Below are 57671 nucleotides of genomic sequence, written 5' to 3'. Positions count from 1 at the left end.
AACCGATCATCAAGCTTACCTCGATTTTCATAAACAGCAGCAAACTCAGCTCGAGCAACGCTTTGTAATAGCTGCTCAACAAAAAATAACTAACCTTGAAAGCTTGCTCGAAAAAGGCCGTCAAAAAGGCCTCCCTCAACGGCAGCTGCAAGTTGCTATTGATAAAATTGCCGCCTTAAAAGACATGCAAGCCAAATTAAAAAGTAAAGATACAAACTGAACACAGCATCATTAATCATCTGCGATTAATGGTGCGCTAAGCGGACCCGATGTTTAAGCAAAGCTAAAAAAGCCGCCTCAACTGAGGCGGCTACTAAAAATAACAAGTAAATTAGGGGAAAAACACTGTCAAAGGGATGGTTATTTACCTTCTAGCAAGTTACCACTGCCAATTTCAATTTTACGTGGTTTAAGTGCTTCAGGGATCTCGCGTTGCAAGTCGATACTAAGTAGCCCATTGGCTAAATCAGCGCCGAGTACTTTAACGTGGTCACCTAGCTGGAATTTGCGTTCAAAGTTGCGCTCAGCAATGCCTTGATGAATAAATTTGCGCTCTGCGCTGTCATCTTTATTGGCTTTAATGCCAGCAACTTTTAAGGTGTTATTTTCTGACTCTATCGTCAGCTCATTATCACTAAAACCGGCAACAGCCATAGTAATGCGATATTTGTCTTTATCGAGTGCTTCGATGTTATACGGAGGAAAACTTGGCTGCTTGTCAGTGCGAGCGGCCGCATCCATTAAAGATGCTAAATGATCGAAGCCAATGAATGAACGATAAAGTGGTGATAAATCTATTGTACGCATAATAATATCCTCATATTTAAGCGATATTTTGCATGTGCTTTTCGGTTGAACAAGCGCAAGCAAAGTTTAATTAATAATATAAATTTCAATTACTTCTGTTTAGTTGGGACCCATCAGGCGTCCTCACTAAACTATATATGGACGGCAAAATTGTTTTCAAGATTATTTTTGAAAAAAGTTTTATTTTTTTCAAAATCTCTTTTTGCCTACTCAATAAAGTGAGGACTCAAAGTTTGCTTTTCAAGTCTTTAAATAGTAATAAGGGGAATTAGCTTTAGAGGTCGATATGAAAAAAGTAACGAGTTTGCTGCTCAATATAATTATGTTAGTTGTGGTGTTTTTTGTAGTGACTACATATCAGCAACGCAATTTACTCAGCTCAGATAGCAGCCCTGCTCCATATTTTAATTTACCTGTGCTCAATGACAGCGAACAACGTATTGATATTGCGATGCTCAAAGGTAACACCACCGTGGTTTATTTTTTTGCGCCATGGTGCACAATCTGTCGTTACAGTATGCCAAACCTAGAAGCGGCATTGGTTGATTCTAATATCAACGCCATTGGCATTGCACTTGATTATAAAAATGAACAAGCAGTTGCGCAGTTTGTTAGTGAACTTAAACTCACAATGCCCATTTTACTAGGCGATAAAAATACCCAGAGTAATTATAAAATCAGCGCCTTTCCTACTTACTATGTAATTGATCAACAACTGCGAATAACCGCACGCTCAATGGGCTATTCAAGCCAATTAGGTATTACTATCAGAGCTCAAAACTAAATGTAACAGCTTGTAACACCTCCCTACATTTGCCTACATTTTCGTACAGTTTACTACGTATTTTTATATATTTTCTCATTACTATAGGTCGCAGTCACACTTACTCATAACCATGGAAGAATCATGTTAGCCACCTGCTTGCCATCACTTTACCGTTTAACGCCACTGGCGTTGTGTTTGCCATTTTTAACGCACGCCAACGTTGATGCTAATGAAGAAATAATAGAGCGTCTTGAAACCGTTTATAAACGCAGTAGCATTACCAGTGAAATAACCGAAAATACTGAAAAACTGATCACTATGCCCGGTGCTATGGGCGATCCACTGCGGGCAGTATTTGCATTACCAGGCGTTGTCGCCGCTGGCGGCTCAATGAGTGAACCGGCGGTACGTGGCTCATCGCCCGATGATAATTTGTTTGAAGTGGATTTTATGCCTGCAGGCTATATTTTTCATGATTTCGGCAGTTCTATTTTCAACAAGTACATTATTCAAGATTTTCAACTTTACTCAGCAGGCTATGGCACCAGTTACAGCAACGCCACCGGTGCCGTATTTGACGTAACACTGCGTAACCCTAAATATCAACCGATTACTACCACGCTTGATCTTACAATGTTTAATGCCGGTGTCTTTGTTGAAGGGCAACTCACGCAGAACACCGCGTTTTATTTATCAGCACGTAAAAGTACATTACCACTGTTCTTCTCTAAAGGTGAAGAGCTTGAAAACGACGATGGTGAACTCAGTGGTATCACCATCAATGATCCCCCAGATGATCATGATTACCAAGGCAAATGGATCTGGGATATAAACAATCAAAACGCCCTAACAGTGTCATTTACAGGCGCAAAAGACTCGGTTGCAGCAGGCTTTAATCAACGCGCTGAACTTTCACTAAAAAATCCTGAGTATCAAGGCGATGCTGATTTTATTCGTGAATTTACCAGCCAAAGTATTTTATGGGATCACTTTAATAAAGACTTTCATTTACGCTTAGGCGTTGGTTCGCTCGAACATTCTGGCCGATTGGAATACGCTAAACGTGCCACGCTAAGTGATGGCTATTTTGATGAAGAACAACAAAAGCAAATCACTTATAAAGGACGATTAAATTGGCGTGTTACTAAAGCCCAGCAACTGGTGTTTGATGCCGCCTATTTTGATAACGACAGTACTTACAGTTACGATAGTTTTCAATATCTTTGTACCGAGCTCGATCCTGATTGCGATCTAAACAAAGGTGAGCGAATAACGGGTAAAGACAAGCTAGCCCTTGATAAGTTCTTTGTTGGTGTTAGCCATGTTTGGGTTATTAACGAACAATGGCAAAGCGAAGTCGGCGTGCAATATCAAAGCAATGATTACACTGATGAAGATTTTGTGATGCCGCGTCTTGCGCTTAGCTATTTTATTAATGATCACAATAGCATCAATGCTAAATACGGGCATTATAATCGCATGCAAGATATTGACACTCTATTGCCTGAACACGGCAACCCGAATTTACGTTCGCAAACCTCAAAACACAGCAGTTTAGGTTTTGCACAAGAACTTGCCGATGAATGGACATGGTCTATTGAAGGGTATTACAAAACCATGGACGATTTACCGTTGGCATTAAACAATTATTCCGATGCAGCAATTCGTTACAGTAATGATGTAACTGGGCGAGCTTACGGTGTTGATCTATTAATAAACAAAAATAAAACTGATAAATGGTATGGCTGGCTTGCAGTTAGTTATGCCAAAAGTGAACGCACTGACCAACGCCAAAATATCACTCGGGATTATTACGCTGATACCCCTTTAGTTGTCAACATGGTGTTTAATTACCAAATCAGTGAAAAATGGCAAGGGGGCTTTAACTTTACTGCCCGCAGCGGTCAAGCTTACACCCCGATTGTTGGCGTCACAGAAAATTCCGAATTCGAAGGACGTTTTTTACCACAATATGGTGATCCATTTTCTGAGCGTTTCGATGTTTATCATCGGCTTGATCTTCGTTTTGAACGTCAAACCGACTTTTGGGGCTTAGACGGTGTGTTAATTTTAGAATTAATGAACGCCTACGGCCAAGCAAACACCAGTAGCATTGATTTAGATTATCAGAAAGTAACCTCGACTAATGATTTAATTATCAAAGAAAACGAGGATGATTTTGAAATGCGCCCTTCAATTGGCTTTAGTGTTAAGTTTTAATTAGCCACCCCACATACACCTTTAATACTGATTAAAGGTGTATGCAATCATTAAAATAGAATTCATCAATCGTTTTTTTACGCTGTTTATTTTTTCTCAATTAGTTAAGATGAATGTAAATAAAATCGAGGAGAGCGATATGTTAACTGTAATTTTTGGCCGTGAAGGCTGCCCTTATTGTGTACGTGCTAAAGATGTTGCTGAAAAACTAGCAAATGAACGTGATGATTTTAAATACCGTTATGTTGATATTATTAAAGAAGGCGTTAGTAAAGCCGATTTAGAACAATCAGCAGGTAAGCCTTGCCCAACCGTGCCACAAATCTTTATTGACCAAGCACACATCGGTGGTTTCACTGAGTTTGAAGCTTACGCTAAAGAGAATCTTGGACTTTATCAATAAGTTCTGTATAAAATTTGTTAATCAATTTGATTTACCCACAATCAAATTGATTAAATTATGACCAACATCAACTACATACAAATTAGTTTCAATTTATACAAGCATTTGCCTCGTAAATCCTATACAATGCGCGCCTCTTTAAATTCGTTGAGGCGTATTAATGTCAGAACCAGTCACGTTTGAATCTCTAAATCTTTCTCCTGCAATTTTGAAGGCAGTTGAAGAGTTGGGTTACAAGACACCATCTGAAATCCAAGCTCAATGTATACCGTTATTGCTAGAAAGAAAGGACGTACTGGGACTAGCTCAAACGGGTACAGGTAAAACCGCAGCATTTGCACTGCCATTACTTAATAATATTGACCCGTCTGTGAAGCAGCCGCAGATCCTTGTACTCACACCAACCCGTGAGCTTGCGATCCAAGTAGCTGAGGCATTCGAACAATATGCTAAACATGTTCGTGGTATTGAAGTATTGGCACTTTATGGTGGCCAGAGCTACAGTATCCAACTAAGTGCACTTCGTCGTGGCGCGCAAGTTATTGTCGCTACTCCAGGTCGCTTAATCGATCATATTAACCGTGGCACTATCAAGTTTGACAGCTTACAAGCTCTTGTACTTGATGAAGCCGATGAAATGTTACGTATGGGCTTTATCGATGATGTTGAAAACATCATGGAAAAAACGCCGCGCGAAAAGCAAACATGTCTTTTCTCTGCGACCATGCCGAAGCAAATTCAAAACATCAGCAGCAAATATATGAATAACCCTGAACAGGTTCATATATCTGCGCGTAACTCAACGGTATCATCTGTTGAGCAAGTGTTTTGGAATGCCAGCGTACACAAGAATAAAGCGATTGTTCGCTTTTTAGAAGCTGAACAATATGAAGGCGCGATTGTTTTCGTACGTACACGTAACGATACAGTACAACTTGCTGAATTATTAGAGCGCGAAGGTTTCTCTGCAGCTCCACTTAACGGTGACATGAACCAGCAAGCACGTGAACGCACAGTAGAACGCTTAAAAAGTGGCATGCTAAACGTTGTTATCGCAACAGACGTTGCAGCGCGTGGTCTAGATGTTGACCGTTTAAGCCTTGTTATCAACTACGATATCCCACAAGATTCTGAAGCTTATGTTCACCGTATTGGCCGTACAGGTCGTGCTGGTCGTACTGGTAAAGCGATTCTTTTCGTAAAACATAACGAACGTTATTTACTTAAAAATATCATTCGTCATACGAATTCAGATATTGTACAAGTTGAACTACCAACTGCAAAAGTTGTTGAAGAAAAACGTATCGAAGCGTTACAAGCTAAATTAGCTATTGCGCTTGAAAATAAAGATATTACTTTCTTTAATGAAGTAGCAGCTAATATGGCGCAAAAGCTTGAACTTGCTCCTGAAGACCTAGCAGGTGCGTTACTGTGTTTAGCACAGCAACAATCACCAATTAAGGTTGAAGAAGTTAAGATCCAACAACGTGAGCGTAGCGAACGTAATGACCGTAACCCACGTGAGCGTAATGATCGTGGTGACCGTGGTCGTCGTAATGAACGCAGCGAACGCCCTGCACGTGACCGTGATGCTAAACCACGTGAACGTAATAGCCGTGATGCAGGCCCTATGGATACTTACCGTATCGAAGTAGGTCGTGAACATGGTGTTCAAGTTAAGAACATTGTTGGCGCTATCGCTAACGAAGCTGACATCTCAAGCAAATTTATTGGTGATATTCGTTTACACGACAATCACAGTACGGTTCAATTACCGCAAAACATGCCTAAAGATGTACTTGATCATTTCCAAAAAGTGTTTATTTGTAAACGTCCAATGGGCTTAACATTAACACAAGATCAAGGTCCTGCTGAACCACGTGCTGAACGCTCTGAGCGTCCATCAGGTGACAAAAAACGCAGCTTTAACAAAGATGACAGTGCACGCGGTGATAAGCGTAGCGGTCCTCGTAAAGAACGTCGCCCAGTAAGCTTCACAGCTAAATAAGCAACGACTCTTTAATAAAAAAACCTTGCCACGAAAGTGACAAGGTTTTTTTGTGTTTGGAATAAAGTAAATATTCGTGAGGGGAAGATTTTGTGAAGTCACAATATTCGTTGATAGCAATTGCATTGAATGAATGAGTATTTGAATTCGCTAAAATAATCATGTTTTTAATAAAATTGGCATAAATAACGCTCTAACATCTATTTTTGCTTCTAATCGAGCCGCAATCAAATATAAACCAGCAAGTTTACGGTGAATAAATAATGCATCCACTGGTGGTGTATGCCATTGCTGTGCTTGTGCACTAAGTTGCAACCCAGCATCTTTAATATTTGCTGCCAGTTGACTATTTTTAAAATCAAAATCACCATCGTGACGCAGTGGCTCACACGCCATTAAAAATAGCTCTATAACATTATCTTTATAACTGTCACGCAATGTATCTTTAAAATAACCAATCTGAGTGGCCGCATTTAATACCCCATCACGATTATTCTCACTGCCTGCTTTAAATAAAGCTAGATAAGCTTGGCTCAACTGAGGCGAAATCTCACGGGTTGCCCCAAAATCAAATAAAACGATTTTTTGTGTGGCTGGTTGATAATGAAAATTAGCAAAGTTTGGATCTGTTTGTATCAGTCTAAATTCAAACATTTCTTTAAAAAATAACGCAATAAGTTGCTGTGCCACAAAGCTTTGCTCTGCTTTGGGTAGATCGGTAATTCCCTCTATAGGCTGAGCCTCAATATACTGCATCGTTAATATTTGTTTAGTACTGTGCTCTTTATAGACGTTAGGAACAATAAAGTGTCGGTTATTTGCCAATGCATTTTTATAACGTAATAAATACTGCGCTTCACGATGATAATCAGCTTCCGCTAATAATTGTATTTTAGCCTCTGCGACGAGTGGCTTGATATCAAGATCTTTAGGTAATAAACGAGACAGTGTAAGCAGCGATATAACATTATCAACATCACTGACCACACTTTTTGCGATCCCCGGGTATTGAATTTTTACAGCTAATTGCTCGCCGTTTTCATGGTAGGCCAAATGCACTTGACCAATAGAAGCGGCAGCAAATGGCCTAAGCTCAATATGTGAAAAACGCGATAACCAGTCATCTCCCCACTGCTCTTTTAATACAGTAATGAGTTGTTTATGTGGCATGGGGTTAGCGTCTGATCGAAGTAATGCAAGTAATTGAGCAAGCTCTGGACTGAGTAGATCCCCAGCATCCATTGACAGTAGCTGCCCTAATTTCATTGCCGCACCGCGTAAGTGTGATAGTTCTGTCGCTAGATTTTTTATGTTTTTAGGCTGCAGTAATAAGCTTTTATTATCCCAACCCTTTCCTGAAAGAGTACTTTTGGCTCCCTCAAATAACATATTACTCGCGACACTGGTTGCTAATGAGCCTAACTTTGCAAAGCGTGAAAATCGAGATGTAGGAACAGCGCGTTCATTGGCCATACTAAAACCTAGTTAACGAATATATTTACCGGTTTATACGTACCAAGCTGGGTATACGATCGAATTGACAACTGGCTGGATAAAACTAACCACAAAAAAACCTCGCCATTATAATGACGAGGTTTTTACACATAAATATTTAGCCGTGATTTATTAAGGCGCGACTGCTGGGTACACGTAACTTGCGTCTAATCCAAGCGGGATACCCAGTGCCCAGTAACCGAGTAAAAATAAGCTCCAGCCAATCATAAAAGCGATTGAATATGGCAGCATCATCGCGATAAGCGTGCCAATGCCCGTGCCTTTGACGTATTTTTGGCAGTACACCACAACTAATGGGAAATACGGCATTAAAGGAGTGATGATGTTTGAACTAGAATCGCCCACGCGATAAGCCGCTTGAGTTAAATCTGGCGAGATACCTAACTGCATTAACATAGGCACAAACACCGGGCCCAGTAGCGCCCACTTTGCTGAACTTGAGCCAACAAACAAGTTTACAAAACCAGTTAAAAAGATGATACCGACAACAGTCACCGCACTTGGTAACTGCATGGCTTTTAACAGCTGTGCGCCTTCAATTGCCAGCAGAGCTCCCAAGTTTGATTTACTAAATGCAGCAATAAACAAGGCACAAAAGAACGCCATTACAATATAATACGCCATGCCGCCCATTGCTTTACTCATGGCATCTATCATATCTTTAGAGCTTTTAAAGGTGCCAACGGTAAAACCATACACTGCACCAGGTATCCAAAACAGTAGGAAAATTAGCGGTACGATAGATTGCATTAAAGGCGAGCGAAAATTAGTTAAAGAGCCATCTTCGCTTCGCATTGCAGAGTCCGCAGGGGCTGACACATAAGCTAATAACGCAAGACCTGCAATCATCACTGTACTTGCAATAAAAAACGCGCGTTTTTCGTCGCTACGGGCATCTTCAAATGCAGGTAAATCTTCTTTATTACCATCTAATTCGGTATTTTTTAACCGTGGTTCAATGATTTTATCGGTGATGTACCAGCCTAATAAAATAATGAATAAACTTGAAGCCGAGGTAAACGCCCAGTTATTTAATGGGTTAATCGACATCGCGGGGTTAATAATTTGCGCCGCACTTTGGGTAAAGCTTTGCAATAGTGGATCAATCCCCGACGGAATAAAGTTTGCACCAAAGCCACCACTGACTCCCGCAAATGCCGCCGCAATACCCGCCAATGGATGGCGCCCTGCTGCATAAAATATAACACCAGCTAACGGAATGACTAACACATAACCTGCATCGGTTGCTGTATGGCTGACGATGGCGACTAAAATAATTGACGGTGTTAAAAGTTTTTTAGGTGTCACCTTTAACATTAACTTAAGGCCAGTATTAATAAAGCCAGAATGTTCAGCAACCCCTACACCCAGCATGGCCACTAACACCACACCTAACGGTGCAAAACCGGTAAAAGTTTTTACCATTGATGATAAAAAGGTCGCCAACGAATCACTCGCCAACATATTATTAATAATAATGGCTTCACCGGTACGAGGGTCGATAGCGTCAAAAGTAACACCTGAGAACCACCACGACAGTAGCCAAATTAGTAACATGGCAAACAAAAAGATGATTGCCGGATCAGGCAGTTTATTTCCTACCCGCTCAACAAAATTTAAAAATCGCGCAACTATGCCCGAGGGCATTGCCGCATCTTTATTATTATTCATTTCACTTGTTCCCTAGAGTTTAGTCAGTGGTACTTTAGCGTATCTAGGGAATGAGGTAAATTTTAAGTGAACAGAAAATACATTTTATAGGAACTAAATAGGCTCAATGCACAAAAAAACGGCACTATTGCCGTTTTTTTAAATAACTTTTTATTTAGTCTTTTAAGCGAGTGCTTTTACTTCTTCCCATAATCTTACTACTAGGGCTTTATCTTCTTCGTTAAGCTCACCATTGCGATACGCTTTCACTAAACTTTTTTCAACGGTTTCATTGAGCTCATCTATTTCAAGATTAAGCTCTTCAACTTGCGCATAGCCTACTGCTAAATCAAAATGGCCTCGTAAATAACCACCGGCAAATAACTCATCATCAGTGGCTTTGATCACTAAGTCATCAAAATACTGTTGGGCTGCGTCAATATAATTTACTAAACTCACTTCTACTTCTCCTGATTTTGCAGGGTCTTCTACCAATCAATCTTGATGGCCTACTGCATACATAATATGGTCGTTAAATCCGCAGGTTACACGAATATAACCGCTTAATTCATCATCCAGCTCACTATCGCCTGTATCGCAAATGAGCGGGCGGCCGTTTAAAGCCTGTAATTTAGTTTTGGTAGCCACCACAATAATATTATCCAGCCCTATCGCGCGAATAAGTGCTGGGCTTAACTGTTGATTGCCACGGCCAAAAATATGGCCTTGGCCACCAATTAGCGTGATCACTAATTTAGTGTCGCGCTGATGGGTCATCGCTAATAATTGTTCAGCTGTAAGATCTTGCGCAATTAAGCTTTGATCTGCAACTAAATCAACACCTAATAAGGTATTTTCAAGTCCCATTTCTTGCATAATAGCTGCAACTGTTGAGCCACTGCCCATTACATATAACGTATCTTCATCCATTTCACTGACGACATAGCCGGCAATATCAGCAAGTACCAGCTCGTCGGTTTCTTTACCGCCATTTTTTACCGCTTGTACATAACGTACTTCACTGGGTACTTGCATTTCACCATAACGTTTTGCTTTAACTGTGCCTTGACGAAACGCATCTTCGTCAATATCCATCACATCGGCATCGCCTAAGGTAACTAGTTCACCTTTGACCAGCATTTCGACTACCCGCCCTGCGGCCTTTGGCGTGATTGCATAAACCCCTGAATGAATTTTACAGCCTGCAGGAATGCCAAGTGCCGGTACGCTATCTTCAACCGCATGACAAATATTGCGCGCAGTGCCATCGCCACCAGCAAATAAAATTAAATCAACACCTAGCTGTTGCAATACCTTGGCTGCACGCTCAGTATCATCTGCACTACTGGGGTGCTCGCTTTGATACACAACTTCGGTATTAAAACCAAGATCTGTAGCGGTGCTTTCACCCATTGAGTGATTAACAGTATAAATTGTTATTTTATCTTGATAAGGCAATAACACCTCAAGCGCTGCTTTAGTGCGTAAATTAGCTTTTGGCTCAGCGCCAAGCGCCAGAGCTTTAGCCGCAACACCATCACTACCTTTGAGCGCCACACTGCCACCTAAACCAGCAACTGGGTTTACAATTAGTCCTAACTTAAACTGCATTACTTAACTCCTGAGGATGTTGCCATACAAACTGCCCGGCATTCAATGGCCATGGCGTATTGTAAAATTCGCTTAATGCTTTTAAAAGTGCAGTAGTCCGAGGATTAAAGCCTATTTTTAGGAACTGTAAAAGTTGCTTGTGTACTCGCGCCTGAAAATCAAAACGACAGGTTTGCTCACCATTTAAATTATCAACCGAAACATTAAACTCAAAACCTGTAGCAACACTCAACGCCCACTCGATTGCTTGCGGTTTTACTTCAACGGCTTCAAATTCTGCTTGCTGAGCTTTATCACGGCCATCTGGGCAATACCAATAACCGTAATCTTCGAGTAAACGACGTTTATCACCCGCCACCAGCCAATGAGCTATTTCGTGCAGTGCACTGGCATAAAAACCATGGGCAAACACAATTTGATGATACGGCGTTTTAACATCAGCGGGAATATAAATAGGCTCATGCTCACCTTTGACCAAGCGTGTATTATGGCTTTGGTAAAAAGTGCGTTCAAAAATAGATGTTAAATCGGCTATTTGATGCATAAAAGTCTGATTAATTCGCCTCGGTAAAATGCAACAAATGCACATTAAAATCGAGGCGAATTGTACGGGCTTTTAGCAAGAATGTAAAAGTTGATAACGACTAAGCAGCCATGCGTTATTGTCTTGTCTTTACTTTGCAAATTTAGCTAAGCCAAAAATATGTATTCGCTGCAATCTAGCTGCTTTTATTTACTGTTCAAGTAATAACCCTTATCCTCTTTACACTTACTATCCGAATTTAAGAATAAAATTATAAACCCATGTTCAAATTACTTTTTATAAAACCACCGAAGCTTTTAGTTGTTACTTTAATTACGCTGATAATTATCCCCCTGCCCTCATTTGCAAAAAGTGTCAGCATCAATGTGTTTGCAATCCCTTCCAAGTCAATCATTAACTTAGTTGAGCAAACTAGTGATGCATTAAAAAAAGAAGGGATCATGAGTTTTTATGAAAAAGGTAAGCCAGTGCACGCTACTTTGTATTTAACTGACTTTGTTGAAGGCTCAGAAGAAGACATTAAACGTGCTGTAAAAAGTATCACCGAGCAACATCAAGAATTTGCTATAACAGCGCAAGGCTTTACTGTCACGCAAAGTAATTGGGCATTTATTAACTTACAGTATTCGCCTAAGCTGCAAAGGCTAGCAGATGAAGTAACAATGGCGATTGAGCCATTACGCGATACAAATGCCACAATCCCTAGCTGGGTTAAAAACTACCCCAACAAATTAACGGCATTTGAGCGCTATGGTAGCCCCAATGTATTTCAGAACTTTCAGCCGCATTTAACATTATTAGCTAACGAGAAAAGCCCTAAGCTCGTTATTTTAAATAAACAAATGCAAGCCCACCCGCCTGAAGCGCAGGGTAAAATAATCGGCATTGGGATTGGCATTTCAGACCCGTTTGGCCAACAGAAACAAGTGATTGCAGAATACTTTTTTAATAACGATAAAAACTAACTTATTTTTATCGTTATTGTTTTACTAAGTAGCGTTTCAGTAGACGGGTATTGCGGGTATTTGCTTTAAAGTAAGCGTCAAAAATATCACCGACAAGCGGAATTAGGCCACCAAAAAAATCAATCAACATATTTATTACGATACGTAATTTTATACGCTTACTAACTCCTAAGCGCTGGGCTTCAAATAGAATATAGCTAGATAAAATTAGCCCAGCTAGATCTCCAATACCAGGCAGAATACCGATCAGTGCCTCTACGCCAAACTTAAACCGAGTAAAAGGAATGCCAATACTGCTGTCGGTAAAGCGACTAAACCTTTCTAGCCGCTTTAATGTATCTTGGTGTGATAGCTTAATCTGTTCCATACGTCCTCATAACCTTATCGCTTGGCAAGTTACTTTAAGTAACATCAACCCCTGCTTCATCGCAAGCAACAATATCAGTTTCTTTTAGCGCTTCGGTGATCCACTGTTGTAATGTAGGGCAACTTAAAACATGCTGACAATAATGCTCCGCCAAAGCTGAAAGTGAAATTTGGTAGGTTTTTAACCTAAGTACTACAGGCGCATACATAGCATCTGCGATACTAAACTCACCAAACAACCACGCATTTGGGTAACTACGTTGTTGCTGGCTGAATATTTCATCAATGCGGCTAATGTCTTTTTTAGCCGCCGCAGATAACTCAATTAGGCGAGTTGCACGAATATTCATTGGCATTTCATTACGCAGCGCCATAAAGCCGGTATGCATTTCAGCGCTTAAACTGCGGGCTGTCGCTCGCTGCGCAGTATCAATAGGCCAAGCTGTATTTGATAAATAAGCATCATTGATGTATTCACAAATTGCCAATGAATCCCATACCTGCAAGTCGCCATCGACTAAGGCGGGTACTTTCTGTACTGCAAAACCGTTTTTAAGCGTTTCATAAAACTCAGGGGTGTCTAATACGAGTTGTTTCTCAGTAAAAATAACATTGAATTTACTCATTAAATACCATGCTCTAAGCGACCATGTCGAATAGTTTTTATTACCGATAAATAATTGCATTTGCGTTCCTTAGTAGTGTTTAATATCCCTAATATAAAGCAGTAGTAAATTAATTACTTACCAATAGTTTTTATACAATACATAAGTAAAATTGATAGATGAGTTAAATATGGATTTAGACGCCCTACGTACTTTTTGCGCTTTTGTTGAAACGGGCAGCTTTACTCGCGCTGCTCAACAAGTATGCCGCACCCAATCGGCAGTGAGCATGCAAATGAAAAAGCTCGAACAAGAGCTGGGTAATCCATTATTTATCAAACAAGGCAGGCAGCTTGTACTATCGTCAAGTGGCGTTCACTTAGCCAGCTACGCAAAACAATTATTAGCACTGCATGATGAAGCCTATAAACAACTTAAAACCGGTGGTGGGCAAACTCGCGTGCTTAGCATGTCCTGACGATTATGCAGGCACAGTATTACCTAAAGTTGTGGCTTTATTACATAAACATATACCGCAACTTGATTTACAAATCAGTTGCGCGCCGACCAACCAGCTCAAAACACAGCTAGATCAAGGCTTGCTAGACATGGTGATTGCGACGCGCTCGCCCAGCTCTGAAGAAGGTTATTTTTTAGAATCAAGCAAAGGTGTGTGGGTTAAAAGTGCCGAATTTAACTATCAATCCGCTATGACCCTGCCAGTTGCAATATTTCAACGAGATTGTAAATTTCATCAAGCGGCTATTGAAGGGTTACTAAAGGCTGAACGCCCATTTAACATTGTTGCTTGCTGCGGCTCGCTCAGTGCGCTCACAGCATTAGTAAAAGCCAATCTAGCCGTTGGTGTGATGGCTGAGGTAAGTAACACTCAGGAGCTGGTGACGGTTACTGACTCAACTCTGCCGCCCTTGCCCGTTATTGATATCGTACTATTACACGCAAACCACGCTCATAACCCGATAAAACGAGAGTTAGTAAAGCTAATAGCAGCAGATTATGCACTTACCTTGTGAATCTTGGGTTTTAAAGACTATCGCAGCCTTACTAAGGTGCGTTTTCGCTTTGGCTCAGTAAGATATAAAAGTTGCGTATTATCGTGTGAAGCATTAATTAACATATTACCTTTCTCGTTCGCGATATGGCGTATTTCTGAGTGAGCGCTTTGTAAATCAAACATATTAAGCTCATAACCATCTTCTTGCTCTAAGGTAATACTCAACGTTTGCTCATCGACCGCCAGACCAATAATATCACTATCATCTGCGTGCCATACTTGAGCAAAATTGCCATCTTGATCGAGTCGAAATACCTGTTTGTTATTTGAAAAATAAATCTGATCGTGTTTGTCTAAAGCCATTGCATAACAAGCCAGCCGCTCTCCTTGGCCAGTGAATGGCGATAAACTTAATGTTTGCATGTCTAATTTTGCTGGGTGAAATGTAACGCCATCGTCAGCGCGATATGAAACCAAGATCGCATCTTCATTATAAAACTTCTCTCTGAGATAAAACGAATGATGATGGTGGGCTATTTCTTGATAATCGCCACTTTTTAAATCAATTCGAAACAGTTTATCTTTGCTTGCGGTGATCACTTCTTCGCCATTTTTTGACCAAACAACCCCAAACAGTTCTTCATTATTAGGGTTTGCAAAAATCAGCGTTTGTTTACCTTGCTCATATAAAAATAGCTGTTTTAAACCAAAACGATGGGATTCAAAGACAAACTTAGTTGAATCAGGTGAGAATACCGGCAAAAAATCAACCGACGAGGTATCGACGAGCTTTTCATACTGCTGAGGTGTTGCACTAGTTGCACGCAAAATATCAACATCAATATTTACAAGCTCCATCAATATCTCCTCACCAGATGGCGTGAATGCAGCATCTCGAATAACTTGATAATTATTAAATTCGATATCAGTTGAGTTGCCCTGACGATCAATAAGTAATAGATTATTTGTGTTGCTTATCAGCAAGTATTCACCACTTGGGTGCCAACTAAGCCCCTGAATACCATCTTCAATAACGGCAATTGTTTTACTACTATTATCCGTTAAATTCAGTATTTCAATACGGTAGTTATTTTGTCCTGCTTCATAACCAAGCGCTAGTTGCGTTTGATCTGGCGACAACGCATGTAACTTTAACCAGTCTTGACCCATTGAGGCTTTGATTACCTGTTTTTGTTTAGTTTCTATATTGACGGTCGAAAGCTGCGTATCATTTTTATGTTTTCGTCGCTCAATAAAATAAACCTGATTGTTATTAGTCCATTGCAATTGCTGGCTGGTAACTAAATATTCTTTAAATTCCAGTACGTTGGCGTAATTTAAACTCGTTAGAGTTACCATGTCTAAATTAAAATACGCTAATTGGCTAACATCATTTTGTTTTTCTATAAAAGCCAATGCGCGATTATCCGGACTCCAGCCTAGACTATAGTAGGTCGATGGGTGCTGGGATAATTGTACCTCTTTACCTGTCGTTAATTCTTTTAGCCAGATATGCTGATTATCATTGTCACCGCGAACAAATGCTAAATAATTGCCGTTATTAGATTGCGATTGAGAGGATTCATTGGCTTCATTTGATGTTACAGGCACCAACGCAGAGAAATCAGTTTTAACAACCTGCGTTGCAAATGCGCACCAACCACCAACCAAACATACAATTGTCACGGCAATAAAAGCCAACAACGGCCACTTTACACAGTGAGAACGTGTTTGTTCGTTAAGCTCAAGGCAATAACCCCGTTTCGGGTGGGTAATGATGAATTGTGGATTTTTAGAATCTTCATTTAATGCTTTCCTAAGCAGTGCAATATTGCGTTGCACATTACTTGGGCTAAACACTGAATTAGGCCACACAGCTGCAAAAATTTCTTCCTGGCTTACCACATTGCCCCTATGAGAGTACAAAAATTGGAGCACATCCATAACCTTAGGTTCGACAATTTGTACGCCTTCAGCTGAGGAAATTTTACCACGGCTAACATCGACGTCAAAATTCCCGATTCGAAACCTACCCACTTACAACTCCAATAAATTCATACAAATCATAGATTAAGATTTTCTTAAGATAAACTCAAGGGTTATTACATTGCCGCATTAATTAGTTCAGTTAATGGTTAGGCACCATTTACTAAGTAATAAAAAAGATGCAACGGATATTATCGACATTCATTATTTTTGTGAGCGCGTTTCTACTCTTTCAAATTCAACCTATCTTATCTAAAGAGCTACTACCCGAGTTTGGCGGTGGCGCTTCGGTTTGGTCAACCAGCCTATTTTTTTATCAAAGCATGCTGTTACTCGGCTATTTATATGCTCATTTGTTAAGCCGTTATCAGCTCAAACGACAATTATTTATACACACATTGTTAGTGGCTGTATCGAGCATCATTACTTTTAACACAATGGAAGTCAGTCTATTTTTATCACTAACACCAGCGTGGTCAGTGATTGCTAAATTGTTTTTACAGGTTGGCTTAGTCTTTATGTTACTAAGTGCCACCAGCGTACTATTGCAGCGCTGGTATATTGAATCGACCGCTATGACTGTACCTTATCAATGGTATTCGCTTTCGAATCTGGGTTCACTACTTGCTTTGCTGAGTTACCCATTTATTTTTGAAGTTTTATTTTCAATCGATGAGCAAAAGAGCTATTGGACAGTGGGGTTATTTGCATACTGTATACTGTTATTGTGCCTAATTTATGTATTATTTAGTAATGGCAGTATCGCTGATAAAGCTATTACTAAGTCAAAAACGACTTTGCTCGTCAAACCTAATTGGCTGTGGATTGCGTTCTCAGCAACCAGTTCAATGATGTTGATCGCGACAACTCAGATGATCAGCATCAACATCCCGCCTATGCCTCTGATATGGGCTTTACCATTGGTAATATATTTGCTGACCTTCAGTTATGCGTTTGCATCCGCAAAAAGCTATAATCGCGCCCATTGGACGTACTTATTAATATTTAGCGCATTCGCAGGGCTGATGATGTTTTTCCTTGGCAGCCAATTTAATGCTTTAGCTCAACTGGTGATCTACAGCTTTATTTTATTCATTGTTTGTATGATCTGTCATGGTGAACTTCGAAAACTCGCGCCAGATGGCTCACTGCTTACTGTATTTTATTTATATATCGCTTTAGGAGGAGTGATCGGCAGTTTACTCAGTGCCTTAGTCGCACCGCTACTGTTTGAACAAATAACAGAATTCATTGTGGCGTTAGCTGTAGCGCTTTCATTATTTATATACACGCTACTCACCCAGACGACGAAAACGTCCTCTTGCTATAAAATAGCTTTACTGGCTACGCTGGTTATTTGGGGCACAGGATATAGCTATCTTTTTGTTAATTTTAATCAATACAACTTAGCGTCTGAGAGAAATTTTTACGGTTATGTCACTGTCAAAGACATTACAACGTCTGATCTTGCTGAACGACGCCTAATCGATGGCACAACGATTCATGGCTCACAGCCACTTAATAAACAAACTGAACTCACAAACAGCTATTACCATCACCATACTGGTATCGCTAAATCATTGTCAGCATTAAAAAAGCAACAAGATTTAAATATAGGTATTATTGGTTTAGGTGCTGGAGTTTTAGCAAAGTTTGGCGATAAGTTCGATAAAATCCGCTTTTATGAACTTAACCCTGCGGTTTATAACATGGCCATGAATTATTTTTCATATTTAACAGATAGTCCTGCACGCATTGATGTGGCTATTGGCGATGGCAGAATCACCTTAACTGAAGAGCAAAAAAATAATGCACCGTTAATGAATGCGTTAATTATTGATGCTTTTTCAAGTGATGTTATTCCTACCCATTTACTGACTGAGGAAGCTTTTCAGTTATATTGGCAGCGACTAACAAAAGGCGGCTTATTAATTATCCATATATCCAATAATCATATTGATTTGATGCCAGTGCTCCAAGCTCACAGTAAGCGCTTCGATAAATCTCTGATCAAATTTAACTATAGCGGTACGCAGTTAGGCTCACAATGGGTCGTAATGACGAATAACCAAGCATTTTTAAATTCGATAACCATGACAGACTTATCACCGATAACACCTTATTCAACAGTACATTTGGCGCAATGGACAGATCAAAAACACAGCCTGATCCCGCTCCTGAAACTTTGATGTCTATCTTAAAATAACCACAACAAAAAAGCGCGATTAACATCGCGCTTTTAAATAATTCTAAATGCTTTTAACTAAACCCTAAACAGAGCCATTTATTGGCCCATGCTCATGATGAACATGCGGGTTTTGACCACGTTGACGTAGTAAATGATCCATTAAAGTAATGGCCATCATCGCCTCGGCAATCGGGATTGCACGAATGCCAACACATGGGTCGTGACGGCCTTTGGTGATCATCTCAACCGATTCATTACTCGTGTTAATACTATTACCGGGGATCGTAATACTTGATGTCGGTTTGAGTGCAATTGACGCGATTATATCTTGCCCTGTAGAGATACCTGCAAGCACCCCACCGGCATGATTTGAGGTAAAGCCATCAGGGGTTAACTCATCACGATGCTCAGAGCCTTTTTGCTCAACCACATCAAAGCCGTCGCCAATTTCAACGCCTTTTACTGCGTTAATACTCATCAGTGAGTGGGCAAGTTCTGCATCAAGGCGGTCAAATACCGGCTCACCTAAACCAACAGGTACATTCTTAGCCACTACTTTTACTTTCGCGCCGACTGAGTCACCTTGTTTTTTAAGGTCGCGCATATAGTCGTCAAGCGCGTCTAACTTGCTTGCATCTGGGAAAAAGAAAAGATTATTTTCAACTTCATCCCAATCGTAATTTTCAGCTTTAATTGGCCCAAGTTGGCTCAAGCACGCGCGTACTTCAATACCATGAAATTGCTTTAGATACTTTTTAGCAATCGCACCTGCGGCAACACGAATAGCGGTTTCGCGAGCAGATGAACGGCCACCACCGCGATAATCGCGTAGGCCGTATTTATGCCAGTACGTGTAGTCACCATGACCTGGGCGAAATACGTCTTTAATTTTGCCATAATCTTGTGAACGTTGGTCGGTATTTTCAATTAATAAACCAATACTGGTTCCGGTGGTTTTACCTTCAAAAACACCCGCTAAAATTTTAATTTGATCACTCTCACGGCGCTGCGTAGTGTAACGGCTTTGCCCTGGTTTACGCCTATCTAAATCGATTTGTAAATCTGCCTCAGTGATTTCAAGGCCTGCTGGCGTGCCATCCACAACACCGCCTAAGGCGACGCCGTGGCTTTCGCCAAAGGTGGACACTTTAAATAACTGCCCTATGCTATTACCTGCCATTAACTTTCCTCATTCCTAATGACTACTAAGTACCGAGCCTGAGGCTCGGCTTTGATTTTTGTGGTGATCAGTCTGCGAAATATGCAACGAGTTGTTTTTTGCTGATCACAAATACGCCAAATCCACCTTGCTCAAACTCAACCCATTCAAAAGGCGCATTTGGATAAAGGGCATCCATGTGTACCATAGAATTACCAACTTCGACAAATAACAAACCGTTATCAGTTAGATGATCGGCCGCTTCACTCAAAATAGTACGGGTTACATCAAGACCATCATGGCCTGATGCTAAACCAAGCTCTGGCTCATGGTGGAACTCACGCGGTAAATCAGCCATATCTTCGGCGTCTACATACGGAGGGTTTGCCACGATCAGGTCATATTTCTGCCCTGGTACACCGCTGAATACGTCGGATTGAATAGGTAATACACGGTCACTTAACTGATAATCAGTGATATTGATATCAGCAACTTCGAGTGCTTCATAAGAAATATCAACGGCATCAACCTGCGCTTCTGCAAAAGTTTGTGCTAATGCAATCGCGATACAACCAGAACCGGTACATAAATCTAAAATACGATTTACCGATTCAGGCTCAGCTAGCCAAGGTGAAAAGCGATTATGTATTAACTCTGCAAAAGGTGAACGTGGGATTAATACGCGCTCATCGACATAAAATGGCATATTAGCAAACCATGCAATATTAGTCAGATAAGGTACTGGCGTGAAATCATTTATACGTTCTGCAATTAATCCCGCAAGGCGGTTTTTTTCGGTGCTAGTTAACCGGGCATGCATTAATTCTTTTGGTGCATCAATGGGTAAGCTTAACGCGGGCAGTAACAAGTTGACTGCTTCATCCCATGCGTTATCAGTTCCATGACCAAAGAAAATACCACTGCTGGCAAATTGACTCGTGGTCCACCGTAGCCAATCGTGTAACGTTGACAGTTCTGCTACAGCTTCATCTAAGGTTGCTTCTTCTATTAATAATTCGCTCATATTCGTTATCTACCTGCTGCTTTAGAAAATATCAATTCAATCGAGGCGCAATTAAGGCCCCATGATTGCCCTATTGTAACGCTTTTTTACACAGTTTTTACTCTGTTTTCACTCGATTTCTAGCGTTTTTTTGTTTAGACTGCCGCTATGAAAAAAGATCCTCTCTCAAACGCAGATATTAGCCCTGACGACATCGATATGTTTCGTCAAAGTATTAATGGTGCCCGTGTATTTAAACAAGACACGCATCGCTTTGCTAACAAACCTAAAATCTCACAAGCTAAGCTGTTTGCCCAGCAAAAAAAGCAACATCAGGCAGAATTTTTCTTTTCTGATGAATATGTGCCAGATATTGATACCAACGGAACGGTTAATTATGTGCAAGACGGTCAAGATCGTTTTTTAGCAAAGCAGTTACGCCGAGGTGACTTTGTACCTGATTTAACCCTTGATTTACATGGTTTAAATAAGGAGTTGGCAAAAGATGAACTCGCAGGACTGATCCATGAGTGCAAAAAGAAGCATTACTACTGTGCGTGTGTAGTACATGGTATTGGTGGACATATACTCAGACACAAAGTGCCGCAATATTTAGTACAGCATCCAGATGTCATAGCAATACACCAAGCGCCACTTGAATACGGTGGTAAAGGTGCGGTACTTATTTTAATAAACTTACCACAAAGTGATGAATTTAGACGCTAAGCGTTAACGTTATCCCTATTTCAAGGCAACAGTGCAGTGCATATTTTCTCTATCATCTTTCCGCTGATTTTCATTGTTGCGCTTGGTTTTAGTTGTTGTAAATTAAAGTTTTTTGAACAGCAACACATTGCAGGGCTAAGTAAGTTTACTTTTTACATTAGCCTGCCGGCATTTTTATTTTTAAATATGTCGCAAATCGATTTACAGCAAAGTATTAGTTTATCGGCCTTTCTGAGTTTTTATATTCCTGTACTGAGCGTATTTGCCTTAGGTATTTTGGTTGACCGCTGTTATTTAGCTAAGCAAAAAAATTATCAACAACACAGTGTATTTGGCTTAGCGTCGAGTTACTCAAACATGGTGTTGGTGGGCATTCCTATCATCATTGCATCCCTTGGCAAAGAAATGATCGCCATCGCTTTTATGATCATTACCTTTCATAGCACATTGCTGTTTGCACTCACCTATTTAATCGGCGCAAAGGGCAGCGAACATGCATTTTCATGGTCAAGTTTTGCTAAGAGCATGGTACTGAATCCGATTGTATTGAGCATCGGCTGCGGACTAATATTAAATGTCAGCGGCATTGTTTTGTTTGATAACCTAGCAAAGAGTTTAGAGCTTTTAGCGACCCCCGCCATTGCCTGCGCGTTATTTGTATTAGGCGCCAACTTAGCGTTTTACAAAATTGCAGCTAACTGGCAACCCGCATTAATCGCCTCGTTAATGAAGATTTTTTTACTTCCTGCTGGGGTATTTTTAATCGGTGCATACGCATTTGAATTAGATAGAGAGATTTTGAACGTGTTAGTGCTATTAAGCGCCTCACCGGTTGGTGTAAATGCTTACCTTATTGCCAGTCAAATAGGTCAACATCAGGTGACATTAGCCGGTGCAGTTGTACTGTCAACGGTTTTAAGTGTGATTAGCTTTAGTTTTTGGTTATCGGTATTGCTTTAACCTTTACAAACCGCCAGCTACATCAACAAAGCTACCTGTGGTAAACGATGCCTGCTCAGAGGCTAAAAAGTAAATTGCAGCGGCAACTTCCTCAGGTTGTCCACCTCGGCCCAATGGCAGCTTGTCTTTAAGACGCTCCACCCGATTTACTTCACCACCATCGCGGTGCATATCGGTGTAAATTAATCCTGGGCGCACTGAGTTAACACGAATACCTAACTTGGCTACTTCTTTGGCTAAACCAATGGTTAACGTGTCCATTGCTCCTTTAGATGCGGCATAATCAATATATTCATTTGGTGAACCGGTTTTAGCCGCTGCCGATGATACATTAACTATACTGCCGCCACTGGGCATTCGCTTAATCGCTTCACGGGCACATAAAAAAGCGCTTGTTACATTGGTGGTTAGCACTTCATTTATACGTGAGGCTCCCATCTCAAGTAATGGCATTTGCGGTTTCAAAATACCTGCATTATTTATAAGCACATCTAATTTGCCAAATAACTCATCTACTTTTGTAAACAGGGTCAGCACTTGCGTTTCATCAGACACATCGGCTTGCACTATTTCGGCTTTTACAGCAAAGCCGCGTGCTTGCTCTGCTATTTTTTCTGCGCTGTGTTGATCCGTTTTATAATTAATACAAACATCATAACCGTGACTAGCAAAATAAATTGCGGTTGCAGCACCAATTCCTCGGCTTGCTCCGGTTATAAGTACTACTGGGTTAGATTTCATAGTCTGTCCTTATCTATACAAAATAATATTACGCCATATAAACCAATTTAAATTGTTCACAAACTAAGGGCATCATATTACTACGTTCAAATTTAGTTTCGGCAAGTTCCCGCTGATAATACGTCCAGTGCACTTTTCGCCAATAGTGAAGGCTTTTATCTCCTTCACCTTCTAACGCCGCATATTCAGCGGTTATTTCGTTGTAAGGCACGATTGCGACACTCATTGTTTCAATAACCCCTAAAGGCTCACCATGCCAGTTAGTGAAAATGGCTAAATCACCAACTTTGGGGAGCGCTTCTTTACTATGCTCAAACCAATAAAGTGATGTTGTAGTTGCTTGCTTTATGCCCTTTAAAACCAGTGCTGCACATTCATCGGCATCAATTTGATTATCACAAAAGTGCCAAACCGGGAGCTTTGTGATTGAACGACTGTAGGCGTGATTAAATTCATTTATAAGTCGTTCAATTGCTTGGGGGTTACTTGATTGCAGCAACAACTGAAATCTCAACTAACAAAGCATCGCGGGCCATTTTAGCTTCTACGCAGGCACGTGCAGGCGCATGATCTGCTGGTACCCACGCATCCCAAACCGCATTCATATCGGCAAAGTAATCCATGCTTTTTACATAAATAGTGGCGCTGAGCATATGCTCTTTTGAACTTCCCGCCTCATTTAAAAGTAACTCAACTTTATCAAGCATAGTTTGCGTTTGTTCGGTGATGCCCTGCTCTGCGTCAGCACATACTTGGCCACATAAGTACACCGTACCATTGTGCTTAACGATACGACTCATGCGAGTTGCGGTTTGAATACGTTCAATTGTCATAAAATTGTCTTTGCTAAATTAGTGTGTCGCTAATTTAGCAAATTTAAAAAGGAACGCAAGGTTTGGGTATGAGGCTAAACTGCTACGTTATTAGGTGCATGAATACTGAGGTATTGGCTTTTATGGCGACTTTCATCGTAACTCAATACGGCAACCGCTCCAGTGTTAAATATCGGCATATTCCCAGCACTCAATTGGTCAACTAAATAACTAACTATTGGCATGTGAGCTACGACCAACCAGGTATCGCATTGTGGATGCATCGCGATGAGAGTTTCTAGATAATCGGCGGCAATTTGTGGATTGCCTTCAGGGATTATATCGCTGCAAGTTTCTTCGAATAAAAAAGCGTTATGCTTTTTTACTCCTTCCGCTGTTTGCTGAGCACGAATGTAAGGGCTTACTAACAATGCCGTTGGGGTATGTGTTGCTTGCAACCATAAACCCATTTTTTCGGCCTGTTGTTGGCCAACCGAGGTCAAATTTCTACTTGCATCGTCAGCTTGCATCGGTGTTGCTTCGCCGTGGCGCATTATTAAGATTGTTTTCATAAAAAATCAACCGATTAAAGAATATAAAACAGTAGCCAGTTTGCCTGTTTGTCCGCTATATTAAAACAACGTCACACATTTCGCTTATGATATTCAGGTAAAAATCGCCAAGCAATTTAATCGCAGCCCTGAAGTTATCATTGTTGTTAACGAGTAAACTTAACGTTTCAGGAGCATCATTTGAATATCAGCCGCAATGATAACAGAACATACCGTGCCCTCACACTGGACAATGGTCTAAAAGTCCTGTTAGTGCAAGATAAAGATTCAACTAAAGCCGCTGCATCGATGGCCGTGAATGCTGGTCACTTTGACGATCCTGTTGATAGACAAGGGCTCGCGCACTTTTTAGAGCATATGCTTTTTTTAGGCACAGACCAATTTCCGGAATCCGGCGGGTTTGGTAATTTTGTTTCCCAATCCGGTGGCAACACCAACGCATGGACCGGCACCGAGCACACGTGTTATTTCTTCGATATTAACAATCAAGAGTTTGCACAAGCACTGAGCCAATTTAGCCGGTTTTTTATTGCACCTTCTCTCAACCCTGGCGAAACTGAAAAAGAACGTAATGCCATTGATGCTGAATTTAAATTAAAAATAAAAGACGATGGCCGACGCATCTATCAAGCACACAAAGAAACCGTTAATCCTGCTCATCCATTTGCTAAATTTTCAGTGGGTAATCAGCAAACCTTAGCGGATCGTAATGGCTGTGTAAGCAAAGAATTGCGAGATTTTTTTAACACCCATTATCAAGCCCAGTGGATGAGCCTAGTGATCTGCGCTGATGCAGAAATTGACACTATGGCGCAATGGGTTAATACCCTGTTTAGTGATATTAAAGGTCAACCTAAAGCAAAGCCTGTTATTGCTGCATCGCTATATCGTTCACAAGATCTTTGTAAAGTGCTGCATATAGAGCCGCATAAACACATGCAAAAACTTATTGTTAGTTTTGCCATGCCAAATATTGATGAGTTTTATCGCCACAAAACAGTGAGTTTTATTGCCCACTTATTAGGTTACGAAGGTCAAGGCTCGCTGTATTCTATTTTAAAAGCACAAGGTTGGATCAACGCCCTCTCTGCGGGAGGTGGTATTAACGGCAGTAACTTTAAAGATTTTAATATCAGCATGGCATTGACCGACGAAGGCATTGAATATTATGAAGACATTGTAGAAATGGTGTTTGAGTATATTTGTTTAATTAATCAAAACATCGAAAAGTTGCCACGCTTATACCAAGATAAAAAGAACTTATTGCAAATTGCCTTTGATAACCAAGAAAAAGCGCGATTGATCGATTGGGTTAGTAACCTAAGTATTAATATGCAGCACTATGATGAAGCCAATTATGTGCAAGGTGACTACCTGATGGATGGCTTTAATCAAACCGCGCACCAAACCGCAATGCAATGGTTAACCCCACATAATATGCGCTTAGTGTTGATCCACCCAGACGTTGAGCCTGAACATACCACTCAGTGGTATCATACCCCCTATCGGATCGAAAGCATTTCGAGCTGCTGGCTTGAAGCATTATGTGAGATTAATACCCCATTACCTGAAATGCTGCTGCCTACTGCCAACCCTTATTTGACTAAGGAAGTGTCGCTGTACGATGTTGAGCAACCGCAGTCAAAGCCACAACTACTAGTAAAAGAGCCGGGGTTTGATTTTTGGTTCAAGCAAGACAACACTTTTCGAGTTGCCAAAGGCCATTTTTATTTAGCAATGGACTCAGATTTTGCCGTTAAAGATATTAAGCATATGGCACTGACGCGCTTATTTGCGGATTTATTTATGGACAGTGTTGCAGAGCAGTTTTACCCAGCAGAACTAGCCGGTTTAAGTTACCATTTAACGTCACATCAAGGTGGCTTAACCTTGCACACTGCGGGGCTCTCATCGAGCCAATTAGAATTAGTTGATGAGTTACTTGAAGCTTTATTCAATGTCGATATTTGCGCCAAACGTTTTGCTGAGTATAAAAAACAGTTAGTCCGTCATTGGCGTAACAGTAATCAAAATAAACCCGTTGGCGAGTTATTTAGTGTACTTGGCGCTAAAATAATGCCGTGGAACCCAGAACCAGAACAACTTGCTGTTGCACTTAAAGATACCAGCTTTCATCAATTTAATTGTTTTCGTCGCGAATTTTTCAATGCCTTGCATGTTGAATCATTTTTACATGGTAATTGGCGCGAAAGTGATGCGATAGAGTTTCAAAAGAAAGTGGCTCACCACTTAGCCAAATCAGCGACTATCGAAGATTTGACGCGACCGTTATTTGAAATAGACAAAATAACCCGCTCGCAACTGACCCTAAATTGTAGCGATCATGCGATGGTTATTTATTACCAAGCACAAACCGATGACGTTGTTGAAAAAGTAAAAATGATGGCGCTAAACCATCTTATTAATCAAGATTACTTTAATGAACTTCGTACCAAACAACAGTTAGGCTACCTAGTGGGCGCAGGTTATGCGCCCTTTAATACTCGTGCGGGCATCGCCTTCTACGTGCAGTCACCTAACTACAGTGCAACCGCGATTTTTGAGCGTCATAATGCGTTTCTTGAGCAATTCCTTGCTTCATTAGAGCAATTAAATGAAGAGCAATGGCAGCAACAAAAACATGGCTTAACCACCCACATCGCCGAAAAAGATAAAAACCTCCGGCTGCGTTCACAACGCTTGTGGCTTGCCATTGGTAATCAAGATCATCACTTTCATATGCAACAAAAATTGTTAGAAGCATTGGAAAACCTTAGTCTTGCACAGATAGTTACTTATATTCGCGAGACATTTGCAGAACATAGACCAAGATATGAGCTACTAAGCGTACCTAAAATAAACAAAACGACAAAAAAGCTGATTTCTTCTCATTCTCTTTGACACAACACCGTGCTTCAATTAGATTATCAAGTGCAAAATACAGAAGTGCCCTATGATAATAATAAAAATAATATTCAACACATTCATATTCGCCTCATTATTACTCTGCTTTAGCCCATTGGGCTATAGCGAGCAATTAGTCGATCAGCAAACTTTAATGCTTTATTTACCGAGTGCATTTGTTACGTTAGTGCTGCCTTACTTATTATTCACAATCTACAAATTACGCCGCTCACGACGCCAATTATGTATTTCTGAACGGCGTTTAAAAAGCACGGTTGAAGGCAGTGGTGACACACTTTGGGATTGGAATATCAAAACTGGTGAAGTACTGCGCATTAACGATAAATACATGATGGATAGAAATACCATCATTGATGTTCCACCTAATAAAGCCCTTATTCACCCTAATGATATAGCGCAAGTTGAATTACTGTTAAAGCAACACTTTGCGGAGCAAACCGCTTTCTTTGAAGCCAGCTATCGCATTAAAGATAGCTTTGATCGCTGGCATTGGGTACTCGACAGAGGCAAAATCATTGAAAAAGACACCAATTTAAACCCGCTAAGAATGACTGGCACGGTACGCGATATCACGCAATTAAAATCAACCGAGGCACGCCTTAACTTATTCGCTAAATGTGTTGAATCACTCACTGATGCATTAGCCATTTACGATAAAAACTTTAACCTGGTTGATCTTAATCCCAGCTTTTTATCGCAATTTGGTGGGAACCGAGATAACTATTTAAACAAGCCATTTACCTTGCCAGGTTACGAGCAAAGTTATATTGATGATATTAAAAATACTGTTCGTCTTACCGACCATTGGCAACAAGAAGTAAAACTGCGCAACAGTGAGCGAAAACTACTACCGATTGAAATCTCAATCGATGAAATTAAGAATGAACATAATCAAATTTGTAACTATGTCATTGTATATTCAGATTTAACCGAGCGTAAAAAAGCCGAATCACAACTACATAACTTATCAAATCGCGATCGTACAACTGGCTTACCTAACCGAAATTTATTTTTTACCGATCTTAAAAAACTGGCAAAACAAGACAGCCACCATGCATTACTAGTATTCGATTTAGATAACTTTAAAAAAATTAATGACTCATTAGGGCATCAACTAGGCGACAGTTTACTGGCAAAACTAGCAATGCGGTTGAGTAAACTCACCCGTGAAAAAGATGTGTTTTACCGCTTAGGTGGCGATGAATTTGCCTTAGTTATGTCTGGCACTAACGATATTCATACCATTACCAGAATGGCAAAACAGTTTTTAGCCGCCATTGCCACGCCATTTAAAATGGCAGGTCACGAATTAGTGATCACTTCAAGTGTCGGCATTGTGTTATTCCCAGAAGATGGCAATACCCCAGAACTACTGCTTAAAAATGCCGATACTGCGATGTACCATGCGAAAAAGAAAGGTAATAGCTACTTATTCTTTAACGACACCATGAACCGCCAAGCAGTAAAACGCCTGCAAATTGAAAACTTAATGCGATTTGGTTTAAAAGAAGATCATTTTGAAGTTTACTACCAACCAAAAATGAATATCCGCACCGGTAAATTCACTGGAATGGAAGCCTTAGTGCGTTTTATTACTCCGAAAAAAGGCATTATTAGTCCTGGCGTGTTCATTCCCATCGCAGAAGAAACCGGGCAAATCATCGAAATTGGTGAAGTGGTACTTCATAAAGCATGCCGTGATGTTAAAGCCTGGCTGGATGCTGGCTTATTTAATGGCCGGGTTGCGGTAAACTTGTCTGCTAAACAATTTAGCTTACCGGATCTAACTACTCGTATTGATGTGATTTTACAAAATCACGCCTTGCCATCGTACTTTTTAGAACTTGAAATTACGGAAGGTACGGTAATGGACGACCCACAAGATGCTATTTCGATCATGCGCTCTCTCAGTGCCCGTGGTATTCATTTAGCCATGGATGACTTTGGCACTGGCTACTCATCACTTGCATATTTAAAGCAGTTTCCACTTAATACCCTAAAAGTTGATAAAGCGTTTATTGATGATATGCAAACAGAGCGAGGCCGTAATATGGTTGACTCAATAGTTACCATTGCACATAACTTAGACTTACATGTGGTGGCTGAAGGGGTTGAGCAAGCAGAGCAAATTGCAATCTTAAAAGAGCTTAATTGCGAAACGATGCAAGGCTACTATTATTCAAAACCTTTATCGCGAGCTGAATTTACAGAATTTTTGAAGAAACAACAAAACCAAGCGGCACTTAGTTTAGTACAACAGGCATAGATGACAGCCTATGGTCGCCATGTGCACGCTTGTATACCAACACAGCGCACTAGTGCACGACGATAATGTAAGTTAAACAAGCACCATGCAACGGGGCCTAACAACCCTGCTAGCACCAACCAGCGTTTAACTGGCATACCTTTTTTAATTGCCTGTGCATACATAACGACAATAGATACAACACTGATCAATAAATATTGCAAATTCACCACACCCATACCGCTTAAAATTAACCTGCAATGTACAATAATTAGTTCTTTATTTTCACTAATAAAATCAGAATATTTAATTCTTTCAGTAACAAGAATGATATACAAAAACTATTACTGTTGCTATTATCTACCCGTGTATTTGCGTGTGCAATACACATTTAAAGGATAATTAAATATTTCTAGGAGATATCATGTCAGAAAATACTTCAAATGTATACGAAGCACCAGCAGCAAACCTAACCAAAAATAATGAAAGCGGAGATAAACCTGTTTTAAATTTTGATCGTTTTTCGGCTTGGGGAGTGTTCTTTTTAGCCGTCATTACTTTTGGAATTTATGGTGTATATTGGCTAATAAGCAGAACCAATAAAGCCAATGCATTAGCAACTAAACAAATTAGCCAAGGATTGATATATGGTTATTTAGCTTTATACGTTGCGAATTTAATTCTCTCTATAACCGAAGTACTACCAGTGTTGTCAATTATTATTTCGCTAGCTTCTATCGTGGTCGGATTAATCTTTATTTTTTCGTTACGTTCTTCTATTTCAGAACTAATCAATAAAGGTAGTAGTGAACCCGTTAAGCTCAATGGCGTTTTAACCTTCTTCTTTAATATAATTTACTTCCAATACAAAATTAACGAAGCAATTGATCAACAGAAATAAAAAGTAAAAAGGCATTATTTTAATGCCTTTTTCATCTCAACCTGTTTCTAAAGCACTCCTGAGTGCTTTACATTCAAATATGTATTTAGCACATTAGGAAGTAACTTTTGTGGTTGTGTATCAATTGCGATAACGCCTTCTTTTTTAAGCCTTGCCATATTAGCTTTATGCGTATTTAATAAATCTAATGCAGCACAATAGGTCATAGCTTCATCATAATTCTCTATTGGCTCTGCAAGTACTTCTGTCAATGCATGATTAGAGAGGTTAATAACTGCAACAAGGTGATGCTTTTGCAATAACTTTATAGCTGGAAGCACCTCATCTAAGCTTTGATCATCAAATGTCGTAACAAGTAATACTAAAGAACGCTTACTTCTTTTTGCGATTAATTGATTAGCTGCAACAAGGTAATCGCTGATACTTTGGTCAGGGTACAGATCATAAAAATGATTCATCACACGCGATACATTCTGTGCACCTTTAACATTAGGTAACCAGCGAATATCATGATTAAAACTTTGCATGCTAAACCAATCCCCTTGTTTGAGTACTGTATGAGCAAGTAAGAGCAAAGCATTTAATGCGTGATCAAAGTGAGTACCCGATATGGTATCTATATTCATCTTCTTCGATGCATCAAGCATTACAACAACATGCTGATTTTGTTCTTCTTGGTACTCTTTAGAAATTAGTTTGCGACGTTTACTTGTAGCCTGCCAGTCTATCTGTTTAATACTGTCACCTTGTCGGTATTCCCTAAGTTGATGGAATTCAATACCATCACCTCGTTTTTTTGTCAGTTTTAAACCACTTATTGGTGTGTTTGTCACCCCATTAAGCGCTTGATTTTGAGCTACTCGACTAAAATCTGGGTAAACTTTTAACGCTAAATCTTGAGGTATTATCCAATTTGCCTGCCACAGCTTTAACCGTGAACTAATTCTAAGCTCAACGGCAGCCAATTGCGCATCTCCGCGTTGATGTGCGCACATACTCCATTGTAAACGGGCTTGCTCATTTTCTGCCAGAGTTACGCTGGTATATAATTCAGATAGCTCAATCGCATTGCTTAGGTGCAAACTTATATCAGTAATTAATAATTGCTCTGAGGTATTTTTAATACTTAGTTTAACTGGTTGCCAACGTCCCAATGACATGTTTTGATTGGTGTTTACCTCAATACTTAATTTATGTTTGAAGCGAGTAGGCAAATAATCTAATAACGCTAGTACAAGCAGTCCAGCAATGAGTACTGTAGTTAATAAACTCGCTGTCTCAGTAAAGATTAATATGGGTAACAGCAAAACTAATGCGCAAACCAGCTGCAACAAACGCTTTGCTGGTCGTAACTTAGTGCGGATCATGATCTAGGCGCTTCAACACTGGCTAGTATTGCTGAAATCACTTCATTAAAAGACACCCCTTCTAACTCTAGATCGGCTGAAAGTATCAAGCGGTGGCGTAAAATATTAGGTACCACTAGCTTAACGTCATCAGGGGTAACAAAATCTCGGCCATTCATCAATGCCATTACTTTTGCTGCTTTAATAATGTTGATTGATGCTCGTAGTCCTGCACCATGTAATACTCCTTGCCATGTTCGCGAACTACGAACTAACTCCACCGCATAATTATAAATCTTTTCATCTACTAAAATGTCAGCACATAATTGCTTAATCTGAGCAATATTACTGACGCTTAATACTGCCGGCAATTGGCTAACTTCTGACTCATTCGAAACAACTTTGGTGTTGAGCTTTAATAATTCAACCTCGGCCTCTAATGATGGAAAACCCAATTCAATTTTCATCATAAAACGGTCTAACTCAGCTTCAGGTAATGGATAAGTCCCCTCTTGATCAAGCGGATTTTGCGTTGCAAGTACCATAAACGGTGAGCCAATAGATAAGGTTTCGCCATCAATGGTAATTTGTTGTTCTTGCATTACTTCCAATAAAGCTGACTGAGTTTTAGCAGGTGCTCGGTTGATTTCATCAGCAAGCAAAATATTGGTAAATGCTGGGCCTTTTTTTATATTGAAATCGCCAGACTTCATATCATACATACTGTGTCCTACAACATCAGATGGCATTAAATCGGGTGTAAATTGCACTCGTGAAAACGACACACTTAAGCTTTTCGCTAATGCTCTTACAAGTAAAGTTTTGCCAAGGCCCGGTACTCCCTCAAGTAATACATGACCTCCTGCAAATAACACAGTTAACACATCTTCAATAATGGCATCTTGTCCAACTAACACACGGGAGATATTATCCTTAACTTGCTTAACTGCTTGCGCCGCATCCGTTAAGCTTATTTGTCCTGTTGCAAATTCGGTGCTCATAGGGCATTCCTTAATTGTTTAAATAGTTTGATATACTCTGTTCGTTGTTGCTGAGATTCTGGCAATTCAACACTTAGAAGCTCAGCTACCTGTTGCTTATCAAAATGCACTAAGTTGGCGATTATCTCTGCTTGGCGAACTTCGGTTAGTGATTTGAAGTGAGGGATCCTAGTTTCTACTTTGGCGTTAAAATCTTTTTTTAATGCAGTAAACAAGCGTTGCTCAAAACCGTGCTTTATATAAAAATTAGCAATCGCTCGAATGTGGTGTTTAAAGCCTACGGTTAAAATTAAATCAGGCGCATAAGCGCGACCAATACGACTACTAATATGCCAAATAAATAATAACATCAATAGCATCACACAGATCACCCACTGCCAGCTCCATTGCCATAACTTAGCAAACCAATTAGGGTAACTTAAATAAGGAACATAAGTTATTACATCAACCCCCTGACTCAACCAAACCAGTAAACTGCCATGATCTAAATGGCGCAACTGATGGTTTGTAAAGGGAGCTAGAGACGGCATCACAATAATACGGCCATCACCAAATTTAAAATCACACATGATAACTTGATCATCACTATTTTTGGTGGCTATACCTGGGCAGTTTTCAATTTCAAATGCCTGACTCAATTCTAAATCCAGTTGGGTATTTTCATTGAGCGTTAACACGCTATTTTTCTGCCCCTCTTTTACCATCACAAAATGATTTTCAAAAATCCCTTCACTCGTGTTTACACTAATCCCAAGATCTTGAAAGGTAAAAGTATTGTCTAAACCAAGTTCATCCCTTTGCTTATTTAATATATAAACAAGACGCCCACCTTCACTCACCCATTGGGACAATTGCTGATCAAGTGTGTGCGAATTACTAAGCGCCGCTTCATCGACAATTAACATACTGCGGTGATCAATAATAAGTGGTTGTTGATTATTGTTATCTAATTGCTTTTCTTTTTTCCATAGCACCCCATGTTCAGCTAATAATCTCTGCGCCATTGTGAAATTATCTTTGCTAACTTCGGAGTGAAAACCTATTTCAATCTCTTCTTTTTGCCAGTCAGCTGACAACAACGCTGAGCCAATAAAAAAAACTAACACACAGCACAAAAAAACCACCACAAACTTAAGCTTCATTTATTTGCTCCTTGTTTGCTGATGCCATAGCCTCTATTTGTGCTATTAATACGTTAAAATCAAAATTAAGTGATTGATGGCCCCAAGCCACTTTTACCCAAGCAGAAAAAAGTTGAGTAAAAACATCTTTGCTTTGCTCAGTGACTTTTGCATCAATTGCTGATTTACACTCTGTTTCAGTCATCGAACGGTGTAATTTTACTTGATGAGTGCTCTGCGCCCAGCGAAGCGAAAAATGCAGTAAATAAGCAAGCGCTAGACGCTGATTATTCTCATGATATGCTGACCTTGCTGCTGCAATTAAATCCTCAGGTAAGTCTTGCGGTTTAATATCAGCAAACATGGTTGGGATTATATGTTCTCGATGCTGATTTTTTTGTCTTTTCGGTAATTCTAGTGCTAAGAAGAAGCCACGCTTTTTAACTAATAAATACACCAACCACAACACAAATAAAACAATTAGCAACCAAATAAAATAACTAAGAAAATTGCCTAAGCTCTTGAAAAAATTAGCAAGCCAACGATAATCACCATCCGCTGAAGAGTCCTTTTCTAAATCAAAATTTGGTACCCAAGTGGTTTTCTTTTCGATAACATCATCCTGCGCATAAAGTGTAGAAACTTGCTCTTTTATAATTAACTTATCTATTGGCTCTGCCATTGACTTACTCGGCACAGCAAACAAACAGCAAGCAAAAAACAAGCAAGCACTTGATAATAAAGTATTTAATCTGGCCCGCATATTTTTAAAGGTTAGCTCAATGTCCCAGCCTTCTAAATCTATACGGCGGTGCAAGTAGGCCATAAAACCTCCGGTGACAAATAATGGTGCGACTAAAGCGACACTGATCACATACACACTATTAAATGTAATTTCCATCCACAAAGGGCTTTCTAATATTTGATACAATGGCTCTTCAAGTGACAACGACGTTGGAATAAGGGTAAAAATAATCGCAGAAATACCGATCATTAAGATAAATTCAAAATGTACGCAAAACATCATCCAAAGCGTTTGTTTGGGCTTTGATGTTGCAAACAGCACCTGTTTTCGCATTTCTTTACGACGGCCATCTAGCCTTTCTAACTGTGTTACAGGTGCTAAAAAAGCTCTGTTAGGGCTCAGTCGATAAAGCGTCATATTGATGAATATGTCACCCGCTTGCAGCTTCAGGATTGATTTTAAACTACTCGAAATGGTTGCCTGTTGATTAAACACTACTTTTGACATGTAGTCTAAAATTGGCCGTTCAAATAACGGTTTTAAAAACCATACAATAAAGGCGCTCCATGACCAACCAAACAATACACCGGCAAGGATGAACACTGGCACAGCTAAACAAATATACAAACTAAATAACGGTAAAAAATGTTGTTTAGTAAGTAATACCGTCAAATCAAACGTTTCATAGGCGCCGCGTTTTCGAGGATTAAAGCTAAGACGATTAAGTTCCATAGCGCATACCTCTATACAATCGATAAATTACATATGTCCAACAAACAGTACCTACGACGAATTTAATTTCATGAGCAATGGCACGGGGCGACCAAAATGCTTCAATAAAGGCAGCTAAAACTAACATAACAAAAGCACCAACAATTAATGGTAGTGCTGTTTGAGCCGCTTTTTTCATAGCATAACTGCGTGTAAATTGGCTTGGGTTTAATAACGCGTAGCCAATCTGACATCCCGCGGCAGAGGCAATAATAATCGCTGTTAATTCAAACGAACCGTGAGTAATAACAAACGAGAAAAATGTTTTTTCAAAACCAACATTGACAATATGCGCACCAATGGCGCCGAAATAAAAACTATTAAATAGCAAAAAGAATACAGCACCGAAACAAAGTAAAACTCCCCCTGCAAACATTTGAAAGGCAATACCAATGTTGTTATATATATAGACACCAAACATTAATATATCTTTGTCAGGAGCACGAGTCTCCGTTTGAACAGTTCCAGTTGGGTTATACATTTTTTCAATTTCAAGCACCGTACTTTGACCTAAAAAAGTATAAACGGCATCTGGATAAAGGGTGACCCAAATAAAAGCAATAACCGCCAACCCCCAAAATGCCAACAAATTAGCGCCTAACATGAAACGGTTTTCGTACAAAGCACGAGGAAAAGCAGTGCGGGCTATTTGCCAAATTTCTGAAAATTGGTTTTTGCGGGATAAATACAGTGTTTTTTGACCCTGTTGTACCAGCTGATTTAGCTGCTGAATTAGTAAAGGACTGTACTGCCTACTTCTTGCGATGGCTAAATCGTTGCAAATTTTTCGATATAATTTAGGAAAGTCTTCAGGAAAAGTACTATTTAGTTCGCAATATGCTTGAAATTGTTGCCATATTTGGCTGTTTAAATTTACAAATTGAGTTTGCTTCATTGCTTACTCTCACTATTGGAGCGACCACTGTTGATATTATTCTGCCCAGCAAAATGCCTTGCGTAATTAAATAATGTTTCAACACTATCATTTTCTTCGATATTTAATGGCTTGGATAAAATATTTGCTATTTCTTGACGTCTTGCAGGAGAAAGTTCATGGGCACGCTCAGTAAAGTCTAAAACAGCTAATTGCTCTTCGGTACTAAACGCAATGCTAGGTACTTCAGCTGGCCCGTCTGGTAATAACTCCCGACTCATAGCGTCTTCTTCGTAAACTACGATAGTTCCTGCAGCCCAATCACCGATGCGTTTGAAACGGGGATTAAAACACATAACAATTAAACCAAGAAAATAACCAACAGGCAGCATATCTGCGGGGCGAATTAAGTTTCTTACAACAATTTGTGAAAAGGTTGGAGGTAAGCCATTATCTTGAACAACACGAATTTTTAGACGTTTTTTACCTGGGGTCTGGCCATTTTTAACTTCATAAAAGATGTTATACCCCCATGAAATTAAAAAATACATGACAAGTAAAATACCTTCCCCAAAATCGCCGAATAACATAAGCACAGTAGCGATAATGGCTATCAAAATTGTGCGAAGAATAAAATCGATGATGTAGGCGTAACTACGCGAAACCAATCCAGCGGATGTGATAGCTATATCCACACCTTCAGGTAATTTAACAAACGCCCTATTTTCCAATCCATGGTTTAGCATTACATTTACTACAAATTTGATGATTACATAAAGTTGAACGTATCGAAAGAAGTAACATTCAACCAAGGAAATGATGCGTTATAATGCGCGTTTTTGTGTTATTTTTCAATATTCCTTTAGTATAAAATGTTTAATCATGAAAAACATTAAGTAGCTGGACTTAACCGCTTCAGCCATTTCACACATTTCTAGTTTACTTTTGAGGTATTTATAAACTCGGTAAAAATAACAAAACATAGAGGGGATTTAAGTGTGGAGGGGATTGATTATTCAATTTAGTTCAAGAGTTTTTTCTCACCCTGCTTTAAATAAAGAATATACCTACGAAGTCCATAAAACACCCAAGCTACTTAAATTAATTAAATAGCTTGGGTGTTTGATGGATTAATACTGCAAAAGACGTAAAGATTATTATTTTTCAGCACGGCCCATAAATTTATGCTCTGCGGTATTAATACGGATGCGGTCACCTGTAGAAATATGCTCCGGCACTTGAATGATCAAACCAGTTGATAATCGTGCAGGTTTAGAGCGAGCGCTCGCTGAAGCACCTTTAATTGAAGGGTCTGTTTCTTCAACCACAAGTTCAACACTTGATGGTAAATCTAATCCCACTGGTGCGCCATCAATTACAATGACATGCACGCCTTGGGTTTCTTCGTTGACGAATAAAATTTCTTCGCTGATCGCTTCTTTATTAAGATTATATGGCGTGTAATCTTCGTTATCCATAAATACGTATTCTTCGCCATCTAAATACGAGAACATTGCTTCACGACGAGTTAAATCAGCTAGTTTTAACATGTCGCTATCTTTGAATGTTTCATCTACTTTGCTACCAGTTACTACATCGTACAAGCGCATACGGTACAAACTTCCACCAGCACGGCCTTGTGGTACAGAACGAACAATATCTTTAACCACTAAAACGCGGCCATTAAACTCAATCGCAGTACCTTTTTTAACTTCACTTGCCTTTGGCATCAGTGTATTTCCTATAATTTATAAATCCCCAGAAACATACCACGAACTGGATTTTCTTCAATAAGAAAATATCACATACCGCTATTTTTCTCGTAGGGCCTGTATTTACTCATAAATTTTACCTATTAATCGATTTTTCATGACTAAACTACGAAAAAGCTGCTATGGTTAAACTACCAAAAATGACCTCAAGGACTGGATCATGGATCAGCACACTGCACATGAGTATTTAGCAAAAAAACCTCTGGTTATGGTTACCAAACCTTTCGGCCAAGAAGTTGATGTATATAAAGTAAACCATAAAATGTTTGCCACTTTATCGGTTGGCAACGAAGGGGAAACTGACGAAGACGGCAACCCTATTTGGTGGATGAATTTAAAATGCGACCCTGATGAAGCGCAATCACTTCGTGATATTTTTCCTTCAGTGATCCCGGGCTATCATATGAATAAACGGTTATGGAATACTGTTATTTTAGATGGCTCAATCCCGCAAGGTGAAATTGAACGTATGATTGATAATTCATTTAACTTAGTGGTTGCCAATATGCCGGAAAAAGATCGCAAAGCGATTGAAATTCATATGTAAGTCAAAATTTTAATGTTGTACTGCGCAAGCTACTTGTTCAGTACAACTTAGCCTTACTCAGTAAACGTTAGTAAAAAATGATGATCATCAAATAATACCCCACCAATTTCGTAAGCTGACGGTTCAACGCTAACTAACTTAAAGCCACATTTAGTCAACACTTTTTCTGAGCCTACATTCCCTTTCGTAACCACAGCAGTAAATTGTTGAATGTTAAACGCTGTCGTCGCCCATGTTAAAAATGCTTGTAGTGCTTCAGTTGCATAACCTTGACCATAAAACTCAGGCATTAACAGATAACCAACTTCGGGAGTGTTTGATGAGGATGTTGTAAGCCCTGTAACGCCCACTTTTTTGCCTGTTTTTATTTCAATGATCATCAAACACAAAGATTTATTGGCTGTAGGGTGCCCCGGCGCCAACCGCTGCATAAACTTATTACGTATTTGCGTATCAGAAGGCCTGTCAAAACATTTTTCAATAACGCATGGCTCATCATGCAAAGCTAAAAAAAACGCCCAATCGTCTTGTTCAAGGAGCCTCAATTGTAATCTTGCAGTGCTGATGTTCATTATTCTTCTTTACGCGGTATCAGTTAGGGATGCCCCTGTTATAACAACAAAGCAAAATGATTTCAGCAACTAAATTTTTTAAATTCTAGGCATAAAAAAACGCACTTCAAACTATCCGTGCGTTTTTATAACTAGCAATTAAATACTATTTCACTTTATCATCGCTTGCATCGGCTGGGTGCGTGTCGGTTACCGATTCAGCTTCAGTAGCTGGCGCTGGCGGAACAATAACTTCTTGAGCCTCAACCGCTTCGACAGGTTCTACATCGGTAACGTCTTGCGTAGCCGCCACGGTTTGTTCTACCACAACTGCTTTACTTGGCTGTGCAGGCTCAGGCTGATAAAAGCTTGCACCAGCATCAGCCATCGCAACTAAAGCTGCACACGGCGCAAATACCGGGTTAAAGTTAGCAAAAGTAGCCATTTCTAAGCTTACTTTGTTTGCGCCAAGTTTATCCATATAGCTAAATGGACCACCTAAAAATGGCGGGAAGCCAATACCAAAGATTGCGCCAATATCACCATCACGAGGACTGGCAATAATGCCTTCGTCTAAACAGCGGGCAGCTTCGTTAAGCATTTGTGCCACACAACGTTTAGCAATTTCGCTTTTATTTAAACGCGGTGATGGGCTCACGCCGAGTAATTCGTAAACTGATTCGTCTACTTTTTTAGCTTTCTTATCGTAAAGATAAAAACCACGGCCAGTCTTCCGGCCTAAGCGTTTGGCATCAATTAAACGTGAAAACGCATCGGGTGCTTTAAAACGATCACCGAGTTCTTTTTCAAGAATTGGCGCAATCTTAGAGCCGATATCAATGCCGACTTCGTCTAATAGTGCTAATGGTCCAACAGGGAAACCAAACTCAACGAGTGCCGCATCAATCTTTTCAATTGGCTCACCTGCCAGTAATAAGTTAGCCGCTTCATTCACATAAGGCGCTAAAATACGGTTAACGTAAAAGCCTGCGCTATCTTTAACAACGATTGGTGTTTTACCTTGCTTACGGGCAAAATTTACAATCCGGGCGATAGTCTCTTCTGAGGTGCCTTCGTGTGGAATGATTTCAACCAATGGCATTTTCTCAACTGGTGAGAAATAATGTAAGCCAATTACATTCTCTGGACGGGCAGCTTCTGCCGCAATTTGTGAGATAGGCAATGATGACGTGTTACTAGCAAAAATTGTGTTTGCTTGGCATTCACGTTCTACATCTGCCACCATACCTTGCTTAAGGCTTAGGTCTTCAAATACCGCTTCAATCACTAAATCAATGTGTTTAAAACCACTGTAGTTAGTTGTACCAGTAATTCGGTTCATAGTTTGTTGCAGTTCAGCCTTAGATAAAATACGGCGCTTTTGCTTTTTATCTAAAATTTTATAGCTGTAATTCATGGCATTACTTATGCCCTGCTCTGCAACATCTTTGATACGAACTGGTACACCGGCTTTTACAGCACTAACATGGGCAATACCTGCGCCCATTAAACCGCCGCCTAGTACGGCTGTTTTAGTGATTGCTGGAGCGTCGTCGTTGCGCCACTCTTTTTTCATTTCAGTGGTGGCAAAAAATATCCCACGTAATGACTTTGATTCGCTGCTCATTACTAAAGTAGCAAAACCTTCCGCTTCTGTTTTATAAGCTTTTAGTTCATCCAGCTCAACACTTGCGCGTATTGCTTTGATAATAGCCAACGGCGCAGGATAATGACCACCGGTTTTTTTCAGTACATTTTCTTGTGCTTTTTTAAAGATGAAGTTTCGGCCAAACGGATTCGATTCTAATAATTGGCTAATACGATCAAGCTTAGGCTTGCCCGCTTTCGCTTTACCTTTTGAAGCAAATTCTTTTGCTACTTTTAGCAATACGGTCTGTGGTACACAATCATCTACCAAACCCGATTTTTTAGCTTGTTTAGCGCGAATTTGTTTACCTGTTAACGTCCACTCAAGGGCTTTTTGCAAACCAACCAGTTTAGGCAAGCGTTGCGTTCCACCACCACCGGGTAATAAACCAAGTTGTACTTCAGGTAAGCCTAGTTTAGTGATATCACTGTCTGTACATACGCGATAATCGCACGCCAAGGCAAATTCTAAACCACCACCCAATGCCGCACCATGAATGGCACTAACAGTTGGAAATGGCAGTTTTTTCATATCAAAAAATGCACGGTGGCATAATTCGCTGATCGCCAGTGCATCATCACGACTTTGCACGTTATCAAGCATTTTTACATCAGCACCAGCAATAAAGTTATCGCTTTTACCACTAATGAATACCATGCCCTTCACTGACTGCTGTTTTGCGTCATCGAGCAAGGCTGTTAAATCATCTGCAAAAGTGTCGCGCAGGGTATTCATTTTTTCGCCCGGCACATCAATGGTGACAACGGCAATACCGCTATCATCAACGTCTAAATTAAATACTGACTGTGTCATTACGCACTCTCCAATACAAAGGCTGCACCTAAGCCACCTGCGGCACACGCAGTTGTTAGTGCTAAGCCACCGCCACGGCGGTTGAGTTCATGTAAACTTTGGGTGATAAGTCGTGCGCCGGTGGCTGCAAATGGATGACCATATGCAAGCGAACCGCCTAAAACGTTAAACTTATCCATGTTAATTTCACCAATCGCTTTGCTGCGACCGAGTTTTTCTTGCGCAAACTTATCTGAGGCAAACATTTTCATGTTCGCTAACGTTTGTGCTGCAAAGGCTTCGTGCATTTCAATTAAATCAAGATCGGCAAGCGTTATGCCAGCTCTCGCTAAGGCAACAGGCGTTGAATGAGCCGGCCCCATTAGCATGTCTTCATTCACACCAATGGCAGAGAATGCAAAGCTACGTACATAACCTAAAATGTTATAGCCTAATGCTTTGGCTTTACTTTCACTCATCATTAATACCGCTGCTGCACCATCAGTTAGCGGTGTTGAGTTTGCAGCAGTGACTGAGCCATGCTGACGGTCAAACGCTGGTTTTAATTTAGCGTACCCTTCAACCGTTGAATTATGGCGAATATTATTATCTTGTTCGATAAAACTTTTATACGGCGGTAAATGTGCAGTCATCACTTCATCAGCAAGTTTACCATCTGCCCATGCTTGGCTAGCAAGAGTATGTGAACGATGTGCTAAGGCATCTTGATCTTCACGGCTAATACTGTGAGTTTTTGCCATCTGCTCGGCAGTTTGACCCATAGATAAACCAGTTGAATATTCTGCAACCGCAGGCGGTACTGGTAATAAATCTTTTAAACGCAGCTTAGAGAATATTTTTAAGCGTTGCCCTAAGGTACGTGCTTTATTAAGATCAACAAGGCTACCTGCTAATTTTTTACTTACGCCGATTGGCAATACCGATGACGAGTCTGCACCACCAGCAATACCCACTTGCACCGAACCTGCCATGATTGATTCAGCCACATTAGCAATCGCCTGAAAACTAGTGGCACAAGCACGTGATACGGAGTACGCATCAACAGATACTGGCATGCCAGTACCCAATACGATTTCGCGGGCAATGTTTGGCGCTTCTGGCATTTGTACTACTTGACCAAACACTAATTGATCAATTTCAGATTTATCAAAGTTAAGGCGTTCAAGCATTTCGTTAACGACTAACTTCCCCATATCAAGGGCTGGTACATGATGAAATGCAGTTGCTTGTTTAGCAAATGGCGTACGTAAACCACTGACGATGGCAATACGATCGCCCTTTGCTGTTTTTAGTATATTTTGCTCAGACATTAATGCTCTCCCGCTGACAGGTCTGACCTGTTTGTTTTCCTCGATTCTAAACAACCCGTGTGCTAAAGCCAATAGCGAAATTGAAAATAGTATAATTAGTTACCAACCATAGGCTTTTTTTAGCATATTTACAAAAAATACTGCGCTTTCTATGCTAGGGTAAAAATCGTTAAAAAATAACGAACTATTTTGAAAACTTGAGTCTAACACTTGTGTTATAAACTATTTACCCATATTACTAGTTAAGCTTTTATAAACCTTGCAAATCAGGACAGTTTTTTTACTATGGCCACTAACGTATTTTCACAATTAAAAACTTATTTAGATAGCCAAATTATTGGCCAGCCAGAATTAACGCAAGCACTACTTATTGCTATTTTAGCCGATGGTCACTTATTAGTAGAAGGCCCTCCAGGGCTTGCTAAAACTCGCGCAGTAAATGCATTAGCCAAAGGCGTTGAAGGCTCATTCCAACGCGTACAGTTTACCCCAGATCTATTACCTGCTGACGTAACCGGTACTGATATTTATCGCCAACAGACCAGCGAATTCGTTTTTGAAAAAGGCCCACTCTTTCATAACCTTATTTTAGCCGACGAAATTAACCGTGCCCCAGCTAAAGTGCAATCAGCCTTATTAGAAGCCATGGCTGAGCGCCAAGTCACGGTTGGTAAAAACACTTATCCGCTGTCGGATTTATTTATGGTGATGGCAACCCAAAATCCACTGGAGCAAGAAGGTACTTACCCGCTACCAGAGGCGCAATTAGACCGTTTCTTACTCCACCTAAGTATTGATTATCCAGGCGCCGAGCATGAGCTTGATATTTTACGCCTTACCCGTGGCGAAGCGTTGAGCGAGCATCAAGCACCAGCACAACAAATTAGTCAAAGCGATTTATTTGCCTCTCGCAAAGCAATTTTAGGGCTGTATTTAGCCGAGCCACTTGAGCAATATTTAGTGCAACTTATTATTGCAACGCGTGAAGGCGCAAAACTAGACGCCCAATTAGGCAGCTGGATTGAATATGGCGCAAGTCCGCGTGCCACCATCGCCTTAGATAAATGTGCCCGTGCTCATGCATGGTTACAAGGTCGTGACTTTGTTGCTCCAGATGATATTCAAGCTGTGTTACATAATGTTCTGCGCCATCGCATTATTTTAAGCTATGAAGCACAAGCCGATGGTATTACTAAAGATCAAGTCATTAGCCGTATTTTAGAACTTGTTGCCGTGCCATAAACCATGCAAAGCCAATTAGATAACCAACAGTGGCTCAGCCTAAGTCATAGCCATGGGGTCGACTTAGGCTTGAAAGAGCTGATGTATTATAAAGCGAAAGCTCGCTTATTAGAGCTTGCGCCAAAAGTTAAAATTAGAAATAGCCTGACCGGCCAATATCTCGCGCCTCATAAAGGCCGTGGTATGGAGTTTGCTGAAGTACGTCATTATCAACAAGGCGATGATATTCGCTCAATTGATTGGCGCGTTACAGCACGTACTGGCGAAACACACACTAAGTTGTTTCAAGAAGAAAAAGAACGGCCAGTGTTTGTGTTTACAGACTTTTCTAATTCAATGCTGTTTGGCTCAAAGCTATTACTTAAATCTGTGCAAGCGGCGCATATCAGTGCCTTGGTTGCGTGGTCAGCGTGCCAACGCGGCGATCGCATCGGTGGCATAGTGTTTAATCAACACGGTCATTTAGAGCTCAAGCCCAGCGCCCGCGAAAAAGCCGTGTTAAAACTATGCCACAATTTGTGTAATAACCACCAGCAAGCACTCGCGCAGATTGATGAGCCCACCGAAAATAAACTCAGCGATAACCTCAAGCGCTTAAACCATTTAGCCAAGCCAGGTAGTTTAGTGTATTTGGTGTCTGATTTTAGCACCCTTGATGATGCCAGCTTTAAGCAATTAGAAATACTGAGTCGTCACTGTGAGCTAATTGGCTGCCATATTAGCGACCCATTTGAGCATCAGCTACCGGCGTTTAAGCAAACAGTCACGGTTAGCGCCAACGGCAGTGACTTTGCGTTACCGCTGATGGATAAAAGTTTTCGTGATAAATTTGCTAAAACTGCTGAGCAAGCATTTACCACACGAATGCAACGCTTAACTAAATCGGGTCTTAATTTAATATCATTCAATGCAGCCACACCTCTTGAGCTGCAATTAGTGAGAAAGTAATATGCAAACCTCTTCATTAGCTGGCCTCCATGATGTGATTGTGCCAAGCCATGTTTCTTGGTGGCCTTTAGCACCTATTTGGTGGCTCATCATTGTCGTGTTACTCGTAACTGTAAGCTTTATAAGTTACCAGTTGTACCGGGCACGGCAGTTTAAAAAAGCCAAACGCCAAGCTATTTCCCTCAGTGAACAACACGCAGAAGATGCCCAACAACTACATATTTTAATTAAACGCCTGGTTTTACACTATTATCAGCAAAGTGCTGCATCACAAGGCACAAAACAATGGTGTATTACTCTAAATAAGCTGACCGGACAACAATTTACTGAACACGAACTGATGAGCCTTTATCAATCACAAAGCAATCAAACTGCGCTGGCACAGAAATTAAAACTCGCCATTGTGCAATTTAAATTAAAGGAGCCGCTGAATGTTTGAATTTAGCTGGCCTTGGTTATTTGTATTATTACCGCTGCCTTGGTTGTTGCGCCTATTTAAGCCAGTGCACAATGAAGGCAATACCCGCTTACGTATTCCAAGCTTCGCCAAACACAATTTAGGCGCGCAAGTTGTCCTGCAACAGGCGCGTGGTATTAGTATATTTGAATGGTTGATTTGGTTGCTTTTAGTCACCGCTTTAGCTAACCCAACCTGGCTTGATGAGCCAATTACCTTACCTAACGAAGGCCGCGATATCATGCTAGCTGTGGATTTGTCAGGATCAATGACCGAGCAAGATATGGCTTATCAGGGCCAATATGTTGACCGTTTAACTATGGTGAAAGCGGTATTAAGTGACTTTATTGAGCAACGTCAAGGCGACCGCTTAGGATTGATTTTATTTGGTGATACGGCATTTTTACAAACACCACTAACGCGAGACGTTAAAACCGTAAGCCAAATGCTATCAGAAGCGCAAATAGGCTTGGTTGGCCGTGCCACCGCCATTGGCGATGCACTGGGCTTATCAGTAAAACGTTTTGCCAGTAAAGATGAAAGCAATCGCATTGTAGTGTTATTAACAGATGGTCAAAACACCGCCGGTAACTTAGATCCAGAAGAAGCCCTACTGCTTGCCCGCGAAGAAGGCATTAAAGTGTATACCATCGGCGTAGGCTCTGATAATCCGCGTGGCTTTAGCTTATTTAATATGGGTGGCATGAGCGGAGGTAGTTTAGATGAAACCCTGCTAAAACGTATTGCCGAACAAACTGGCGGCCTTTATTTTCGCGCAAAAGACGTTGCCGGCTTACAACAAATTTATCAAGAACTTGATAAACTTGAGCCGATCAGCGCTGATGAGCAAACCTTTCGCCCACAAAGTGCGTTATTTTACTTCCCTTTATTAATTGCACTGACCTTGATTGGTCTGCGCGTTATGTTTATCAGTGCAAAAGCATTAAGACAGGAGGCCTAATGGACTTTGAATTTATCCGCCCGACCGTATTGTGGTTATTAGTTCCTGTGTGTTTAGTGTTTACTATTGCAATAATAAAGCACAAGAAAACCAGCCAAGGTGAATTAATAGCAGCTCACTTAGCAAAATTTGTGATCAACACCAACAACCAAAAAAACACGCAACCCATGTGGCTAATTGCCCTCTTTGCAGTGTTAGCCGTCATTTTTAGCGCAGGGCCCAGTTTTGAAGAAAAACAAGTGCCGGTATTTCAAAGCAAAAATGCCCGTGTAATTGTGATGGATATGTCGCTATCGATGTACAGCACGGATATTGCGCCCAGTCGTTTAGTGCAAGCGCGCTTCAAAGCGCTGGATATGATCAAACTATTTAAAGAAGGTGACACTGCGTTAGTGGCCTATGCAGGCACTGCTTATACCATTTCGCCGCTAACCAATGATGCCGCGACGCTTGAAAACCTGATCCCAAGTTTAAGCCCAGATATCATGCCTGATAAAGGCTCCAACGTACTTGCTGGGCTTGATGCTGCAAAAGAGTTATTAACACAAGCCGGATACCTTGAAGGCGATATTATCTTAGTAACAGATGGTATTGAACAAAGTGAGCAACAAGATATAAGCCAATTTACAGACGTTAACCCTTATCGATTAAACATTTATGGTATCGGAACAGAGCAAGGCGCGCCAATTAAACTTCCTGAAGGTGGGTTTTTAAAAGATAGTTACGGGCAAATTGTGGTGCCCACCATCAACATCAGTATGCTTAATGGTCTAGCAAGAAACAGTGGCGGTAAATTTGCGACTTATCAACCGAGTGCCCGCGATATTCAAATTTTTGCACCCAGTGCAAATAGTGAAATACTGAAAAATGAAAAACAAAGTCAAGCGCTCTGGCGTATTGATGCGGGGATTTATGGCTTGTTTATTTTACTGCCAATGATGCTGTGGATTTTTCGCCGAGGAGCTTTTGCAGCTGCATTTTTAGTGGTGAGCTTTTTACCGCAACACAATGCTTATGCAGTAGAGCTGCCTTCAGTATTTAAAAATCAAGATCAACGTGCGCTGGACGCTTATCAACAGGGTGAATATGAGCAAGCTGCCACAGCAGATTCTAGTCAATTAAAAGGCGCTGCGCTTTACCAGCAAGGTAATTTTGATGCTGCTTTGGCACAATTTAGCCAAGATAAAAGCGCCACTGGTTTATATAATTACGGTAATGCACTAGCAAAGGCAGGCAAGCTCGACGAAGCAATTGCCGCCTATCAGCAAGCACAAGCTTTGCAAGACGACTTTACCCAAGCAAAAGAAAATCAGGCACTTGTTGAGCAATTGAAAAATCAACAGCAACAGCAAAATCAACAAGGCCAAGACGGCGAACAAAACCAAGATCAAGACCAAAAAAGCCAAGATGGTGAACAAGGTCAAGATCAGCAAAATAAAGACAAGTCACAGCAAGGTGAGCAGCCAAATCAGGATCAGCAATCTCAACAAGGCGATGAATCTGAGCAAAGTGATGAACAGCAGACTGATGATAAACAGCAAGATGGCAAACCATCTGATCAACAAACTGATAAGCAAAACGATCCACAAATGGAGGCTGAACCTCAGCAAGGTGATAAAACTGATGAGCAACAGCAACAAGATGCGCAAACCGAGCCCAAAGATGACTCTACAAACGACGATAAGCAGGCGCAGCCACAAATGACTCCTGAGCAACAGCAACAAGCTGAAGAAGCGGCAAAGCAACAAGCTGTGCAAGCGCAAACCGCAGAGCTTACCAACGAAGAAAAAGAGAAAGCGCAGCAGCTTAGTCAGTTATTGCGAAAAGTACCCGATGATCCCGCAATCCTGTTACGTAACAAAATGCAATTAGAAGCCCAAAAACGAAACAATCAACGCCGTCCACAAGGAGTCGAAAAATCATGGTAATGCGATTAATCTGTTGTTTATTGCTTATCAGCGCTATGCCCTCGTGGGCCGTTACGCAATTACAAGCCAGTGTTGATAAAAACCCTGTACTAGCGGGTGAATTTTTTATGCTCAATATCAGTGCAGATGACACCATAAAAAATGATCAACCTGATACCTCAGTCCTGTTAAAAGACTTCGTGGTTGGCCGCACCAGTGTCAGCACCCGCACAAACATCATTAATGGTAGTATTTCAAAAGAAACCACCTGGTCTATTAAACTTATGACCCGCACTGCCGGTGATTATACAATCCCAGCATTTAGTGTAGCAGGTGCCAGCTCTGCGCCCATTGCATTAAAAGTGGCTGAACGCAGTAAAGATGCGCAGCAAAACAACGATATTTTTATTAAAGCATCGCTTTCAAGTGACAGTCTATTTGTTCAAGAGGCAGGCCTTTACACGGTTAAGCTATATCTTGCCAAAGAGTTACTTGATGGTAATTTAAGTGCCCCCGCGATGCCCGATGCGCAGCTAAGTCAAATCGGCAAGCAGACTGAAAACTATGAACTTGTTGATGGTAAGCGTTACTTAGTGATCACTCGCGAGTATTTAGTACAGCCCCAAAAAAGTGGTAGTTACACGATTCAAGCACCAACTTTTCAAGGTCGAATTCGCCAAGACTATCGCCAATTAGATGTATCTGCACTGGGTGATAATGTCGATATTGAAATTAAACCGATACCAAGTGACTACCAAGGTGCATGGCTGCCTAGTGAATTAGTTAATTTAGATGAGCAATGGCAACCCGCTGACGACACAGTAGAAGTGGGTACACCTATTACGCGAACGCTGACCTTAACTGCACTTGGTATCACCAAAGAGCAACTACCTGATATTGAACTACCTGAAATCAAAGGTATTCGCAGTTACCCAGATGAAAAAGAAAATAATCACTTGGTTCGCGATGGTCGGGTAATATCACAACAAACAGCCTCGTACGCATTGTTACCGCAGATGCCAGGCACTTATACACTGCCAGAGGTAAGCGTGCCTTGGTATAACACTAAGATTAACCGGATCAGTTATGCAACATTACCAGCTCGTACTATTACAGTAACACCTAGTAGCACAAGCACTCCCGCAGCCGTTGCTGCGCAGCCACTTACGCCATTACAAAGCGCAACAACAGATACTGCAGCAATAAGTTATCAAGCAACGCCGATAAATCAGTATCCGCTATGGTTAATTATTATCAGTGTGATTGGTTATTTATTATGGTTTATTACCTTGATTTTATGGTGGCGCAGTCAATCTCAGCGCAGCTTGATGCAAGCAAAGCCGACAGTAACCCATAGTGATTCATCAATTTCATTAGATGAATTAAAGAAACACGCTAAAAGCAATGATGTAAGTGCCTTTTATCAGGCGCTAAATCGTTACGCAACGCACTTAACAAAACAATCGAGCGGTGCAATAGACAAGCTTGAACAACTAGCTGATAATGCACAGCTTAGTCAACATATTGCTAAACTAAGGGCTGCACTCTATAGTCCTAATGATACAGATGTTGATTTAATTGCGATTGTCGGCATGTTAGAAGAGCAACGTAAAGTACAAAAAAAATCACAACAAGCTGTATTAAAAGGACTTTATAAATAGAGTTTAAGTGACGGGGAGCAATCCCCGCGCTCAAATAGTAAATAACTTAAAATAAATAAAAAAGTGCTTATGCTTGGAAATGAAAACTCTAAAAGTCAGGTCTTAGTTGATATGGCAGAGAAAAAAACACGCTATGAAAAACTTGTTCATGTTTATCATAGCGAATTATATCGCTTTGCTTATTGGCTCTGCCGCGACCCTAATATTGCCGAAGATCTTGTCCAAGAAACATTTTTACGTGCTTGGCGATCTCTGGATTCATTATTAGATCAAAAAGCAGCTAAGCCATGGCTATTGACGATTTTACGCCGGGAAAATGCCCGTCGTTTTGAACGCAAACAATTTGATTATAGCGATGTTGAAAACGACACCTTAGTTGACGAAAAAAGCGTCACCTTGGATGACGAAATGGAACAAACAGTGATCCAACGTCACATCGCTAAGTTACCTGATGAATACCGCGAGCCATTATTATTACAAGTAGTTATGGGCTGCTCTGGTGAAGAGATAGCAGAAATATTAGATTTAAATAAAAACACGGTTATGACGCGTTTATACCGCGCCAGAAACCAGTTAAAAGAGGCATTGAGCCGTGATGATGAACAACTTAAAGGGGCATCAAATTAATGGATGATCTCGAGTTTCGTCGCCGAATTAGCGCACAGCCAAACAGCACAGATAAGGAGCTTGTGGAGTTTGCAGAGCAACACTCTGAGCGACAAGAATTTATTAATGATATGCAGGCCTTTGATTTAGAGCTTGCCAATGCACTTGACGTACCGGTGCCAGCAGGTCTTGCCGAGCGTATTTTGGCAAATACCGCAGCGCATGCACAAAACGAGTCGCTCACAACTGAGCAACTCAACCAAGCACCAGCTGATATCAGCGCGCAAACACCGCCGCAACTAACAGATAATGTAGTTGAGGCAAGTACACGTTTTAAACGTGCTCGTTTACCACTTGCCATGGCAGCCTCAGTATTAGTGGCTGTGGGAGCATTTTTATTTAGCAGCGAACAAAATGTTGCGTACGCAGCTGGCGAACATGCGCTTGCTCATGTTTACTATGAAATTAATTCGCTGCAAAAGACCGAAGCAATCAGCTTAGCAACGGTAAATGAAAAATTTGCTGTGTTAGGCGGCCATTTAGATGAATTGCCAGGTAAAGTGACTTACCTAATGTTTTGTGACTTTAAAGGCCAAAAGGGATTACACCTGGTTTTTGAATCAGACTATGGCCCGATGACGGTATTTATAGTGCCATCAAAACAGCAATCGTTTGGCATCGGCGACGATGATTTTCAAGACGATCGTTTTGAAGGCCATATTAACCGTGGTGCTGACGCAGATACTATTTTAGTAGCAAGTCTTGGTGCGCCATTAGAAAATTACAATGATCGTATCAATGGTGCGATCCGCTGGTTAAATTAACCTTCCTTTTGCATTGCCGTTATTATGGCGGCAATGCAACTTAATTGACGCGTAGTTCTAGGTTAAAAAATAAAACCGCACAACAATAAGTTAGTGCGGTTTTTTATTTCAATAAACGCTATTTAATAAGATTATTTACAAACATCTGCAACAGCATTTGCAAAGTAATCGATATTAGCTTGACTGATACCCGCTACGTTAACGCGGCTTGAACCAACAATGTAGATACCGTATTCTTTTTGTAGGCGCTCAATTTGCTCTTTATTAATACCTAAGAAAGAAAACATACCGTGTTGACGGTCAATAAATGAGAAGTCTTGAGCAATCTCTTTTGCCGCTAGACTGTCTTTGATCAAAGTACGTAGGCCATTGATACGGTTACGCATTTCATCAAGTTCACTGTGCCATTGTTGTGTCAGTTCTGTACTGCTTAAAATGGTATTTACAATGTCAGCACCGTGCGCAGGTGGCATTGAATAAATGCTACGTACCACACTTAACATAACAGAGTTTGAAATGTCTGCTGTTGCGCTGTCTTTCGCAATGATTGAACATGCACCAATACGCTCTCGGTATAAACCAAAGTTTTTCGAACATGAAGAACAAATGATTAACTCATCAACTGCATTGGCTAAAATACGTAAACCGTTTGCATCTTCTTCAAGGCTTGAACCAAAACCTTGATATGCAATATCAACCAGCGGTGTAAAGCCAACATCTTTTGCCAGTTCAGCAACCGTGTTCCACTGTGCTTCGTTTAAGTCCATACCACTTGGGTTATGACAACATGCGTGCAGTAATACCACATCACCTTTTGGCACTTGGGTAAGGGTTTCGATCATTTCATCAAATAATAAATCTTTGTTTTCATAATCGTAGTACGGGTATTCTTTAACTGTTAGGCCAGCGGCTTCAAACAAGCTAATGTGGTTTGCCCAAGTAGGATTAGTAACCCATACAGTCGCACCTGGATTACAGCGAACGATAAATTCAGCTGCAACTCGCAGTGCACCTGTACCGCCTGGAGCTTGTGCTGTACGAACACGATTAGCTAATAACGCTTGGTGCTCACCTAATAGTAGGCTTTCCATTTTTTGGCAGTAATCTAAGTTACCCGCCAAACCAATGTATGATTTGCTAGTTTCGTTTTCAAGACGGAACGCTTCAGCTTTTTTAACTGCTTTTAATACCGGCGTATTACCGAATTCGTCTTTATAAACACCAACCCCTAAGTCAATCTTATTTGGGTTAGTATCTTGCTTATAGGCCGCCATAAGGCCAAGAATAGGATCAGTGGGTAATGGTTTTAATACTGAGAACATTGACTATCTCTTTCATTATTTAGGGGTTAGCTGTTGCACTTAGCTTAACATAAAAGCTCACTAGATTGACTAGTGTTATTTACACTAAAAAGTGAGGAATTTTAATACAGCACGCAATTAATAGCGCTAATGTTTGCTGGTTGAAAAAATCGTTATTAAAGGCTTCGCCATCAACAATACCAACGCAGCGATTTGCACTGTCAAAAAGCGGTAAACAGGCTTCTGATTTTACTTTAGGGTCGCAAGTATAATATTCACCACCCGCAGCCAAATACTGCTCAACGTTGTTGATCACTCGCCCTTTACTACTCAGTGCCACCTGCACATTATTACTACCAGCAGCAAATGCTTCAGTAAGCGGAAAAAGCGGTCGGCTTGGCGCGCCAAAGTAAGCCAGTTTAAGTAATTGCTGACCCTCAGGTGTTGCTGTACTTTGGTAAATGCCGTACCAATCAACCTTAGTTTGCGCTACAACGTAATCAACAATCAGTTGTAATTGAGCAAGCTTTTGCGTGGTGTGCTGATCTTGCGGTAAAAAATCAGTGAGTTTAAACGGCTCATCTTGTAAGTAACCAAATAAACTGCACGCCCCGCCTTCACCCAATTCTGGTATTTGATATTGCCAGCGTACCGCAGGAAGCGACTGATTTGATAAATAACTTTCGAGCTTACTAAGCTCAGCAGAGACTAACTGAGCAGACACATCTAATTGCGCAAGAGATAAATAAGAAGAAACCATTTAGCCATCCAAACATCTAAAAAATGAATCATAGCATGGCTAAACAATCACGACTAGCTTTGTTGTTGCACCAATCGATAACACATTTCAATTTGATTACCCGATGAGTTATAAGTCACCTGCTCTGCTATTTCTTCTAATATCGATAACCCACGACCGTGCTCGCGATTATTACTGTTAGCATTACTGTCGGTGCTTGCAAAACCATTGCCAGAATCGCAAATTATAAAATACAGGCTCAATGTATCAGGGCAATAACGTATATCCACAATGATCAATGCATCAACGAGCTTAGCTAATGTTGCTTCTCGAAGTTGATAATACTCAATAAAACCATCCTCTTTATTTTTAATCGCTGAATCGAGTCCTAATACACCGTGATCAAGTGCATTGTTATATGCCTCAGAGAGCAGTAAAAAAATATCAGAGCGGTGCTCTTTTAGCCCGCCAACTTGAGTGAGCACTTCAACGATTTCAAGCACCGGGTCGGTTTGTTTTATTTGCTGTGAATTAAGCGTTAAAGAAAAATTAAAGGGTAACCGAGAGTAAGCGGCTTGCTCTTCAGCCGCAGCAGGAACCGCCATGCAATTAAAAAGCACTAAACTAAGGTCATCCTGTTGTTTGCTACCATGAGCAAACTTGGTCACTTGCGCGATCACATCTTGACTAGTCACTTTAGGCTTGCTTGCAAGTGCCTTTATAAAGCGTTGCTCTGCAAAAAATTCACCGTTTTCATTGGTGGTTTCTATAATACCGTCGGTGGCCAGCGCCAAACGCATACTGCTATCGACTTCAAAATGAATTAATTCACGTTCAAATTCGTCGCCTTCTAAAATCCCTAAAGCCATGTGCTGTGACTCTAAGGTTTTTAATACGCTTCCTTGTTGATCAATTAAATAAGCGTCAGGCAAGCCACCAAGCCAAGCTGAAACACTTTTCCCGGAGCTACTTAACTCAATAATTGTCGCGGCACAAAACATATGCCCGGGCAATAATTGTACTAATACGGCATTAACTTCTGCGGCAATATCACTGACCGCCATGCCTTTATTAACCATAGTGTAAAACACTTTCGATGCCGGTAATGCCCCCACCGCAGCTGCTAAACCATGGCCAGTAAAATCCCCAAGCATACAATACAAACTACCAATTGGACTTTGCCCAACCAAACACATATCACCATTAAACATAGAAGCCGGTGAAAGATGAAAATCAATGTTGTTGGTAAACTTATTTTGGTTTTCTAAGGCATTATTAAAAATATGCTCAACTATTTCGTGCTCGCGCTCGGTTTGATTGTAATGATATTCTAATAACTTATTTTGTTCGTGGGTCTTTAAGCTCAGCTTACGGGTACGGCTGTGGGCTTTTATTTTCGCGGTTAAAATTACTTTATCAAACGGTTTATGAATAAAATCATCACCACCGGCTTCCAAGCAGTGCTCAAAACTACTATGATCTTCCAAAGAAGTTATAAAAATAATTGGTAGGTGAACATCGTTGTATAACTGCTTAATTTTTGTCGCTGTTTCATAGCCATCCATCACTGGCATTATTACATCGAGTAGCACAATATCAATGCTCTGCTGTGCTAATATTGCTAATGCTTCAACACCATTGGCAGCAGTTGATACCTCGTAATTTTGTTGCACCAGCATTACTTTCAAAAGCGTACAATTAAGTGGCTGATCATCAACAACGAGAATATGCATTAATCAATATCAAACTTTTTATCAAAACGTGATATTTGCAGGATTTTTTTCAGTTGCGGCTGACAATTACTGATTTGAATTGCATCAACTGAGGTACCCAAGGTCTTTTTCATATTCAGTAACATACCAAGGGCGGAGCTATCCATGTAATCTGTTTCTCGCAAGTCAATTACGACCTTAGCGGTTTTTTCATTGATATCGGAATACGACTGTCGAAATGACTGCACTAAATTAAAGTCGAACTTCCCTTTAATTTGAATAGTCAGTGTAGCACCATCTGCTGATGCACTCTTACTTAGACCCATTAGTTAACTCCTGCTCAGATTATCCATTCTTAATTAGTATTAAATATAACTTGTTAATGATAAATCACCAAAAATAAAACACCCTATGCACAAATTTGTTTTAGATTTGATATTATCTAGGCCATTGTTTATTTAACTTTTTAAATGCAGGTTAAGCATGAGTGATAGTAATCTCGTTTATTCAACCGAAACAGGCCGTATCAGCCAACCAAAACCAAGCACAGAAGTGGCTAGTAAAGTATTTAAAGACGGCGCCCTGCGCATCGAACGCCAAACCAAAGGCCGTAAAGGTAAAGGTGTTATGTTGGTAACTGGTATTGACAGCGAGCAACACGATTTAAAAAAACTCGCCAAAACCATTAAAAGTAAAATGGGCCAAGGCGGCGCGGTAAAAGACGGCATCATTGAAGTACAAGGCGACGACCGCGAAAAACTCAAAGCCATCCTCGAAGCACTCAAATTCAAAGTGAAAATTGCCGGAGGGTGAGCCGCCGGCTTGCCTATAAAAAGCAGAGACTTGATGACCTAATTGCATATATGTACTTTCTTAATTTATGATCAATATATTGTAATACAAAGAAAAACATCGGAGATAAAATTGTCTACTCCCACACAAAGAGAGCTTAAATGATATTAGATAATCTACCCAATAAAAAACTAGTCTCTGCTCTAAAAGCTAGTGCAGCTTTGGATATAGAGCTTTGTGAAGACGAATACCTAAGGTGCTTTTCTTACAAAGTTAATTGGGCGCCAGGGATAGACGTTGCTTCATATGAAAATGGTGGTGGTGATGAAATCGTCATTGTCATAAAAGGTGATGCTATTTTAATTAAAGGCTTCGATCATGAATCAGAAGTTAGTCCTCATGCTCAAGAAGAGTTTAGAATTTGGCCAGGGATGTATGAAGGGGCTCCTGAAGAACTGCTCGGCGTTTTAGATAACGATTTCTTCGAAATAGCTCATGTGACCTTTTGTTTTTGGCGTACTTCCAACTCAGGGTCATGGCAACAAGGAACTGTTAATTTCCAAAACAATGAAGATAACGGAGCTAGTTGGCTGCTCCCTGCAATCACTATAACTCCAGAATATTTTATTGAGTATGCGAAGGACTACTACCAAGATGACTTTAATAAAATAACACCAGCAAGGGTACACCAAGTATTCAGCGAATATGAATAGCACAAAACTTTATCGGTGCTGTTGATACAATAAAACATATACTAAAGTAGCGTGGTAACTTGCTTCGCTTGTTCCTCGCGATTTAGCCACTCTCATTTTACCGCCAACGGCAGCGTTAATTTAACTGGAGCAACACTCAATTATGGATGATGTATCGAAGCAATTTAAACCAGTAAAAAAACGGTTTTATCTCATATTACTATTAACTGTTGTATGCTTTTCAAGTGGCTTTATTCTTCAATATTTTGATATTAAGTTTCTAAATCCTTTTTATGGTGCATTAATCGGAGTGCTCATATTTAACGTTGGTATTTGGTTGTATTACAGGTGTCCAAAATGTAACTCTATTCCATTTGCATCAGGTAGTGAAGGCGTATAAATCAGACCTAAACTCTGCCATAAATGTGGTGCTAAATTCAGGTCAAAATAAACTAATAGATAGCAGCAAAGCCAAAGGGGCTAATGCGGAGCAATAAAAGACGGCATCATCGAAGTTCAAGCGGTTGAAAAAGCATTATCTCAATGTGATGATGTTCGTCTAGAAGATATTGCAGATGATTTAGGTGTCGGTTATTCAACGTTACAACGCTGGATAGCACTCGCAAAGAAACATCAA

55 protein-coding genes (1 of these 55 running past the window's edge) are annotated in these 57671 nt (G+C 40.5%); 25 read left to right on the top strand and 30 right to left on the bottom strand.

All coding sequences use genetic code 11. The annotated features are described in order from the left end of the window. On the top strand, window positions 1-220 hold the end of the coding sequence (locus tag H5201_RS09200) for a hypothetical protein (protein ID WP_145240420.1). The gene continues 323 nt to the left of window position 1, outside the view; 220 of the gene's 543 nt are visible here — the last part of the coding sequence; its start codon lies beyond the left edge, outside the window; it ends in the stop codon at window positions 218-220. Between the two features lie 140 nt (window positions 221-360). On the opposite strand, the gene H5201_RS09195 is transcribed toward H5201_RS09200, so the two are convergent. Continuing rightward, window positions 361-807 (bottom strand): Hsp20 family protein, encoded by a 447-nt coding sequence (locus H5201_RS09195; protein ID WP_182718630.1) that lies wholly within the window; start codon window positions 805-807, stop codon window positions 361-363. 286 nt (window positions 808-1093) lie between these two features. Here H5201_RS09195 and H5201_RS09190 point away from each other — a divergent pair, with 286 nt between their 5' ends. From H5201_RS09190 to H5201_RS09175, 4 genes are all read left to right on the top strand, one after another. Further along, on the top strand, window positions 1094-1591 hold the full coding sequence (locus H5201_RS09190) for a TlpA disulfide reductase family protein (protein ID WP_145240416.1): 498 nt from the start codon (window positions 1094-1096) through the stop codon (window positions 1589-1591). A gap of 123 nt (window positions 1592-1714) precedes the next feature. Next, window positions 1715-3793 (top strand): TonB-dependent siderophore receptor, encoded by a 2079-nt coding sequence (locus tag H5201_RS09185; protein WP_182735591.1) that lies wholly within the window; start codon window positions 1715-1717, stop codon window positions 3791-3793. A 139-nt stretch (window positions 3794-3932) separates the two neighbouring features. After that, window positions 3933-4196: a GrxA family glutaredoxin gene (locus H5201_RS09180; protein WP_149983014.1), complete on the top strand. Its 264-nt coding sequence runs from the start codon at window positions 3933-3935 to the stop codon at window positions 4194-4196. A 160-nt stretch (window positions 4197-4356) separates the two neighbouring features. Continuing rightward, on the top strand, window positions 4357-6204 hold the full coding sequence (locus H5201_RS09175) for a DEAD/DEAH box helicase (protein ID WP_145240410.1): 1848 nt from the start codon (window positions 4357-4359) through the stop codon (window positions 6202-6204). A gap of 159 nt (window positions 6205-6363) precedes the next feature. On the opposite strand, the gene H5201_RS09170 is transcribed toward H5201_RS09175, so the two are convergent. The 5 genes from H5201_RS09170 to H5201_RS09150 all read right to left on the bottom strand — a co-directional run bounded on the left by H5201_RS09170 (window position 6364) and on the right by H5201_RS09150 (window position 11524). After that, a complete protein-coding gene (locus H5201_RS09170) occupies window positions 6364-7677 on the bottom strand; it encodes an AarF/ABC1/UbiB kinase family protein (protein ID WP_149983015.1) in 1314 nt (437 codons plus the stop codon). A gap of 153 nt (window positions 7678-7830) precedes the next feature. Continuing rightward, on the bottom strand, window positions 7831-9390 hold the full coding sequence (locus H5201_RS09165; RefSeq protein WP_182784352.1) for an AbgT family transporter: 1560 nt from the start codon (window positions 9388-9390) through the stop codon (window positions 7831-7833). 162 nt (window positions 9391-9552) lie between these two features. Further along, on the bottom strand, window positions 9553-9828 hold the full coding sequence (locus H5201_RS09160; protein WP_145240403.1) for a YfcL family protein: 276 nt from the start codon (window positions 9826-9828) through the stop codon (window positions 9553-9555). Between the two features lie 36 nt (window positions 9829-9864). Continuing rightward, the gene (locus H5201_RS09155) at window positions 9865-10980 is read right to left on the bottom strand and encodes an ATP-NAD kinase family protein (protein WP_182767917.1); all 1116 of its coding nucleotides are present in this window, start codon (window positions 10978-10980) and stop codon (window positions 9865-9867) included. Next, window positions 10970-11524, bottom strand: a complete 555-nt coding sequence (locus H5201_RS09150) for an elongation factor P hydroxylase (protein ID WP_182784350.1) — start codon at window positions 11522-11524, stop codon at window positions 10970-10972. The genes H5201_RS09155 and H5201_RS09150 overlap by 11 nt, the downstream gene beginning before the upstream one ends. Window positions 11525-11784: 260 nt before the next feature. On the opposite strand from H5201_RS09150, the gene H5201_RS09145 reads away from it, so the two are divergent. Then, window positions 11785-12489: a DUF1045 domain-containing protein gene (locus H5201_RS09145; RefSeq protein ID WP_182784348.1), complete on the top strand. Its 705-nt coding sequence runs from the start codon at window positions 11785-11787 to the stop codon at window positions 12487-12489. A gap of 13 nt (window positions 12490-12502) precedes the next feature. On the opposite strand, the gene H5201_RS09140 is transcribed toward H5201_RS09145, so the two are convergent. Next, entirely contained in the window at window positions 12503-12856 is a 354-nt protein-coding gene (locus tag H5201_RS09140; RefSeq protein ID WP_145240395.1) for a DUF4112 domain-containing protein, read from the bottom strand. 34 nt (window positions 12857-12890) lie between these two features. Continuing rightward, window positions 12891-13541, bottom strand: coding sequence for a glutathione S-transferase family protein (locus tag H5201_RS09135; RefSeq protein ID WP_182740104.1), 651 nt, complete (start codon window positions 13539-13541; stop codon window positions 12891-12893). A 109-nt stretch (window positions 13542-13650) separates the two neighbouring features. Here H5201_RS09135 and H5201_RS23145 point away from each other — a divergent pair, with 109 nt between their 5' ends. Both H5201_RS23145 and H5201_RS09130 read left to right on the top strand, forming a co-directional pair. Next, a complete protein-coding gene (locus H5201_RS23145) occupies window positions 13651-13938 on the top strand; it encodes a LysR family transcriptional regulator (protein WP_259399675.1) in 288 nt (95 codons plus the stop codon). Further along, on the top strand, window positions 13874-14494 hold the full coding sequence (locus H5201_RS09130) for a LysR substrate-binding domain-containing protein (protein ID WP_259399674.1): 621 nt from the start codon (window positions 13874-13876) through the stop codon (window positions 14492-14494). Before H5201_RS23145 ends, H5201_RS09130 begins: the two co-directional genes overlap by 65 nt. Before the next feature lie 17 nt (window positions 14495-14511). Here the strand turns inward: H5201_RS09130 and H5201_RS09125 are convergent, their stop codons facing one another. Further along, a complete protein-coding gene (locus tag H5201_RS09125; RefSeq protein WP_182784346.1) occupies window positions 14512-16512 on the bottom strand; it encodes a winged helix-turn-helix domain-containing protein in 2001 nt (666 codons plus the stop codon). Window positions 16513-16640: 128 nt separating this feature from the next. Between H5201_RS09125 and H5201_RS09120 the strand changes: the two genes are divergently transcribed. Beyond that, a complete protein-coding gene (locus H5201_RS09120) occupies window positions 16641-18650 on the top strand; it encodes a fused MFS/spermidine synthase (RefSeq protein WP_182784344.1) in 2010 nt (669 codons plus the stop codon). An 81-nt stretch (window positions 18651-18731) separates the two neighbouring features. Here the strand turns inward: H5201_RS09120 and aroC are convergent, their stop codons facing one another. After that, entirely contained in the window at window positions 18732-19829 is a 1098-nt protein-coding gene (gene aroC / locus H5201_RS09115; RefSeq protein WP_145240385.1) for a chorismate synthase, read from the bottom strand. A 67-nt stretch (window positions 19830-19896) separates the two neighbouring features. Further along, complete coding sequence (prmB, locus tag H5201_RS09110) at window positions 19897-20832, bottom strand: 50S ribosomal protein L3 N(5)-glutamine methyltransferase (protein WP_145240383.1); 936 nt, start codon at window positions 20830-20832, stop codon at window positions 19897-19899. Window positions 20833-20979: 147 nt separating this feature from the next. Here prmB and smrB point away from each other — a divergent pair, with 147 nt between their 5' ends. Continuing rightward, window positions 20980-21537 carry an endonuclease SmrB gene (gene smrB, locus H5201_RS09105; protein WP_145240381.1) on the top strand — a complete coding sequence of 186 codons (558 nt, stop codon included), beginning with the start codon at window positions 20980-20982 and terminating at the stop codon, window positions 21535-21537. 36 nt (window positions 21538-21573) lie between these two features. Then, a complete protein-coding gene (locus tag H5201_RS09100; protein ID WP_182740102.1) occupies window positions 21574-22497 on the top strand; it encodes an AEC family transporter in 924 nt (307 codons plus the stop codon). 3 nt (window positions 22498-22500) lie between these two features. Here H5201_RS09100 and H5201_RS09095 read toward each other — a convergent pair whose 3' ends face one another. The 4 genes from H5201_RS09095 to sixA form a co-directional block, all read right to left on the bottom strand. Then, window positions 22501-23238 carry an SDR family oxidoreductase gene (locus H5201_RS09095; protein WP_149983026.1) on the bottom strand — a complete coding sequence of 246 codons (738 nt, stop codon included), beginning with the start codon at window positions 23236-23238 and terminating at the stop codon, window positions 22501-22503. 28 nt (window positions 23239-23266) lie between these two features. Beyond that, window positions 23267-23740 (bottom strand): ASCH domain-containing protein, encoded by a 474-nt coding sequence (locus tag H5201_RS09090; protein ID WP_182784342.1) that lies wholly within the window; start codon window positions 23738-23740, stop codon window positions 23267-23269. Continuing rightward, window positions 23721-24071: a RidA family protein gene (locus tag H5201_RS09085; protein WP_182784340.1), complete on the bottom strand. Its 351-nt coding sequence runs from the start codon at window positions 24069-24071 to the stop codon at window positions 23721-23723. The genes H5201_RS09090 and H5201_RS09085 overlap by 20 nt, the downstream gene beginning before the upstream one ends. Window positions 24072-24145: 74 nt before the next feature. Next, window positions 24146-24622, bottom strand: a complete 477-nt coding sequence (sixA, locus tag H5201_RS09080; protein ID WP_179959228.1) for a phosphohistidine phosphatase SixA — start codon at window positions 24620-24622, stop codon at window positions 24146-24148. Between the two features lie 180 nt (window positions 24623-24802). On the opposite strand from sixA, the gene H5201_RS09075 reads away from it, so the two are divergent. Both H5201_RS09075 and H5201_RS09070 read left to right on the top strand, forming a co-directional pair. After that, the gene (locus H5201_RS09075; protein ID WP_182784338.1) at window positions 24803-27523 is read left to right on the top strand and encodes an insulinase family protein; all 2721 of its coding nucleotides are present in this window, start codon (window positions 24803-24805) and stop codon (window positions 27521-27523) included. A 157-nt stretch (window positions 27524-27680) separates the two neighbouring features. Continuing rightward, window positions 27681-29813, top strand: a complete 2133-nt coding sequence (locus tag H5201_RS09070; RefSeq protein ID WP_257326390.1) for a bifunctional diguanylate cyclase/phosphodiesterase — start codon at window positions 27681-27683, stop codon at window positions 29811-29813. Between the two features lie 8 nt (window positions 29814-29821). On the opposite strand, the gene H5201_RS23545 is transcribed toward H5201_RS09070, so the two are convergent. Then, on the bottom strand, window positions 29822-30130 hold the full coding sequence (locus H5201_RS23545) for a hypothetical protein (RefSeq protein WP_182784362.1): 309 nt from the start codon (window positions 30128-30130) through the stop codon (window positions 29822-29824). Window positions 30131-30216: 86 nt separating this feature from the next. Here H5201_RS23545 and H5201_RS09060 point away from each other — a divergent pair, with 86 nt between their 5' ends. Then, complete coding sequence (locus H5201_RS09060) at window positions 30217-30693, top strand: DUF4234 domain-containing protein (RefSeq protein ID WP_182740100.1); 477 nt, start codon at window positions 30217-30219, stop codon at window positions 30691-30693. 47 nt (window positions 30694-30740) lie between these two features. Here the strand turns inward: H5201_RS09060 and H5201_RS09055 are convergent, their stop codons facing one another. The 7 genes from H5201_RS09055 to yeiP all read right to left on the bottom strand — a co-directional run bounded on the left by H5201_RS09055 (window position 30741) and on the right by yeiP (window position 38281). Further along, window positions 30741-32060: a DUF58 domain-containing protein gene (locus H5201_RS09055; protein WP_182784336.1), complete on the bottom strand. Its 1320-nt coding sequence runs from the start codon at window positions 32058-32060 to the stop codon at window positions 30741-30743. Continuing rightward, a complete protein-coding gene (locus H5201_RS09050; RefSeq protein ID WP_182761606.1) occupies window positions 32057-33040 on the bottom strand; it encodes a MoxR family ATPase in 984 nt (327 codons plus the stop codon). The genes H5201_RS09055 and H5201_RS09050 overlap by 4 nt, the downstream gene beginning before the upstream one ends. Beyond that, the gene (locus H5201_RS09045) at window positions 33037-34182 is read right to left on the bottom strand and encodes a hypothetical protein (RefSeq protein WP_182784334.1); all 1146 of its coding nucleotides are present in this window, start codon (window positions 34180-34182) and stop codon (window positions 33037-33039) included. Before H5201_RS09045 ends, H5201_RS09050 begins: the two co-directional genes overlap by 4 nt. Next, window positions 34172-35638, bottom strand: a complete 1467-nt coding sequence (locus H5201_RS09040; RefSeq protein WP_182784332.1) for a hypothetical protein — start codon at window positions 35636-35638, stop codon at window positions 34172-34174. Before H5201_RS09040 ends, H5201_RS09045 begins: the two co-directional genes overlap by 11 nt. Continuing rightward, the gene (locus tag H5201_RS09035) at window positions 35628-36266 is read right to left on the bottom strand and encodes a stage II sporulation protein M (protein WP_182784330.1); all 639 of its coding nucleotides are present in this window, start codon (window positions 36264-36266) and stop codon (window positions 35628-35630) included. Before H5201_RS09035 ends, H5201_RS09040 begins: the two co-directional genes overlap by 11 nt. A gap of 302 nt (window positions 36267-36568) precedes the next feature. Next, on the bottom strand, window positions 36569-37297 hold the full coding sequence (locus H5201_RS09030; protein ID WP_149983038.1) for an RDD family protein: 729 nt from the start codon (window positions 37295-37297) through the stop codon (window positions 36569-36571). A 411-nt stretch (window positions 37298-37708) separates the two neighbouring features. After that, window positions 37709-38281 (bottom strand): elongation factor P-like protein YeiP, encoded by a 573-nt coding sequence (gene yeiP, locus H5201_RS09025; RefSeq protein WP_145240366.1) that lies wholly within the window; start codon window positions 38279-38281, stop codon window positions 37709-37711. 202 nt (window positions 38282-38483) lie between these two features. Between yeiP and H5201_RS09020 the strand changes: the two genes are divergently transcribed. Beyond that, window positions 38484-38870: an MmcQ/YjbR family DNA-binding protein gene (locus tag H5201_RS09020; RefSeq protein ID WP_182718614.1), complete on the top strand. Its 387-nt coding sequence runs from the start codon at window positions 38484-38486 to the stop codon at window positions 38868-38870. Window positions 38871-38923: 53 nt separating this feature from the next. Here the strand turns inward: H5201_RS09020 and H5201_RS09015 are convergent, their stop codons facing one another. The 3 genes from H5201_RS09015 to fadI form a co-directional block, all read right to left on the bottom strand. Further along, window positions 38924-39442 carry a GNAT family N-acetyltransferase gene (locus H5201_RS09015; RefSeq protein WP_182784328.1) on the bottom strand — a complete coding sequence of 173 codons (519 nt, stop codon included), beginning with the start codon at window positions 39440-39442 and terminating at the stop codon, window positions 38924-38926. Window positions 39443-39587: 145 nt separating this feature from the next. Next, on the bottom strand, window positions 39588-41882 hold the full coding sequence (gene fadJ, locus H5201_RS09010; RefSeq protein WP_182784326.1) for a fatty acid oxidation complex subunit alpha FadJ: 2295 nt from the start codon (window positions 41880-41882) through the stop codon (window positions 39588-39590). After that, on the bottom strand, window positions 41882-43192 hold the full coding sequence (gene fadI / locus H5201_RS09005) for an acetyl-CoA C-acyltransferase FadI (RefSeq protein WP_145240359.1): 1311 nt from the start codon (window positions 43190-43192) through the stop codon (window positions 41882-41884). The genes fadJ and fadI overlap by 1 nt, the downstream gene beginning before the upstream one ends. 285 nt (window positions 43193-43477) lie before the next feature. Here fadI and H5201_RS09000 point away from each other — a divergent pair, with 285 nt between their 5' ends. From H5201_RS09000 to H5201_RS08965, 8 genes are all read left to right on the top strand, one after another. After that, window positions 43478-44434, top strand: a complete 957-nt coding sequence (locus H5201_RS09000; protein ID WP_182718611.1) for a MoxR family ATPase — start codon at window positions 43478-43480, stop codon at window positions 44432-44434. Window positions 44435-44437: 3 nt separating this feature from the next. After that, window positions 44438-45382 (top strand): DUF58 domain-containing protein, encoded by a 945-nt coding sequence (locus tag H5201_RS08995; RefSeq protein WP_182784324.1) that lies wholly within the window; start codon window positions 44438-44440, stop codon window positions 45380-45382. A 1-nt stretch (window position 45383) separates the two neighbouring features. Continuing rightward, window positions 45384-45821: a DUF4381 domain-containing protein gene (locus H5201_RS08990; protein ID WP_182784322.1), complete on the top strand. Its 438-nt coding sequence runs from the start codon at window positions 45384-45386 to the stop codon at window positions 45819-45821. Further along, window positions 45814-46800, top strand: coding sequence for a VWA domain-containing protein (locus tag H5201_RS08985; RefSeq protein WP_182784320.1), 987 nt, complete (start codon window positions 45814-45816; stop codon window positions 46798-46800). Before H5201_RS08990 ends, H5201_RS08985 begins: the two co-directional genes overlap by 8 nt. After that, window positions 46800-48728, top strand: a complete 1929-nt coding sequence (locus tag H5201_RS08980; protein WP_182784318.1) for a VWA domain-containing protein — start codon at window positions 46800-46802, stop codon at window positions 48726-48728. The genes H5201_RS08985 and H5201_RS08980 overlap by 1 nt, the downstream gene beginning before the upstream one ends. Beyond that, window positions 48722-50368, top strand: coding sequence for a BatD family protein (locus H5201_RS08975; RefSeq protein ID WP_182784316.1), 1647 nt, complete (start codon window positions 48722-48724; stop codon window positions 50366-50368). Before H5201_RS08980 ends, H5201_RS08975 begins: the two co-directional genes overlap by 7 nt. A 69-nt stretch (window positions 50369-50437) precedes the next feature. Continuing rightward, window positions 50438-50995 (top strand): sigma-70 family RNA polymerase sigma factor, encoded by a 558-nt coding sequence (locus H5201_RS08970; RefSeq protein WP_182718608.1) that lies wholly within the window; start codon window positions 50438-50440, stop codon window positions 50993-50995. Further along, on the top strand, window positions 50995-51798 hold the full coding sequence (locus H5201_RS08965; protein ID WP_182784314.1) for a DUF3379 family protein: 804 nt from the start codon (window positions 50995-50997) through the stop codon (window positions 51796-51798). Before H5201_RS08970 ends, H5201_RS08965 begins: the two co-directional genes overlap by 1 nt. A 131-nt stretch (window positions 51799-51929) precedes the next feature. On the opposite strand, the gene H5201_RS08960 is transcribed toward H5201_RS08965, so the two are convergent. From H5201_RS08960 to H5201_RS08945, 4 genes are all read right to left on the bottom strand, one after another. Next, window positions 51930-53120, bottom strand: coding sequence for an amino acid aminotransferase (locus H5201_RS08960; protein ID WP_182718605.1), 1191 nt, complete (start codon window positions 53118-53120; stop codon window positions 51930-51932). A gap of 79 nt (window positions 53121-53199) precedes the next feature. Further along, window positions 53200-53859 (bottom strand): histidine kinase, encoded by a 660-nt coding sequence (locus H5201_RS08955; protein WP_182784312.1) that lies wholly within the window; start codon window positions 53857-53859, stop codon window positions 53200-53202. A 53-nt stretch (window positions 53860-53912) separates the two neighbouring features. Beyond that, window positions 53913-55571, bottom strand: coding sequence for a fused response regulator/phosphatase (locus H5201_RS08950; protein ID WP_182784310.1), 1659 nt, complete (start codon window positions 55569-55571; stop codon window positions 53913-53915). Continuing rightward, window positions 55571-55876 carry an STAS domain-containing protein gene (locus H5201_RS08945; protein ID WP_145240332.1) on the bottom strand — a complete coding sequence of 102 codons (306 nt, stop codon included), beginning with the start codon at window positions 55874-55876 and terminating at the stop codon, window positions 55571-55573. Before H5201_RS08945 ends, H5201_RS08950 begins: the two co-directional genes overlap by 1 nt. A gap of 157 nt (window positions 55877-56033) precedes the next feature. Here H5201_RS08945 and H5201_RS08940 point away from each other — a divergent pair, with 157 nt between their 5' ends. Next, the gene (locus H5201_RS08940) at window positions 56034-56363 is read left to right on the top strand and encodes a stress response translation initiation inhibitor YciH (protein WP_145240330.1); all 330 of its coding nucleotides are present in this window, start codon (window positions 56034-56036) and stop codon (window positions 56361-56363) included. A 140-nt stretch (window positions 56364-56503) separates the two neighbouring features. Then, a complete protein-coding gene (locus H5201_RS08935) occupies window positions 56504-57055 on the top strand; it encodes a hypothetical protein (protein WP_182784308.1) in 552 nt (183 codons plus the stop codon). Window positions 57056-57671: the final 616 nt, after the last annotated feature.

Source organism: Pseudoalteromonas sp. SG43-6, assembly GCF_014164365.1.
GTDB lineage: Bacteria > Pseudomonadota > Gammaproteobacteria > Enterobacterales > Alteromonadaceae > Pseudoalteromonas > Pseudoalteromonas rhizosphaerae.
This window is presented reverse-complemented; position numbering and strand designations above follow the sequence as displayed.

What these genes read in the sequence shown, in the direction of transcription:
- H5201_RS09195 (WP_182718630.1), bottom strand. Translation starts at nt 807, where the DNA reads ATGCGTACAATAGATTTATCACCACTTTATCGTTCATTCATTGGCTTC.
- H5201_RS09190 (WP_145240416.1), top strand. Translation starts at nt 1,094, where the DNA reads ATGAAAAAAGTAACGAGTTTGCTGCTCAATATAATTATGTTAGTTGTG.
- H5201_RS09185 (WP_182735591.1), top strand. Translation starts at nt 1,715, where the DNA reads ATGTTAGCCACCTGCTTGCCATCACTTTACCGTTTAACGCCACTGGCG.
- H5201_RS09180 (WP_149983014.1), top strand. Translation starts at nt 3,933, where the DNA reads ATGTTAACTGTAATTTTTGGCCGTGAAGGCTGCCCTTATTGTGTACGT.
- H5201_RS09175 (WP_145240410.1), top strand. Translation starts at nt 4,357, where the DNA reads ATGTCAGAACCAGTCACGTTTGAATCTCTAAATCTTTCTCCTGCAATT.
- H5201_RS09170 (WP_149983015.1), bottom strand. Translation starts at nt 7,677, where the DNA reads ATGGCCAATGAACGCGCTGTTCCTACATCTCGATTTTCACGCTTTGCA.
- H5201_RS09165 (WP_182784352.1), bottom strand. Translation starts at nt 9,390, where the DNA reads ATGAATAATAATAAAGATGCGGCAATGCCCTCGGGCATAGTTGCGCGA.
- H5201_RS09155 (WP_182767917.1), bottom strand. Translation starts at nt 10,980, where the DNA reads ATGCAGTTTAAGTTAGGACTAATTGTAAACCCAGTTGCTGGTTTAGGT.
- H5201_RS09150 (WP_182784350.1), bottom strand. Translation starts at nt 11,524, where the DNA reads ATGCATCAAATAGCCGATTTAACATCTATTTTTGAACGCACTTTTTAC.
- H5201_RS09145 (WP_182784348.1), top strand. Translation starts at nt 11,785, where the DNA reads ATGTTCAAATTACTTTTTATAAAACCACCGAAGCTTTTAGTTGTTACT.
- H5201_RS09140 (WP_145240395.1), bottom strand. Translation starts at nt 12,856, where the DNA reads ATGGAACAGATTAAGCTATCACACCAAGATACATTAAAGCGGCTAGAA.
- H5201_RS09135 (WP_182740104.1), bottom strand. Translation starts at nt 13,541, where the DNA reads ATGCAATTATTTATCGGTAATAAAAACTATTCGACATGGTCGCTTAGA.
- H5201_RS23145 (WP_259399675.1), top strand. Translation starts at nt 13,651, where the DNA reads ATGGATTTAGACGCCCTACGTACTTTTTGCGCTTTTGTTGAAACGGGC.
- H5201_RS09130 (WP_259399674.1), top strand. Translation starts at nt 13,874, where the DNA reads ATGATGAAGCCTATAAACAACTTAAAACCGGTGGTGGGCAAACTCGCG.
- H5201_RS09120 (WP_182784344.1), top strand. Translation starts at nt 16,641, where the DNA reads ATGCAACGGATATTATCGACATTCATTATTTTTGTGAGCGCGTTTCTA.
- aroC (WP_145240385.1), bottom strand. Translation starts at nt 19,829, where the DNA reads ATGGCAGGTAATAGCATAGGGCAGTTATTTAAAGTGTCCACCTTTGGC.
- prmB (WP_145240383.1), bottom strand. Translation starts at nt 20,832, where the DNA reads ATGAGCGAATTATTAATAGAAGAAGCAACCTTAGATGAAGCTGTAGCA.
- smrB (WP_145240381.1), top strand. Translation starts at nt 20,980, where the DNA reads ATGAAAAAAGATCCTCTCTCAAACGCAGATATTAGCCCTGACGACATC.
- H5201_RS09095 (WP_149983026.1), bottom strand. Translation starts at nt 23,238, where the DNA reads ATGAAATCTAACCCAGTAGTACTTATAACCGGAGCAAGCCGAGGAATT.
- H5201_RS09085 (WP_182784340.1), bottom strand. Translation starts at nt 24,071, where the DNA reads ATGACAATTGAACGTATTCAAACCGCAACTCGCATGAGTCGTATCGTT.
- sixA (WP_179959228.1), bottom strand. Translation starts at nt 24,622, where the DNA reads ATGAAAACAATCTTAATAATGCGCCACGGCGAAGCAACACCGATGCAA.
- H5201_RS09070 (WP_257326390.1), top strand. Translation starts at nt 27,681, where the DNA reads ATGCTTTATTTACCGAGTGCATTTGTTACGTTAGTGCTGCCTTACTTA.
- H5201_RS09060 (WP_182740100.1), top strand. Translation starts at nt 30,217, where the DNA reads ATGTCAGAAAATACTTCAAATGTATACGAAGCACCAGCAGCAAACCTA.
- H5201_RS09055 (WP_182784336.1), bottom strand. Translation starts at nt 32,060, where the DNA reads ATGATCCGCACTAAGTTACGACCAGCAAAGCGTTTGTTGCAGCTGGTT.
- H5201_RS09050 (WP_182761606.1), bottom strand. Translation starts at nt 33,040, where the DNA reads ATGAGCACCGAATTTGCAACAGGACAAATAAGCTTAACGGATGCGGCG.
- H5201_RS09045 (WP_182784334.1), bottom strand. Translation starts at nt 34,182, where the DNA reads ATGAAGCTTAAGTTTGTGGTGGTTTTTTTGTGCTGTGTGTTAGTTTTT.
- H5201_RS09040 (WP_182784332.1), bottom strand. Translation starts at nt 35,638, where the DNA reads ATGGAACTTAATCGTCTTAGCTTTAATCCTCGAAAACGCGGCGCCTAT.
- H5201_RS09030 (WP_149983038.1), bottom strand. Translation starts at nt 37,297, where the DNA reads ATGCTAAACCATGGATTGGAAAATAGGGCGTTTGTTAAATTACCTGAA.
- yeiP (WP_145240366.1), bottom strand. Translation starts at nt 38,281, where the DNA reads ATGCCAAAGGCAAGTGAAGTTAAAAAAGGTACTGCGATTGAGTTTAAT.
- H5201_RS09020 (WP_182718614.1), top strand. Translation starts at nt 38,484, where the DNA reads ATGGATCAGCACACTGCACATGAGTATTTAGCAAAAAAACCTCTGGTT.
- H5201_RS09015 (WP_182784328.1), bottom strand. Translation starts at nt 39,442, where the DNA reads ATGAACATCAGCACTGCAAGATTACAATTGAGGCTCCTTGAACAAGAC.
- fadJ (WP_182784326.1), bottom strand. Translation starts at nt 41,882, where the DNA reads ATGACACAGTCAGTATTTAATTTAGACGTTGATGATAGCGGTATTGCC.
- fadI (WP_145240359.1), bottom strand. Translation starts at nt 43,192, where the DNA reads ATGTCTGAGCAAAATATACTAAAAACAGCAAAGGGCGATCGTATTGCC.
- H5201_RS09000 (WP_182718611.1), top strand. Translation starts at nt 43,478, where the DNA reads ATGGCCACTAACGTATTTTCACAATTAAAAACTTATTTAGATAGCCAA.
- H5201_RS08995 (WP_182784324.1), top strand. Translation starts at nt 44,438, where the DNA reads ATGCAAAGCCAATTAGATAACCAACAGTGGCTCAGCCTAAGTCATAGC.
- H5201_RS08990 (WP_182784322.1), top strand. Translation starts at nt 45,384, where the DNA reads ATGCAAACCTCTTCATTAGCTGGCCTCCATGATGTGATTGTGCCAAGC.
- H5201_RS08985 (WP_182784320.1), top strand. Translation starts at nt 45,814, where the DNA reads ATGTTTGAATTTAGCTGGCCTTGGTTATTTGTATTATTACCGCTGCCT.
- H5201_RS08980 (WP_182784318.1), top strand. Translation starts at nt 46,800, where the DNA reads ATGGACTTTGAATTTATCCGCCCGACCGTATTGTGGTTATTAGTTCCT.
- H5201_RS08975 (WP_182784316.1), top strand. Translation starts at nt 48,722, where the DNA reads ATGGTAATGCGATTAATCTGTTGTTTATTGCTTATCAGCGCTATGCCC.
- H5201_RS08970 (WP_182718608.1), top strand. Translation starts at nt 50,438, where the DNA reads ATGCTTGGAAATGAAAACTCTAAAAGTCAGGTCTTAGTTGATATGGCA.
- H5201_RS08965 (WP_182784314.1), top strand. Translation starts at nt 50,995, where the DNA reads ATGGATGATCTCGAGTTTCGTCGCCGAATTAGCGCACAGCCAAACAGC.
- H5201_RS08960 (WP_182718605.1), bottom strand. Translation starts at nt 53,120, where the DNA reads ATGTTCTCAGTATTAAAACCATTACCCACTGATCCTATTCTTGGCCTT.
- H5201_RS08955 (WP_182784312.1), bottom strand. Translation starts at nt 53,859, where the DNA reads ATGGTTTCTTCTTATTTATCTCTTGCGCAATTAGATGTGTCTGCTCAG.
- H5201_RS08950 (WP_182784310.1), bottom strand. Translation starts at nt 55,571, where the DNA reads ATGCATATTCTCGTTGTTGATGATCAGCCACTTAATTGTACGCTTTTG.
- H5201_RS08945 (WP_145240332.1), bottom strand. Translation starts at nt 55,876, where the DNA reads ATGGGTCTAAGTAAGAGTGCATCAGCAGATGGTGCTACACTGACTATT.
- H5201_RS08940 (WP_145240330.1), top strand. Translation starts at nt 56,034, where the DNA reads ATGAGTGATAGTAATCTCGTTTATTCAACCGAAACAGGCCGTATCAGC.
- H5201_RS08935 (WP_182784308.1), top strand. Translation starts at nt 56,504, where the DNA reads ATGATATTAGATAATCTACCCAATAAAAAACTAGTCTCTGCTCTAAAA.